The sequence below is a fragment of the Vibrio lentus genome (assembly GCF_002875945.1).
Classification (GTDB): Bacteria; Pseudomonadota; Gammaproteobacteria; order Enterobacterales; family Vibrionaceae; genus Vibrio; species Vibrio apostichopi.
Window position 1 is genome coordinate 1 of the sequence record NZ_MCZK01000121.1, and the last position, 57,671, is coordinate 57,671.

The following is a 57,671-nucleotide window of genomic DNA, read 5'->3' on the forward strand; positions in this document are numbered from 1 at the left end:
TGAATTACGCAACAAAGCCCTGTTGTTCTGGTATGGACGACAATCGTAGCTTGCTTTCGATACGGTGCCATTGTGTTTCACGTAAAGGTCGGCATCGCCACTACTAGGGCCTGTTATGGTTACGGTTAACTGACCAGAGTACTCCGTTGTTACGGTAAAGAATTGCTCTTCACCGTAACCAGCGGATAGCCCTTCTACAGGGACGTCATATTGAAGCTCTGTTGGCCCTGCAACGGGCGAATCAAGGCTGGTTTCGACAAGGTAAGCAATGGCTAGTTTGGCGAACTTGGTCGCGTGTGTCGCCGTAGGATCGGAGTTCTCAAGCGTATCGTGTTGGGTATGAATACTTGGGTTGTAATCATTGAACATGCTCTCGAATGGCATGGCCGCTGGGTAGCCAACATTGTGCCAAGAGGCGTGGTCAGAACAGGCATAGCCACAATCATCGAAACCGTAACTGATCTCACTAGCGTAAGTGTCGATCAGCTCGCCCAAGTAGGCGGTTAAGTTGCTGTCGGTATAGTCTGTGATGAAGGTAATATCGTGCGCTGAACCGTTGTAGTTGGTCATGTCTAATTGCAGTACTGATATAACGTTTGCTTGCTCATCTCTTAAAGCGTTGGCGACATCTTGTGAGCCGCGCAGCCCTACCTCTTCTGCAGCATAGCCATAGAACTTAATGGTTTTGTCTGGCTGAATGCCACTGGCGATCATCAGGCGAAGCGACTCTGTTACCGTTGCAATGCCAGACGCATCATCATCGGCTCCCGGTGAGATGGTGCCTTCGCTTGTCCAAGATCCAACGGTCGAATCAAGGTGTCCACCAACAACGACGATCTCTTCAGGATATTTAGCGCCAAGCAGTGTCACTTCAACGGATTTTTGTGGATATTCGGCATGCGTGATCTGGCGTGCAGATGCGTACGGTACATCTTTAATCTCGGTTTCCCAACGCTCTAAAAGCCAATCTGAAGCAGCGACACCAGTAGAAGTAGTATAAAAACGGTTGGTGAAGTTGGTTAGATTTTCAATGGTCGTGACCATGTTGTTCGGCTCGACCTGAGCGAGTAGGTCATTCACCGTGTCTTGATGGCTGATCACCGGCTTTTCGAAGGTGTTCATTGTCAGTGGCATCGCTGCGGCTTTGAGTGCGCTTGCTTTGTCTTCGTGCACCATGTAGCCACCACAACGGTGAGTTTCTTCATGCATGTGGCTGGATAGTTTCGCCAGCTCTTTTTGGTTGATTTTCGCGACGATGGAATGCTTGTTTCCAGTCACGCTTGGATAAACCGTTGCACCATGCTGAGTCATTATATGCTGTGCGTCAGCATCGGTGGTGATCCAAACTTCTTCGTTCGCTGGTGGTGTGATGCCTAGGGATGCGTAAGCCGAAGTACTGTTGATTAAGGCTAAAGAACCTCCGAGTACAGCCAAAGCTAGCATGCTTTTTTGAATAGCCATTTGTCGTCCTTTTTATGATGAGTATTGTTATGTTGATGGGGGTGATTTTTGTGTAATACGTGGATGTTTTTGTGTAGATGTTTCATTTCTGAACAGATAACCGCGAAAAGGGCCCCTTTCGGAGCCCTGAATTTACTATCGATTATTGTGTTTTAATGAAACGGTAGTGCTTGGTTTCTGAACAGATATCGCTTGAGGTACACACTTGGTACTCCACATCCACTGTGCCGTTGTGACGGAACTTGTCGACGTATGAGTTAAAGTCTGTCGCACCAACATTCTTGCCATTACGCTTAATCACGAAGTAGTCATTGGTGTCGTAATCCCATGCCAGCTTAACGCGAGCTTTGCCATTCGGGTTTTTGTTACCAAACTTCAGTTTTAGTGGGAAGCCTTCTGCTGAGTCACCTTCAATCGTGATCGACTTGCTTGTTGATGTCGCAACACCTGCATCGTCAGTCACGGTTAGGGTAACCACGTAGTCGCCAGCTTCAGCATAGGTATAACGAGTCACTTCACCGGTTTGTGTGTTGCCATCGCCTAGGTTCCATTGGTAAGAAACGATTTGGCCATCGCTATCCGTACTTGTGCTGCGCAGCTCTACTTCTTTGCCGACAATGGTGTGCTCAAAAGAAGAAACTGGCGGTACGTTAGCGTTACCTGATTCGTACGATGCTTTTAGATTTGCACCTGTGTAATCTGAGTAGCCTAGAATGTTCACTGTGTAGCGACCTGAGGTTGGGTTCTCAATCACACACACTTCGTCAGTCACGCTTTCACTCTTACAGATGTTCTCTTGCGGGCTTGGTGCGTAATCTAGGCCGACATACATATCTGGGTCACCCGTAGACACAGCAAGATCAATCGTCAGCTTGTCTTGGCCTTCTGGTACTTCGATATCGAAGTAAGTTTTTGAGCCTGTTTCACCAGCAACTGCGGCTTCAACACCATTCTCAAGGCGTTGGTATTCCGGTTCTGGCGGCAGTGGTGGCTCTGCACATGGGGTAACACCTACAAGAGCGAACGCAGAAACAACGTCATCGGCATTGTAGCCAAGGTCGTTGGCTGAGTTTTTCACGCCACAAGCACCCTGCCAGAAGTCACTGTTTTCCGACCAGTAAATTTGGTTAGATAGCACGAAAAGCTCGAACGCTTTTTTAGTATCCCAGCCTTGTGTGGTTGCAAGGTGGTAGAAGGCTTTATTGAACACACCTGAGCTGTAGTGCACGTTTAAGCCATCGTAGTATTCAGATGCGTTGTTGATTGAAGAACCATCTCGTGATGGATCGTCCATGTAACGCAGAGCGCCGTCGCCTTTAAAGATATTACGGCCGACCATCCAGTCGTTGGTGCCTTTCATGTAGTATTCTGCCGCTTCACCTGCCATATCAGAGAAAGCTTCGTTCATACCACCGGATTGATTCGCGTAAATCAAACCTGAGTTTTGTTCTGTGAAACCGTGGCTCACTTCATGCGCTGACACGTCAAGGCTAACAAGTGGATAGAAGAAGCTTTCACCATCTCCGAATGTCATTGCCTTGCCATCCCAGAATGCGTTCTCGTAGTTGTTACCGTAGTGAACACGCATCATGAGTTTGAAAGAGAGTGGCGCTGTGTCGAACCAGTTCTTATACATGTCGAACACAATGTTACCGAAGTAGTGCGCATCGTTGAGTGGAGAGAAGGCTCCGTTCACTTCTTTATGTTCGTTACGAGGACATTCGTAGCTGTAAGTGGTGTCGCCGTCTGTCGCGCCATTTAGATCAACGGTGACAACATTTTCCGATTCCATCACACACTCTGTGCCGTTTTCTACCACATCAAGGTAGTGGTAGTCGGTACCGTACTCATACATGCCTGTTTTTTCGTTACCACCAGGGCCTGTACCGATCTGTGCGTGAGCAATACCTTCCCAACGGTCGATAACTTCGCCGGTATGCGCGTCTAGCATGGTGAATGGTCGAGTCGGCTGTTCGCTGCCTTCAACGAGATAAGAGATAACGTAGACTAGGCGTGTTTTATCTGCACCTTGTGTACCAATGCCTTGTTTATCGGCTCCTTGGTTAGATGTGCCCTGATAAATAAACAGCTCATGTTGTACGTTGTCTAGAGATTTGCTGGTTAAGCCCTGAACCTTGAGATCTTTACTCGCAAGCTCAACGGCTTGGGAGCTGTTGATTGATGGCTTAACAAAAGAGCGCTCTAGGGTCGTCGTTTTAAGGTAGCTGCCTTGAACCGATTTAAGCGCACCACCTTGTACACTTTGAGTGGCGTTTAGGTAATGCCCCCAAACGGGTGTTCCCCAGATGTTCTGTTGGATCTTAACTTTGTAGATACCACGCTTTTTGAGGTTAACTTCCTTCACCATCTTAAAGCTAGAGGCGTTACTGACACCTAACTGAGTGTTCAACCCAGAAAAGCTAGTAAAGTTGATTGGCTGATCGATGTTAACGGATTCACTTGCATGCACTGACAAAGACACAGCACTCGCTATAGCAACGGCAACTAAACGCTTTTTCATTTTCATTGTTATTTTCTCTTTCCATGTAAAATCCATGAAAACGTAACAAAATTATCACAACGAATTTACATCATTCGATCTGATTAATTAGTAGCATGGCAATGATCTCTTTTATTCATGAAACTTATATTTCTCGTATTTACAGATAGTTATCGTTTCTGTTTATTTTTGAACGCACTCATAGGTTTTATTTATAAAATCATGACACTTTTATTAAGTGTTTTTTTTTTATGGAAATTAAGGTTTCTGGGTAAATTGATCTGTGCCTCAATTAACGGATTTTGGGCTGATAGAAGGATCAACGATTTGGGCGTGTCAGTTTAAGCGGAAGGTAATTAAGCGAATTTAAGGGCCATTTTGATAAGAAATTGAAGGTTTTTGGGCTTATTTTTAGAATTATTACTTATATGAGGGCAGGGTAATTAAGAACTTATTTGGCACAGAGCACAAAAACGGCTGGATGAAAAAAGCCAGTGACGAGGTCACTGGCTTAGATGAACTTAGTTTGTACAGGCTAGCGTTTAAAGGCATGCAAGCTTTAGAAAATTACTGCTTTTTAACGAGCTATTGTTTTTTAACGAATTACTGCTTCTTACCGCCAACTTGAACGTAGTCGATACCGATAATACGGTTGATGATACCCAGAACAGAGCTTGTGTCAGAGTTTGTAGAGCGAATAGTCTCAACCGTAGCGCCTTCAGGTACTAATTCCATTGCACGATCTTGTGTGTTACCAGGAACTTGGAAACCGACGATGTTGAAGCTCTCAGCGTGCGCTGTGTAAACTTCTTCGTTGTGGCTGATACCCGAACAACCTGCTAGAGAAACAATGCCTAAAACAACTAATAACTTTTTCATAAAAATACCTTAAGAATGATTGGAATCGAGATGGCAAGCCACAAAGGCAGTGTCATGATTATCTAGATTCAATAAGTTCATGGGAGACAGCATCTCCCGACCGATGTTGAACATTATTCCAGAGGTGTTTTGTAGTTACTGTATGGGTTTGTCAGTTGAATCATTACATAGCTGAATGGTTATGGTGAATACCGCACCCTTTAAGGCTTGGCTCTGACCCACTTCCACGGTTGCGTTGTGTTGAGCACAGATCTTCTCGACGATAGATAGCCCTAAACCATGGCCGCTCTTGGCTTTGTTACGCGCTTTGTCGCCAACGTAAAACGGTTCAAACAGGCGAGCCTGATGCTCTTGAGCCACACCATCACCATCATCATGTACTGCAATCTGTAGTTGTTCTTGATGCACGCTGGCTTCAATCAACACTTGAGAGCGTGCGAATTTCATGGCGTTACGGACAAGGTTATCTAGGGCGCGGTTCAGCAGTATTTCATCCGCCACTATCGAGCTAGGTTGCTCTGGCAGTGATAGGTCGATGTTGAGCTGAGTATCCTTGTTCCAACGCGTCATCGCGTGTTCGAGAAGGTCTCTTATCTCTAATGGTTGTTGTAGATTTTCGAGGTCACAGCTATCCAGTTTGGCGTAACACAATAGCTCATCGACCATCTTCTCCATCTCTTCGGTATCTTCAACAATGCTCTCTACAGTCTCTTGTTGAGATTCGTTGAGCGGCGTGTCTTTAAGCATTTCAGCTTGCCATTGGATACGGAATATTGGCGTGCGCAGCTCATGAGCGACGGCATTAGTGAGTGAGCGATTGCTCTCAATCAAGCGGTGAATGCGGTCGGCCATTAGGTTGAAAGACTTATTGAGTGAGCCGATTGCAATGCCGCTTGAGGTCTCTGCTCGCGAAGAGAGATCCCCTTCTGCAAAAGCTAGCGTCGCCGATTCAAGCTTCTTAACTCGGCGGAAGATGATAAATAGGTGGCATACGCCATATAAGATAAAGCTTGCTAGGAAGAACAACCAAATGAGGTCATCTTCCAATTCTATTTTTTGCCTAACGAACGCTTCACTGTTGGGTAGGTAATGATAGGTATTGTCACTGCTTGCTAAGCGAAACCATAGATCGCGCTCATCATCATGAAAGATAAAGGTATTTGGGTTGGTACTGAAGAACTCTGAAACAGGGCTTGGTATTTCATCTTTTGGGTTGAACGTCACCAGTTTATTGCGAGTGGTTTCGACAAACTGGTTCATGGCTTGTTGAGCCGCTTCAAGCCCCTGATTTTTAGCGATGTTTTCTATGAGTTGCTGGTGGGCTGTCGCTTCATAATCTTGCAGAACATATTCGTAGTCAGTATTGAGCTGATAGACACAGATTTCGTAAGCGACAATGCCGCTCATGAAGCAAACTAACAGCCCTAATAGGGACTCCAAAAAGATACGTCGCATAATCGCTCTCTTTCATTACGCTCGTAGTGAGCGAAGTTAATGCCAGGCGGTTGAAACAAACAAGTAGCCTTTACCGCGAATGGTCTGAATTTTCTCTGCTGGTGTGTGGTCGTCGCCCAATATCTTTCTTAGACGCACGACTTTGTTATCTATTGTGCGGTCTATTCCGTCGTACTCAATCCCGCGCAATGTTTGCGTCAAGTAGTCACGAGATAACGGCGTATCTGGGTTGCTTGCCAATAACCAAAGTAGGTCAAATTCACTGTCAGTGAGTGATAAAACGGCACCTGAAAGTTCACACTTCTTATAGGTGTTTTTCAGAACGAGTTGATCAAACTGAAGGTTGTCTGAGTCATCGACTGAAGCCGTATTGGCGTCTTGGCGGCGTAATAGCGAACGAACTCTGGCCAGCAGAACTCTTGGTTTGATTGGCTTGGTGACATAGTCATCAGCCCCTGTCTCTAAACCAGCGACGTGATCAAAGTCGTCATCGCTAGCGGTGAGCATCAAGATTTTACCTTTATAGTGCGTACGCGTCTGTCGGCAGATTGTAAGTCCATCAGTTACAGGAAGCATCAAATCTAGTAGTACGATGTCAGGTTGCTCCGCGAGGATGGTCTGTGCGGCATCACTGCCATCGTCCAATACCGAGACATCAAAATCTTGCGCGACAAAGTAGTCCTGCAACATTTTCTGAAGTTTCAAATCGTCTTCCACGATGATCATTTTAGGTTTTGTCATTCCATTATCAGCCTTGTCGTGCGTTTCAATCATTAAGATTACGTGAGGGAGCCTTATCTAGTGGTTAGCTATTGTGGCATCTCCAGTTTGCATGCTTTACGTAAAATACCTGACATGAATGATTAAACACTTTCCACGCCAGTTCAATGATGATTTTGAATTTGTGCGAAAATAAAAAACAATGTTCAAAAAGACATACATTCTCATACATTCGCACGACAGATGTTTTCTTCTTTAAATAATAGAATTTTCCCATAAAATATTTTTGGGAATTATCACATGAATAGTTATAGAAAAACGCTACTGGCATTACCTTTGGTTCTTTTAGCTGGCTGTAACTCAAGCTCTAACTCGGGTAAAGCGGCGACTAAAGCGCAAGCAAAACCTCAGGCGGATTACGTATTCTCATCAGTGAAATTAGGCAAGTTGTATCAAGAGCGAGAAGAGCTTCAAGAGGCAATGAAGCTAACTTACGATGGTGTGCAGTATGAAACCATTCAGTTTGCTGAAGACATCAGTGATGAGCAAAAAGTGGTTAGGCTAGCAAGTCGCTTAGGTCAGAGCATTGACCTGTATTTTCCTGATGTAGGCTTTGATAACTGCGGTATTTATAGTGAAGGCAATTACTATGATTCGTTTGATTGTGGTACGGCTCAACGTTCAATTGGCAATGATACGACGTTAATCCAAACGACAACGAGCGCTAGAAAGCTTACTGTTAAGCTTGAATACCAAAACGAGTTGTCGCAATACGTGACGAGCCTGGGCTCTACGATTCTGAGTAAAACCAAAAACGGTAATAAGGTCACCATCACCACATCATTTGCTTTCAACGCTTTTTATCGCGATGTGCTCAACGAGACTGGCGCTGTTGAGCGCATTACTTCCACTCTAGGCGCATCAACCTATTCTCAGCTTTTTGATATCGTGAAGCTATACCGAGGCAGTGAGATGACGTTGAAGTTCACCAACCATATTGGCGGCAGTGCTGATGACGAAATCAACATGTACACCGGTCGCATGATCAATAACAACAAGATGACGACAATCGTGCCCCCAACGGGTTCGGTTTTCTCGGGTGGTACGGATCTATTTGCTGCAGGCAACCCACGCATATTGCAACGCGCAGATTCCACCAAAGCCATTGAACTGAATAAGCAGGTGGGTGTGCATAGTTGGGCTGATGGGGATAAAACGGCCAAAGAATTCCCATACACCAATGAGAGTCATCGTCAGCAAGCGACCTATTTTAAAAAGGTGATGGGAGACAAAGGGATCGACTTCTATATCTTCACTTTAGATTCTGCACCTGCTGCTGGTGAGCACTGGATGACTAAAGCAGACTCTGATAAGTACGGTTTCATTACACGTATTGAGTAGTCAAAGAACGTAGCAATAACGACTCCGCAAAGGTTGGTCTTGGCTCTGTCATTACCAGCCTTTTTTTGTGTCTGATGTTTTTAGTTTTACCTTTGCAGTGGTTGAGTAAAGGTTTTTACCTGCTCTAACAACGAATGCTTTACACAATGTCATAAGATGAACAAATACTGCATTTAGCCGTGGTGTAACAATTAATTCCCGCAGATCGAGTGATAAGAATGTGTAATCACGGCACTTTTTTGTCGATAGAATTTATTATCCGCAGCCTTACATCGGTAGCTTTCTATAATCTAACGATGTAAGGAGCATGTGAATGACTAATAAGGACGATCATTTATGCAGTTACTGGCAGGCACTCTGACCCACTACGCTAACCCTCAAGCACGCCCTGAATTGGAATACTCGAGTGAGCAGCGTGACATTTTAAGTGTCGCGAACTCACAACAGGCGATTAAAGATATTTCTCAATGGCCAGGCTACTCTGTTACTCCTTTGCATGAGCTGAATGCTATCTCTGCTGAGATCGGTGTAAACAAGTTTTGGTACAAAGATGAATCGCAGCGTTTTGGCCTAAAGAGTTTTAAAGCACTGGGCGGCGCGTATGCCGTTGCTCGTCAGCTTCAGATTGAGATCGCCAACCGCTACGGGAAGAATCCGAGTATCAGTGAGTTGCTCAACGGGGAATGGAAATCAGAAGTTGCTGAAATTGTTGTCAGTTGTGCGACCGATGGAAACCATGGCCGCTCGGTCGCATGGGGCGCACAAATGTTTGGCTGTGGTTGTGTTATCTACATTCACCGTGACGTATCGGAAGGGCGTAAGCAAGCGATGGAAGCGTTCGGCGCAGAAGTAGTACGCATTACCGGTAACTACGATGAATCGGTTCGTTTGGCCGATTCAGAAGCGCGAGCGAAAAACCGCGTGATCGTGTCGGATACTTCTTACGAAGGTTACATGGAAATCCCTAAAGATGTTGCTTTAGGCTATACCGTGATGTTGGCTGAAATTGTCGAGCAACTTGATGGTGAAATCCCAACGCATGTTTTTGTGCAAGGTGGTGTAGGTGGTTTAGCTTCAGCCGTTTGCGGTTACTTCTGGGATCTGTGGGGTGTTGATCGTCCACGCTTTGTTATCGTCGAACCTGAAAAGGCTAACTGCTTACAGAAGAGTGCTCAAGCGGGTAAACCTGTCGTGGTTACGGGCGACTTAGAGACGCTGATGGCAGGCCTTGCATGTGGTGAGGTTTCAAGCTTAGCGTGGACGATTCTACAAAATGGCGCTGATGACTTTATGACGCTGAGCGAAGAGGCCATTCCGCAATCGATGCGTATGCTGGCAAGCGGCGAACAAACGGAAGTAGCGATAGAAGGGGGGGAATCTGCAGTCCCAGGTTTTGCTGCAGCGATCATCGCTAAGCAAGACCCGAACTTCGCTGAAAAATTGAATTTAACGGAAGATAGTCGAGTGCTAGTGATTGGTACTGAAGGGGCAACCGACCCGGATCTCTACCAACAAATCATCGACAACAAAATCTAATAGCGAACAACAAACAATAAAGTAAGCCCCAAAGTTGGCGGTATGTAAGGTTTCTTCATACCGTCTTTTTTTATTCTCTTTTTGACTGCATTTCACGACACGCCTTGTTTTCTAATCGATCCGGTCATCAATCGCTCTAGTTATCAATCGCGCTGATCATCAATTGGAATTGTCAGCCCTACCTTAACGTTATCCATCACCACATTGGTTTGAAAGCTCTTGATATTGGCATTATCGAAGAAGGCTTCACGAGTAAAGTTGTCGTATCCCTCCATGTCTGCTGCTGTGACAATCATGATGAAATCTGAACTGCCGGTCACGTAATAACACTGCTGTACTGAGCGGTTTGAACTCATTTCTTTTTTGAAATTGTGCATCAAATCCACACGCTCACGCTCTAGCGTTACCTGAACGATAAACGTCATTCCATGGCCTACTGCCTTTGGGTTGATAACGGAAACATCAGCTTGAATGACACCTTGCGCTCTCATGCGTTTTAAACGGCGCTGAACAGCAGCAGGAGAGAGTCCGACCTTTTCTGCAATTTTGTCTGAAGTAGCTCTGTTTGAGTCTTGTACGATGTTGAGGATCTTCTTGTCGAAACTGTCGACCACCAATGCAGGTTGCTGTGTCATACCCATACTTCCCAATATCTGTTTGTAAATTAATTGTTTCTTTTTAACCAGTGTGTGATCGAGTTAAAGGTATTTAGCCTTAACAATTAGCCCTCAACGAATGAGAGAAAAAAATCACTATAGCGCAATAAAAATGCGGAATTTCCGCACAATAAGGTATTCGTTTAATGATAATCCTTAAAGTTATCGGTGCATTATTAACCTTGTGAACGAAATGTAAAGTTCAAATTAACAGAGTTTGAAGTTTATATTATACATGTTGTTAACATTTATTGAGTGTTGATATCGGCAGCTCAAGGAGTCGGAAAGTATGAAATCTGCAATCGCTACTTTACAGTTTGAATTAGAACAATTGGCACCAGCAGGACGCGTCGGTGTGATTGCGTTGGCGACAGATTTCAATATTGAGCGTGATTTAAACGCGCTGTATCCAAACGATGTGCAGTCGTTCACCAGTCGCCTGAGAAACTACAACCCGTTGACGATAGAGAACCTACGTAGAATGGAGCCGGGAATCGCTGCTTGTGCCGATACCATCCTACCGGGCACCGAATTGGATGTGGTGATTTACGCTTGTACCTCCGGCACCATAGCGATTGGCAGCGAGCGAATTACCCAGCTCATTCATCAGTCTCGCCCAAACGCTGCGGTAACGAATCCGGTGACCGCTGCCTTAGCGGCTTTCGACAGCTTTAAAGCGAAGCGTATCTCGGTATTAACGCCTTATACCGAAGCCGTGAATCAAGACGTGGCTGCATTTTTTGAGTCGCAAGGCATTGAGGTGCTGAGCATCGCTGGCTTTGGCTTTGAAGATGACACCGCGATGACGTTCATTGATCCAATGGACATCAAACACGCCGCACTGCAAGTCTGTGACCCTGAAGCGGATCTTCTGTTTATCTCTTGCACGGCATTGCGTGCTGCATCCGTTGTTGAATCCATTGAAGCGGAATTAGATAAGCCCGTTGTCAGCAGCAATCAGGTATTGGCTTGGCACTCGCTTCAGTTGATGAACTACCCCATACCCATTAAAGGCTTTGGTGCACTACTAGCGCACCATCTCCAACCATCCTCAGATAATTGCCGAAGGTCGCAGTCGTTGTAACGACCTTTGATTAAGGCTGCTCGCTTTGCGTTTACATTCAGCAGCCAAGCTAACTCCATATTTAATAAGACAAAGAATTACACTTTGGGATCACTACTATGCCGTCTACTTTCTCGATCAAACCAGACCAACTGTCTTCACAGCTTATTCAAAGCATGACGGAATGGCGTCAACACTTACACCGCTTTCCTGAGTGTGGTTTCGATGTGAATCTGACCTCCGATTTTATCGCTGACAAGTTACACAGCTTTGGTATCGAGGTGGTGCGTAACATCGGTAAAACAGGATTAGTTGGGATACTTCGTTCAGGATCGAGTGAAGCGAGCATTGGTTTGAGAGCTGATATGGATGCTCTACATATTCACGAACAAAACAACTTCGCACACTGCTCACAACACGATGGAAAGATGCACGCTTGTGGTCACGATGGACACTCCGCAATGCTGCTCGGCGCGGCAAGCTATCTAGCCCAAAACCTATTGGCAGGGAACTCAACCTTCGATGGCACGGTGTATTTCATTTTTCAACCCGATGAAGAGCACGGATGTGGCGCGCAAGCGATGATTGATGATGGCTTGTTTGAACGATTCTCGATTGATGAAGTGTATGGCGTGCATAACTTTCCCGGCTTAGCGGAAGGTGAATTGATGGTTCGCCCCGGATCATTAATGGCCAGTGAGAGTAGCTTTGAGATCACCATCAATGGTGTGGGTGGACATGCTGCTCTGCCGCATCAAGGGGTCGATCCTCTTGTCGTTGGCTCGCAAGTCATTCTTGGTCTGCAGACCATCGTGTCTCGTAATTTGAGTGCGATTCACGACACCGCTGTAGTCTCTGCGACCGAATTTATTACTGATGGCACGGTTAACGTCATTCCTACTCAAGTGGTTATCAAGGGTGACTGCCGCTGCTTTACTGAATCTTCTCTCGATCGAATCAAGCAGAGCATGGAGAGAATCGTGGCGGGCATTTGTCAGGCAGCAGGCGCGACTTACGACTTCGAGTTTATCAATACCTTCTACCCAACCATCAACAGCGAGCAACAAACCCAATACTCGGTAGCTGCCGCGCAGAAGGTGCTTGGTGCAGAGAACGTTAATGACGTCTGCGACCCACTGACAATTTCGGAAGATTTCTCAAGCATGTTACGCGTTAAACCGGGCTGTTATGTGCTGCTGGGTAATGGCACGGAATCGGTCGGCGGCTGCGCATTGCATAACCCCGAATACGACTTCAACGACGGCATCTTAAAGCTCGGCGCGAGCTACTGGATTCAGTTGGTGAACGACCGTTTAGCACGATCAATTTAGAAACATTTATTTAGAAACAATGAATTAGAAGCAACTCAATGAGAAGTAACAACTCAATTAGAAGCAATCAGAAGAGAAACAGATTCAGCAGTGACGCATTTGGCACTGCAAGATGGCTGACTTTAAACGGAGTTTATTGTCGACACGGCCAAAACTGAAGCGCGTGAAGTGACCAAGGTCATCAGCGTGTAACTAGGATAATAAAAAGGAAAGACAGGATGAAACGATTAGGCGTAGCACTGCTAAGTTTGAGCATGGTTTTTGGCGTTCATGCCGAAACATGGAAGTTCGCTTCAGAAGAGGACAAAACAGACGTTCAAGACATCTATGCGCAAAAGTTTGCGGAAGTGATTAAGAAGGAATCTGATGGCGACATCCGTGTTCGCATCTATTACTACGGTCAACTGGGTACAGAAAACGACATCGTAGAACTGGCTGCTAAAGGCACGATTCAATTTGTGTCTGTAGGCGCGGGTCACTTAGGGTCCTATGTTCCTGAAGTACAAGCGGTGAGCTTGCCGTATGTACTGGGTACTAACGAAGCGATCACACATAAGGTGTTAACGGAAAGCCCAACCATCTACAACAAGCTGGCTCCTAAGTTTGAGAGCGTAAACCTCAAGCTGTTGTCGATGATGTCTGAAGGCGAAATGGTGTGGGGCGGTAACAAGCCTATCCGTACACCTGAAGATTTTGCAAACCAGAAGATCCGTACTTTCACCTCAACCATCCCTGTTGAAACCTACAAAGCGTTTGGTGCAACACCTACCCCTCTTTCTTGGGGTGAAGTGTACGGTTCACTGCAACTTAAGACCATCGATAGCATGGTTAACCCTATCTACTTCATCTACAACGCCAAGTGGCATGAGGTTCAAGATTACCTAATGTTCCCGGGTCAGCAACCTTATGTGAGCACCGTTTCGACCAACAGCAAGTGGTACAACGGCTTGTCGGAAGAGAAGCAAGCGATGGTCGACAAAGCTATCACTGCAGCAGACCAAGCGGCGTATGACTACCAAATCCGCATCAACAAAGAGAACATGGACAAGATCTTGAAAGAGCGTCCAAACATGCAAGTGGTTGTGTTAACCGAGGAAGAGCGTGAACGCTTCAAGGTCCTCAGTCAAAAGCTGCACACGACTTACTATGACGTGGTAGCAAATGCTTATCCTTCTGGTGAGCAAAGTGAAGCACGTGAGGGTGCGAAAACCATTCTCGAAGAAATCCTAGATGAAGTGAAGGCTGCTTCAGCGACGCAATAGAAAGCGTTGTTAGGATGAATGCTATCCGTTGTTTATTGGCAGCGGGTAGCTTATCCCCACCTTCTCCAAATTGTGGCAATGGACCCCTGTCACTGAACGAAGTATGGAGCACTGCCTGTTATGAAAGAACTGCTACATAAAATAAGCGTCGCGACAGAAAAGCTAGAACGCTTTTTAATCATGACCGCCATTCTCGCGATGATGATCAATTCCACGGCGAATGCGATTGGTCGCTATGCCTTTAACAAAAGCCTGTTTTTCTCAGAAGAACTCAATCAGTTTTTAATCGTCTCAGTCACCTTTATTGGCTTCGCTTATGCGGTGCGCCAAGGTCGAAATATTCGCATGACCGCGGTCTACGATTCATTGAGTACAAAAGCTCAAAAAATTCTCACAACCATCATTGCGCTGCTAACCGCTATGTTGATGTTTTTCCTCACCTACCATGCGTTCTTCTACGTCAAAGAGCTCAAAGATATCAATCGATTAAGTCCAGCCCTGCAGTTCCCGGTTTATTGGGTATACGCGATCATTCCGATTGGTTTTTTCATTGCCGGGTTGCAATACAGCATGAGTTTCTTGATGAACTTACTGCACAAAGAGATCTACGTGTCATTTGACGTGATTGAAAATAGAAACACAAAAGTAGGTGAGTTCGAATGAGCGATGTAGCACAGTTTTTCTCAGACATTATTGCCGGTGAATTAGATATCTATGTCATCACATTTACTCTTGTTTCTGTGATGGTGATTCTGCTGTTTTTGAGCTTCCCAATGATTGTGCCGCTAGCGGTTGGGGCTCTAATTGGCTTGATTCATTTCTCTCAGGTTGAGCCGGGAGTGCTGATCCAGCAAATGGTCACGGGCATCTCACCCAACGCATTGATTGCGGTTCCTATGTTTATATTGGCGGCCGATATCATGACGCGCGGCCACACAGCCTATAACCTACTTGGCCTGATTCAAGCGTTTGTTGGACATCTGCGTGGTGGCTTGCCGATTACGACGTGTATCAGTTGTACCTTGTTTGGTTCTGTTTCCGGTTCGACCCAAGCGACCGTGGTGTCGGTTGGCCAAATCATGCGTCCGAAGTTGCTGCAAGCAGGCTACAAAGACAGCTTTGTGATGGCGTTGATCATTAATGCCAGCGACATCGCGTTTCTTATCCCACCGAGTATCGGTTTGATTCTTTACGGCACCTTAGCTAACGCCAGTGTGGGTGAATTATTCATTGCCGGTATTGGCCCTGGTTTAGTGCTCGCGAGCCTGTTCTCGTTATACAGCTATGCCTACAGCGTAAAACACAGTGACACGATCACTTTGGTTGAAAAAGCCAACACCGCAGAACGCATTGAAGCAATTAAGAAAGCGATTCTTCCTCTTGGTTTCCCTGCTTTAATTATCGGCGGTATCTATTCGGGCATTGTCACGCCAACCGAAGCGGCCTCATTCGCGGTGTTGTATGCGATCATCGTTGAGTGCATTTTCTATCGCAAACTTGGCGTAAAAGACATCTGTGATGCAGCGCTGAATACCGGTTTGATTACTGCAGTTGTCTTTGTGCTGGTGGGTGTTGGTCAGGCGTTCTCTTGGTACATCTCGTTTGAACAAATTCCTCAAGAGTTGTTGGCTCCCCTCAATCTAGAAGACGCTTCGCCTGAATTCATCCTGTTTGTTATCGCACTGACTTTCTTTGTCGGCTGCATGTTCGTGGATTCATTGGTGGTTCTGCTTATCTTGACGCCGATTTTCATGCCGATTGTGGATGCCGCAGGTATCGATCCGATCTTGGTCGGCGTGATGGTAACGCTACAAATGGCGATTGGGTCGGCCACGCCGCCATTCGGTTGTGACATCTTTACCGCGATAGCGATTTTCGAGCGTCCTTATATGGAGGTGATCCGCGGAACCCTGCCGTTTTTCCTCATCTTGATATTGATGTCTGCGTTACTGATTTTCTTCCCAAGTATCGCTCTGTTACCAAGAGACATTTTATTCAATTAATCCGTCGAGTTACCCTTATTCAGTCAAGGATAGAGATATGAGTATATTGCCGTTAACACCTCCCCAGAGAGGGTTTGAATCAGCAGAACTAGAGCAACGTACTGTCGAGTTACAACAACGTCTACGTGCTCAAAACATCGATGCTGCATTTTTTACTACCGAACCTGAGTTTCGCTATTTCAGTGGTTTTAAATCGCAGTTCTGGGAAAGCCCAACTCGACCTTGGTTTTTGGTGGTACCTGCGGTCGGCAAGCCTATAGCTGTTGTGCCAGAGATTGGTGTCGCTGGTTTCGACGATACATGGATTGACGATGTGCGCAGTTGGCCGTCACCAAGGCCAGAAGATGACGGCATCTCTTTGTTAGCTTCTACTTTATCTGAAGTCTCCAAGGGTTCTCGCAGAATCGGTTCGATGATTGGCCCGGAAACACATCTGCGTATGCCAGCCAATAACTATGCATTGTTACAGCAGAAGCTGAGCCAACACAGTGTAGTTGATGTGTCACTGATGGTTCGCGATCTACGCAGTGTTAAGTCTCAAGCGGAGATCGATAAAGTACGCTTCGCTTGCCAAGTCACGGCGGCGGGCTTTGAGTATCTTCGTCATCATCTCGCGATAGGGATGACAGAACGACAGGCGTGTAAAGCCATGCATTTGGAGATGCTGCGTTTAGGTGCCGATGCGTGTCCTTACTTGATCTCCGCATCAGGCCAAGGTGGCTATGACAACATCATCATGGGGCCAACGGATCGTGTGCTCTCTGAAGGAGATGTATTGATCATCGACACGGGGGCTAACTTTGATGGCTACTTCAGCGACTTTGACCGCAATTATGCGTTTGGACATGCGCAACCAGATACCATAGCGGCTTATGACGCCGTTTATCAATCGACAGAAGCTGGGCTCGCGATTGCAGAGCCGGGACGAACAACCGGAGACGTGTGGCAAGCCATGTGGTCGGTGCTCGAAAAGAACGGTGCACTCGGCAACGATGTGGGTCGCATGGGGCATGGTCTGGGTATGCAGCTAACCGAGTGGCCATCACATGTGCCAAATGGGGATGTGATCTTAAAACCCGGTATGGTGTTAACGCTTGAGCCGGGTATGGCATTTGCGAAGAACCGCATGATGGTGCACGAGGAAAACATCGTTATCACAGAGTCTGGCTGCGAGATGCTTCATCAAAGAGCATGGCAATCTATGCCGATTATTACTCAATAATTGGGTACTCGTTGCTTTCTAGTCACATCCCCCACTCAAATAAAGGTCGCGAATAAATTTGCGGCCTTTTTCAAATCAACTTCATTCTCAAAATGAGAAAAACGTAAGATTAAACTCTAACGTACTGTTAAATAATAAATTAATTTCCGGCATCATCTTTGCTCCATATCTCTTTACACGTTTAAGGCTAGTGAAGAGGGAACATAATGAGAAATTGGAATTCAGTCATACTGCCTAGTTGCTTGATGCCATGTGTTGCGTTGGCGTTGACCACTGCGGACTTAACGTTTGAGTCTGGAGCTGATGCGTCCAACTATTCGGCAAAAGGTAAACCCAATAATACTTACTCGATCGAGGAGTCACTTCCTCAAGATGTTTTAACTAACGTCTATTCGATGTTGCCAGAAGGCACTACCGTGAACAGTGCCTTTATTGCACCGGAGCGTTATTCTAGTATTGATATTGACGATGAGCTCAATGGCGCAGAATACGCAACCGCCAAAATTACATTCCTCAACGAAGGGGCTGGTTATCGCAACACTCTTGGTTACTTCGTTTTTGATACCAATAACCCTCCAACGACCAAAGACGATATCAATGCGCACGTAATTGTGTTCCCCAATACATCAGTCGCTAGTGTTGGTGAGATGGAAGAGGGGGATACCATAGATCTCAGTGTTCAACTCACTGCTGGCCAAACACTGGCCTTTTTTATCATTTCGAATGGTTGGGGTTGGGAGGGGTCTTACAACAACATCCCGTGGCTTGGTGGTTGGGGAGTTCCCTTCTACAGCTATCCTTCGATTAACCCAGAGGCAACCGCTGAAAATAGAAGACACAATGTCGCTTTCCTTGATACAGAAAATGAATTCTTGGTACTGGGCTTTGAGGATATTTATCGACCAACTGGGGACAACGACTTTAATGATCTGATTTTCACGGTCGAAGTGACGCCATTTACCGCCGTTGATGGGGTTAATGAAGATGGTACGACAGATTCCAAATATGAAGTGCTTGTTCAAGAGAATAATGATGACGTGACAGTAACGTCGGTTTATCCAAGTTCGAACAGCTATGCAACGATCGCATTTGAAGATAACTGGCCCTTAAAAGGGGATTACGACTTTAATGATGTGGTGTGGCGTTACAAAGTGACAGAACAACTCAACGGACAACGAGCGCTAGAAAACCTGACGATAGACTATACACTCCAAGCAATGGGAGCAGGCTATTCTAATGGCTATGCCGTTAAGCTACCGAACGTCCTGCCTGCCAATGTGGCATCTACAACCCTGACTCGAAATGGTGTGGCGGTTGCTCATACTATTCTCAAGGAAGGGGACAGTGAGACAATTCTGATGGTATCTGAGGATCTAAGGGCCGACCTCGATAACCTAGGAGAACTTTCAGAAAGTTGCGTTTTCTATCGAACCCAAAGTGCGTGTTCTGACCAGCAAAATGCTGATGTTCTCAACTATCAGTTGTATGTGGAGTTTACGACTCCTGTGTCTCGTGATGACATCGGTTATCCGCCTTATGATTCATTCATTTTTGCCGCTGACGGAATTTATCACGGTGACTTTGTTGGAACGCCACCGGGCATGACTTGGCAAACACACCTTAAAGCATTTTCTGGTACCAGTGACATGAACAACACCTTGTTCAACAGCCACGATGATAGCTCTTCAGGTTCTGAGTCCTTCAAAACCAGCAACAACATGCCATGGGTAATTAATATTCGTGATGAGTGGGATCACCCAGTGGAGTTGGTTGATATCAGTGAAGCTTACACATCATTTCCAACCTGGGTAACCAGTAACGGCGAAACTGACAGAGAATGGTACAAAGCATCGACCACCAATAAAGTTATTTCAGCGACGGATGAATAGGAGAGAACCATGAATAATACGAGTAAATTAATCGCTATGACATCTCTCTCGTTGTTGGTTAGCGCCTGTGGCGGTGGAGGAGGAGGTGGCAACTCAAGTGCATCACCAGCGCAGACGCCAGCAGTTACGCCAACGCCGGTTCAATCACCCGCAGCGCCCTCTCAACCTGTTGCGGCTGCGGCAATCAACACCTCGGATATTGTAGCCCCTGTCGGCTTCTCGTTTGATATCGGTGAGAAAATCAGTTTGTCGATGGATTACACCGGTGTGACGCCCGGTGCCTTGCACTTGTACTCTGAATCAGCATTCGTCATGAGTAATGGCGATGTGGTGGCTGAACCTACTTCCAGAATTACCACGGTTTACCCAACTCATACCGATGTCGTGGAGTTGGAGGTCAATGGTAATTGGGAGCAAATCTATGCCCGTTGGGTTCCGATGAGCAGTCAAGTACAAGAACAGAGTTGGGTGATTAAACTGGACCAAGCGAGCAACAGTTATCACCTAGCGTTTTAGATGTTTTGGGTCAGTTAATCATTGCCTATTGATGGTCCGCTTAGAGCTAGTGCATCCGAATAAATGAGGGTGCCCTAGTTCTTTTTATTCTACTTCTCCTATCCATTCTCATTTTTGTTATTTGGTCCTCAATTCCTACCCTAAAAGCCTGTTGTACATCACTCACCCCGAATTACTTTGTGGGGTAGGTGTGGTTGAATTTCGTGCTTATTGAGCAAAAACATTTGACCAATAACTATCACACCTCAAATCTTTAATTGATTTCATTAGTGCCCTAAATGATATTTAACTGATTGTTTTAAAATGATTTGTTGTGCTTTGAATGCTGTGTTGTTACGAATTTGTTTTAAATAATCATTTGAACCCTAACTACTTTTCTGGCATTTTATAATTAATTGAACGTTCAATGAAAAATAAAAGGACTAAGAAATGCCCAAGGTAGGGATGCCTGATATACGTAAACCACAACTCGTCCAAGCTACGATGACCGTGATTGATCGAGTGGGTTTACATGCTGCGAGTATTGCTCTGATCAGCAAAGAGGCGGGTGTGTCGACAGGGATCATTAATCACTATTTTGGTGGGAAACATGGCCTGCTTGAAGAGACCATGCGAGAAATACTGCGTCAACTTTCGAATACCGTAACAACAGAATTAAAAGCGCTCCCTGCTGATGCTCACCTGCAAAGGATCAACGCTATCATCAACGGTAATTTTGAAGGCTATCAAGCGGAAAATAAAGTGTCGAAAACATGGCTCGCATTCTGGTCTTATTCGATGCATGACGCTCAACTCAAGCGTCTTCAACGCGTGAATGAAAAGCGTTTAATTTCTCACTTACTTATTGAATTGAAATCGATTTTTCAACCTGATCAAGCGGAATTGATCGCACACGGCATTGCATCATTAATTGATGGGATCTGGCTGAGAGGGACGCTCAACCCTGAAGGCATTAACGCCGATAAAGCTCGTGCAATCATCAATGACTACTTAGACAAGCAGCTTACGTTTTACTCGTGTCAGCGTGACTAATGATTCATCAAAAATTCTAGTGAGTGAGCTCAAAAGGCTCGCTCTCAACAACGATATGCATTCACAAATACATAGACCGATAGAGTCTAACAACAATAATTAAGTCAGAAGATCAAATGGAAATGAACTCGTTATACATCGATGGTAAAGCGGTTGACGCTACCTCAGGCGAAACTTTCGTCAGCATTAACCCTGCAAACGGCGAACCTATCGCAACGCTTGGCCAAGCTTCTTCAGCTGACGTTGAAAATGCGATTGAATCGGCGAAGCGCGGATTTGCGGTATGGTCAGCAATGACAGCCGTAGAACGCAGTCGTATTCTTTTAAAGGCGGTAGAGATACTTAGAGCTCGAAATAATGACCTTGCGAACCTTGAGGTTGTCGATACGGGCAAGCCGTTACAAGAAGCGATCGAAGTCGATGTGGCTTCTGGCGCTGACGTTATTGAATATTTCGCAGGGCTAGCACCTACGTTGCAAGGCGATCAACAACCTCTTAGTGACACCCAATTTTTCTACACACGCCGCGAACCGCTGGGCATCTGTGCGGGCATTGGCGCGTGGAATTACCCTATCCAAATCGCGATGTGGAAATCGGCTCCAGCACTCGCTGCGGGTAACGCGATGATTTTCAAGCCTTCAGAAGAAACGCCGCTAACCGCGCTCAAACTTGCTGAGATCTTCACAGAAGCTGGCCTTCCTGATGGCGTATTCAACGTAGTTCAAGGTGATTACCGAGTGGGCCAAATGCTAACAGCTCATCCTGACATCGCTAAAGTGTCGTTCACGGGTGAAACCGGTACGGGCAAAGCAGTAATGTCAGACAGTGCAAAAACACTCAAGTCTGTAACGATGGAGCTCGGTGGTAAATCACCCATGATCATCTTTGATGACGCGAAATTGGACGATGCGGTGTCGGCTTCCATGGTTGCTAACTTCTACACCCAAGGCGAAGTGTGCACTAACGGTACTCGTGTTTACGTTCATGAAAATATCTACAACGATTTTATCGACCAACTTAAAACACGCACTGAAAAGCTCATCATTGGTAACCCAATGGACATGGAGACTCAGATCGGTGCGTTGATCTCTAAAGAACACCTATCAAAAGTCCTTGAAGCGATTGAGCTGGCTAAACAGTCGGGTGCAACCCTGCTGACTGGCGGTTATCAAGTGACGGACAACGGATTAGCAAACGGCAACTTTGTTATTCCTACGGTATTCACAGATTGCCATGACGACATGCCTCACGTTCAACAAGAGATCTTCGGCCCTGTAATGTCAGTGTTGAAGTTTACGGACGAAGACGACGTGATTCGTCGTGCTAACGATACCAAATACGGCCTTGCGGCTGGTGTGTTCACGCAAAACCTTTCTCGCGCTCACCGTGTTATTCATCAAATGCAGGCGGGTATTTGTTGGGTTAATACATGGGGAGACTCACCAGCAGAAATGCCTGTTGGTGGCTACAAACTTTCAGGAGTTGGCCGTGAAAACGGACCAGAGACTCTACTTCACTATACGCAGACTAAGAGCATTCTTATTGAACTTGGCGACTACGCCAGCCCTTATGCCTAACGCGTAACACTCAATTTTATGGGCTAGCTTAACATAGCTAGCTCCACTGACTCATCTCAGGGAAATCAAAACATGGAACAACGCTACGATTATATTATCGTCGGCGCGGGTTCGGCCGGCTGTGTGTTAGCGGATAGGCTAACGGAAAGCGGTGAACATAGCGTTTTATTACTGGAAGCGGGTGGAACGGATAAGAGCATTTTTATCCAAATGCCGACTGCGCTTTCTTACCCGATGAATACTGAAAAGTACGCTTGGCAATTTGAGACTCAACAAGAACCGGGCCTTGATGGACGTGAACTGCATTGCCCACGTGGCAAGGTGTTAGGTGGCAGCTCATCGATCAACGGCATGGTTTACGTTCGTGGCCACGCTTGTGACTTCGACCAATGGGAAGAAGAGGGCGCTGCTGGTTGGAATTACCAAGCTTGCTTGCCTTACTTCCGCCGTGCTGAATCATGGAATAAAGGTGGTGACGAATATCGTGGCGACAACGGCCCAGTCGGCACTTGTAACGGTAACGATATGGAGCTCAACCGACTTTACCAAGCATTCATTGATGCAGGTAAAGATGCCGGTTACCCAGAAACGCAAGATTATAACGGCTACCAGCAAGAAGGCTTCGGCACCATGCACATGACGGTAGACAAAGGTGTTAGAGCCTCAACCTCTAACGCTTATCTACGTCGTGCATTGAAGCGTTCAAACCTCACCTTGAAAAAAGGCATCGTGGCACGTCGTTTCTTACTTGAGACACAAGACTCAACAGGCCAATCAGGCTTGAAAGCCGTTGGTGTCGAGTTTGAAAAGTCAGGTAATACCCAAGTGGCTGTGGCGAACAAAGAAGTGATCTCTTCTGCTGGTTCTATTGGCTCGGTTCAACTGCTGCAACTGTCTGGTATCGGCCCGAAAGCGGTACTTGAGAAGGCGGGTGTTGAGCTTAAACACGAGCTGAGTGGTGTCGGTGAAAACCTACAAGACCACTTAGAAGTGTACTTCCAATACCACTGTAACGAACCCATCACGCTCAACAGCAAGCTTGGTTTAGTTAGCAAGGGCATGATTGGCGCAGAGTGGATTCTGACTCGTAAGGGCTTAGGTGCTACTAACCACTTTGAATCGTGTGCGTTTATTCGTTCTCGCAAAGGATTGAAGTGGCCAAATATCCAATATCACTTCCTGCCAGCAGCGATGCGTTACGACGGACAAGCGGCCTTTGATGGTCACGGCTTCCAAGTTCACGTTGGGCCTAACAAACCAGAAAGTCGCGGTACGGTTGCGATCACTTCGGCTGACCCACATGCCAAGCCAGAGATCATTTTCAATTACATCTCGACTGAGCAAGACCGCCAAGATTGGCGTGATTGCATTCGCTTAACCCGTGAGATTTTGTCGCAACCTGCGATGGATGTTTACCGTGGCGAAGAGATTCAGCCAGGTCTGAGCGTAACTTCTGATGAAGCGATCGATGAATGGGTTAAGCAGAACGTTGAAAGTGCTTATCACCCTTCTTGTGGCTGCAAAATGGGCGCTGATGATGACCCAATGGCGGTACTTGATGAAGAGTGTCGTGTTCGCGGCATTGATAATCTGCGCGTTGTCGACTCGTCTGTTTTCCCTGTTATTCCAAACGGCAACCTTAACGCACCTACCATCATGGTAGCTGAGCGTGCCTCGGATCTGATTCTGGGCAAGCCCGTTCTAAAAGAGCAAAACGTTCCGGTATGGATAGCACCGGAATGGGAAGAGACACAAAGAATCAATAAGCCAGTACGAGAAGCGTAAGCCTCTGTTATTGGTTAAAAAATAGCAAAAGCAGCAAAGAATAAAAACAACAAGTAACAAGCAAAAAATAACAAAACTAATTAGTCAAAAGTCAGAAGAACTGCTCTCTATCAGTGTTGATATCGAGCAGAAAAAGGAAAGATAAAAAGGAACCATTATGATGACTCTAAATATTCAGAAAGTGACAACAAAAACGTTAACAGCACTAGCCATCAGTTCATTTGCATTTGGTGCTAACGCTTCTATCGAACCACAACAATGTGAAAACGTACGCTTCGCTGATGTTGGTTGGACAGACATTACCGCGACAACGGCTGTCACTTCAGAGCTACTGAAAGGTCTAGGCTACAAAACCAAAACCGACCTACTTTCAGTTCCGGTCACTTACTCTTCAATGGCCAATGGCGACATTGATGTCTTCCTAGGTAACTGGATGCCAACAATGGAAGGCGATATCGCGAAGTATCGCGAAGCAGGAACGGTTGACACTGTGCGTGCCAACCTTGAAGGCGCAAAATACACGCTTGCTGTGCCTAAATACGTGTATGACGCAGGTGTAAAAACCTTCGCTGACCTTGCAAAAAATGCCGACAAATTTAAAGACCGCATCTACGGTATTGAGCCGGGCAACGATGGCAACCGTCTAATCCAGTCAATGATCGACTCAGACGCTTTTGGCTTGAAAGATTTCAGCTTAGTTGAATCAAGTGAAGCGGGCATGGTATCGCAAGTATCTCGCGCTGCTCGTCGTAGCCAGTGGATCGTTTATCTAGGCTGGGCACCGCACCCAATGAACAGCAACGTTGAGATGGAATACCTATCAGGTGGTGACGACTTCTTCGGCCCGAACTACGGCGGAGCAAATGTTTACACCAATGTTCGTTCAAACTACGTGTCTGAGTGTGCAAACGTCGGTCAACTTCTGCAAAACCTAGAGTTCACTCTAGAGATGGAAAACCAGTTGATGGAAGAGATTCTTAACCAAAAAGTGAAGCCAGAAAAAGCGGCGCAACAGTGGTTAAACGCTAACCCACAACAAGTTGAAGCTTGGTTAGACAACGTAAAAACGCATAAAGGTGAATCAGCGACGCAAGCGGTTACTGAATACCTAAAACAAGTTAAAGCTTAGTTTTACCTAGCTATCGATCTATTTATCAAAGCTCTATAAATAAAAAAGGTGGGCTTACCAATTGTTCGATTGGTTTGAAGTAGCCCACCCATAATAAAAGGCAATATTGTGAATTTTATTACGGAAAACAAAATCCCTGTTGGTCAATGGATGGAAGCGGGTGTTGATTGGTTAACGATCAATGCAGCAGGATTCTTTGACGCTATTTCGATTTTTTTAGAAACTATCATTATGTTTTTAGTCGATGTATTTAAGTGGATGCCACCGGCTTTACCAATCGTTATTACTGCGGCGATTGCATGGTACTTACACCGTAAACCCTCGCTTGTGATTTTCGTGGTTGCAGCCTTGCTGACCATTTTAAACCTCGGCTACTGGCAAGAAATGCTGGAAACCTTTGTCCTCGTGTTTGCAGCGACAACGATTTCCGTATTAATTGGCGTTCCAGTTGGCATTATGGCCGCGCATCGCCCTTGGTTATATACGGTGCTTAGACCCATCCTTGATTTAATGCAGACGGTTCCGACGTTTGTGTATCTGATTCCTACGTTGGTTTTATTCGGCTTGGGCATCGTTCCGGGCTTAATCTCGACCATCATCTTCGCCATTGCCGCGCCAATTCGTTTGACTTATTTAGGCGTCACCAAAGTGCCTGAAGAGTTGATTGAAGCGGGTAAAGCGTTTGGTGCGAGCCGCATGAAATTGCTGATGAAGGTGGAATTACCGGCCGCTTTACCAAGCATTATGGCGGGCGTAACCCAATGTATTATGTTGTCGCTTTCGATGGTGGTTATCGCCGCTCTTGTCGGTGCTGACGGACTTGGTAAACCTGTTGTTCGTGCATTGAACACAGTGAACATCTCACAAGGTTTCGAAGCCGGACTGGCGATCGTATTAGTCGCTATCATTCTTGATCGTTTGTGCAAAACACCAAACCAGAAGGAAGCTTAATCATGTCTATCTCTCAGGAACAAAAGACTATGGATGCGATTACCATTAAAAACCTCGATGTTGTGTTTGGTGATAAGCCGAAGCAAGCGCTTGAACTGCTCGACCAAGGTAAAACTCGCCAAGAGATCATTGATGAGACTGGCCAAGTCGTTGGCGTAGACAATGTGTCGCTGACGGTTGAAGAAGGCGAGATTTGTGTGCTGATGGGTTTATCGGGTTCAGGTAAATCTTCTTTGCTTCGTGCAGTAAACGGTTTGAATGAGATCAGCCGTGGTTCATTGGCAATCAAAGATGGCGATAAGCTGGTTGATTTAGGTGAACAGTGTGATGAAGCAACCTTACGTCACCTTCGTACTCACCGCGTTTCTATGGTGTTCCAAAAATTTGCCCTAATGCCTTGGTTAAACGTGTTAGATAACGTGGCGTTTGGTCTTGAAATGCAAGGTGTCGCTAAAGATGTTCGTCGTGCTAAAGCGCGTGAACAACTAGAAATGGTGGGTTTGGCAGAGTGGGAAAACAAGTATCCGCATGAGCTTTCTGGCGGTATGCAGCAACGTGTTGGCCTAGCGCGTGCATTTGCGATGGATACCGACATTCTTCTTATGGATGAACCGTTTTCAGCGCTTGATCCGTTGATTCGTGCGCAGTTGCAAGATGAGCTAATCCTATTACAAAACAAGCTTAACAAAACGATTCTGTTCGTGAGCCATGATTTAGATGAAGCTCTTAAGATTGGCAATAACATTGCGATTATGGAGTCAGGAAAACTGATTCAACACGGTAAGCCTGAAGAGATCGTACTCACGCCAAAAACAGAATACGTGAAAGATTTTGTCGCACACACTAACCCGTTGAACGTACTCAAAGGTCGTTCGTTGATGCAGCCTCTGGATTCTTTGAAACAAGAAGATGAAAGCTGGAAGATCTGCGATGCTAAAGACCTATGGATTGAGCAGAATGAAGGTACTTTATCTGTAAAAGGTGAATCGACGTTGGCACTTGTTGAGTGGAACGAATCTGACGATTTAACGGCAATCAGCGCGTCGAGTGTTGTAGTGGCAAGTCCAGAGATCGGTATGCGCGATGCGATTAAACTGAAACAGCTAAGTAATCACCCGATTTTGCTGGTGGAAGACAATAAACTGGTCGGTATTTTGGATAACAGTGAATTTTATAATGCGCTTACTGGTAACTTTCAGATGAATACCGCTGCGTAAAATTTCGTTTTTTAGCTTAACTATTGGGGCTGGTTTTTTATTGGGTGGAGAGAGTTAAGTCTCTCTACCTCTATGATTATTAAAATATATTATTCTTTGAGTTTGTATTCTCTGACTCATTATTTTCGCCTTCATTGAAGCTTCGATTCCCCCTTCATTAGGCAAAAGTGCCGTACCACGCAAGTTTAGTAGTATAGAAAAGATTGAGAATAGTATTAACATCAGTACAATGCGGAAAAATCAATGAAGTAAATTATCAATTTACAGTGTAATTCGAGCGAACCTAAGCTGTTCAGTTTGGAAAATCTCATCGCCACGGCACTGTAAAGTCACTCACAGTATATTAGTACAAAGGTCTGCATCTTGGATAAACATGACGAAATCTTGGTCGCTATTCGCCAAATTATTCGCGCTATCGATTTACACTCGAAAAAGCTGAGTAAAGAGTATGGTTTGACGGGCCCTCAATTGATTTTAATGCGCGCGATCCAAGAGATGGGTAATGTGACGATCAAAGAATTGTCTAATCAAACTAATGTGAGTCAAGCGACGACAACGACGATCATCGATCGTCTAGAGCTTAATGGTTATGTGCAACGTATCCGTAGTGTTGCTGATCGACGTAAAGTTCATGCGAATTTGACGGAGAAAGGCCAAGAACTACTTAACAATGCGCCACCACCGCTACAAGATAACTTCGTTAAAAAATTCCAAAACCTAGAAGCGTGGGAGCAAAGCCTGCTGCTTTCTTCGATGCAACGAGTGTCTGCAATGATGAACGCAGAAGACATCGACGCTGCCCCAGTTCTACAGCTTGAAGGCATTGCCAACGTCGCTAAGAGCTAGTTAGCTGGCTGATTTAATTGTTTTAAAACAATGTATTAGAATATTATTTAATGGTCGCTTTGAGCGGCCATTTTTGATCTTGCTGTCCCCATTCTTTCGTTTATATCAATCCAAACCGTCTTCTACTTATCCCTTTCTATTTTAAATTCTTAAGCTTTCCCATTTCTAATGTGTCCGATATCTACTCGCTTGTTTTACAAAAGCATTGACGATTCTCTGACAAAATAAAACTAGACCGACCGGTTTGTTATGTATTATTGTGTGCCTCTCTTAACCACGAGGTGATGTATGAAACATGAATTGACGGCTACACAAATGACAGCGACGTTGAAGAGTATGCAGGAAGCTTTTGCAGATGATCCGATGCCCACTGTGCCGGTGAGAATAGAACAGTTGCTTGCGCTGAAATCTGCTCTGATCGATTACACAGACCGTTTGTGTGCCGCGGTAAGTGAGGACTATGGTCACCGCAGCCGACAAGATACTTTGATGGCCGACATACTTCCTTGTTTGGGAAATATCGATCACACCATCGAGTGTTTGCCGCATTGGTCGACATCTTCAATTCGCCACTCCGGTCCTTTGCTTTCCACTTCTCGCGTTGAAGTGGTTTATCAGCCTAAAGGTGTTGTGGGGATCATTGCCCCATGGAATTTCCCTATCATGTTATCCGTCGGCCCGCTCATTTCAGCCTTGGCCGCAGGCAATCGCGCCATGATCAAGATGAGTGAATTTACGCCAGCAACCAATGACGTTTTAAGACAGTTATTGGATGAAGTTTTCAATGCCGATGAGGTGTGCTTGGTTGAAGGTGAGGTTGAAATTGCTGCGGCGTTTTCCGCGTTGCCGTTTGATCATCTTCTGTTTACGGGTTCAACCCAAGTGGGTCGTCAAGTGATGAAGTCAGCGGCTGACACGCTAACTCCCGTGACTCTTGAGCTTGGTGGCAAGTCGCCAGTTATCGTGGCAGAAGACATGCCGATCGATATTGCGGTAGAGCGAATCATTTATGGAAAGAGCCTCAATAATGGCCAAGTGTGCGTCGCGCCAGACTACGTATTGTTGCCTGAAGATAAACTCGACGCATTTATTGAGGAATATAAAAAACAATATCAACTGCTGTTTGATGAAGGGGTCTATTCCGAGAATTTGACGTCCCTAATCAACCCTCGCCAATGCGACCGCATAGTGGGTTTGTTGAATGAAGAACAACAAGTGGGAACTCGAATCGTGGCCTGCCATGACGACGCGATGGACCTAGATTGCCAACGATTGGTGACGCATCTGGTTGTTGAACCAAGCCTGTCATCTAAGGTGATGAACGAAGAGATTTTCGGACCGCTATTACCGCTGATTACGTATCGCAATATTGAAGAGGCGTTCCAAATCACCAATAGCAAACCAAGGCCTTTGGCGCTGTATCTGATGAGCTTTGATTTGAGTTTACAGTCTCAAGTTAAGCACCAAGTTCATTCCGGTGGAATGTGTATCAATGACTGTGTTTTCCATTTAGCAGTTGATGACGCGCCGTTTGGTGGCATTGGTGAATCAGGGCAGGGTAATTATCACGGTAAAGAAGGTTTTCTCACTTTCTCCCATGCCAAAACAGTCTTGGAAACGGGCTTAGATCATCGGGTTAAGCATCTATTTGCAAAAGAAGACAACGAATTAAAAACAGCAGTGATGAGCATGCTTGGTAAGTAAATCATTTCTGTCATTACGCTATTCATTATTAAGAAGTTATTTTTAGAGGTTATTTTATGTTGGAACGCTTTTTTGAACGAACCATGAAATCGTATTTGATGATTACTGGATTCCTAACTGCCACTGCTTTTTCCACCTTCTTGGCACCGGATTGGAGTATGCAGACCCTGTTTTCTTACAACGATACGATGATGGAAAATAAAGAGTATCTATTGGGTACTTATCAGCACTGGGGTGTGATGGTTGGTTGTATTGGTGTGTTGTTGATGTTCTCGGCCAAGTACAAATCGCTGCGTACTTCGACCATGATTTACAGCGCATTTGAGAAGTCGATGTTTGTTGGCATCTTCTTATACAACGTCTGTATCAACGATTATGAGTGGTTCTATGGTTGGAGTGGCGTGTTTGCGCTCGATGGATTTGTGACCGTCTACTCTTTGGTTTATCTCTACTACTATCTCAATCGAGACAAAACAAAGGTACCCGCTCACTTGCGTTAACCTCTGTCGTTCAGCACGTTGAATCTAATATTCCTAAGCCCGCATTTGCGGGCTTTTTTCGTTTTAGGCAAATGATCCTCAATGATCTTAATTGACATATCTTTGACATTAACACTCTAGACCGACCGGTTTGTATTGGTTGTTGTTTAGTCATCAAACATAAACGAGGTAAACACCATGACTACCAATAACTTTAACTTTCAACTGAAAACCATTGTTCATGCTCAAGAGAACGGCATCGAAAATATCCCTTCTTTATTTGCTCGCTTAGGCGCGAAAAGAGTCGTGCTTTTTTCTGACAAAGGTTTGGAGTCTTTGGGCTTTGTTGAGCAATTCTCAGCGTTGTTTGTAAATCAGACGGCGAATCAAGAAACAAACCAACAAGCGACTCAGCTCGTTGGTGTGTACACAGATATTGCCCCAGACGCGACTTGCGACAACATCAACGCTGCGATTGAGTTTGCCAATAGCCTAAATGCCGACGCTATTTTGTCTGTCGGTGGCGGCAGTGTGATTGATGCTTCTAAAGGCGTGAAATATGCACTTCATAAGCAGATTGATGATATCCGTACTGTGATTGCTGGCGGTGGCTTTATGGAAGTTTGGCCAAACAATGAAGACATTCGAGTGCCTCATATTGCCGTACCAACAACGGCTGGCACGGGCGCTGAAGCTTCTCCGATTGCGGTTTTTTACAACGAGCATGAAAACATCAAGGCAAGCTTAGTGGCGTCTGGTTTAGAGGCTGACATTGCAATTCTTGATCCGACCGTCACCACCAAGCTGCCTGCTCATCTGACTCGCTCAACCGCGATGGATGCACTAACGCACGCCGTTGAGGCCATTGTGTCTCCAATGAGTAATGCCTTTACCGATGCTTATGGCATTCAGGCTGCAAAATTGATTGTAGAAAACTTACCCGTGGCACTTAGAGAGCCAGAAAACCTAACGGCACGTGGCAATCTTCTTCAGGCAAGCACGATAGCGATATCTGCATTTTATTCATCGCTAGGTGGCATTCCTATCCATAACTGCGCCCATGCTTTTGGTGCGATTAGTCATATCCCACATGGCGACGCTAACACGGTACTGATGCCGGTTGTGATTGAAGCGCTGCCCGAATTCTATATGCCGAACGCAATTAAATTGGCTCAAGCATTCTCGCTAGATAGCACTGGAACGGACGAGATGATTTACCAACGAGTGTTGGATTTCTTACACAGCTTCCAAACCCAAGTTGGTGCGATGAAGCGCTTCAGTAGCTGGGAATTCGATGACCAAGAGAAGCGCAATATTGCTCAAGCGATTGAGAAAGACATCTGCTTTCAGTTCTACCCAATATCAAAACAAATGATTGAACAGATTATAGAAAAAGCGATTTAGTCGTCTTATTAAGCATTCAAAAACTCACTGTAAATCGAGGACAAATTATGAAGATCGAAAACGTATTGCTATCGAGCTTGTGCATCATCGCGCCATTCCTACTTTTCACCTAATTCACTCGACAGGGACGTTGTGACCTTTATTCCTGAGGAGGAAATAAATGTTCAATAAACGTTTAACTACCGTGATTCTGACTGGTGCTTTGGCTGTTCTGTTTTTTGCCAAGGCAAGCGTTGGAAGCGAAAGCTCTACGGCTTTATCTGAACAGCATCAAGATGCCGTGCAGCTGTTGGATGAAGCCTATGAAGGACAGTCTGAAGCACAACTTGCTCTCGCTTATCGGTATTTGAGCGGTGATGGTGTTGAGCAGAATGATGAGAAAGCGGCGGACTGGTTTGAAACCGCAGCCAGTTCCGGTAGCCCTGAAGCTCAAACACAGCTTGGCCTAATGTACTTCTCTGGAAGTGGCGTTCAGGTTAGCCAAGCGGACGCTGTCACCTGGATCGGTTTGGCAGCTGCTCAAGATTATGACCCTGCGCTCGACTTATTACATTGGATGTCCCAAGCCGCGCACTAATTCAGATTCTAACCAAAGTTAGTCACAGAAAAGGTTAATCACAGAAAAAGTTAATCATAGAAAAATTATTCACAGCTATTGGAGACGTCTTATGCAGACATTCAAGAAATCCCTACTATTCACAGCGATGGCCGCCGCAAGTAGCGCCGCCTTCGCTGCCGAATCAGAAAAACCGAACATCGTTGTTATTGTCGGTGATGATGTTGGCTTTGCTGATACCCAGCCCTATGGTTCAGAAGTCGAAACTCCGAACTTGATGGCGTTAGCCGAAGAAGGGGGTAAATTCACTAACTTCCATGCATCGCCGACTTCATCAGTAACTCGGTCAATGATGTTAACCGGAGCGAACAGTCACGAGGTTGGGCTAGGTACCTTTGATTATGCTGTCTATCCGGGCGCGATTGGTAAACCGGGTTATGAAGGTTACCTGACCAAGAAGGGCGTAACAGTGGCTACGCTGCTCAAAGAAAATGGCTACAACACGTATTTATCGGGTAAATGGCATTTAGGTCATGATGATGGGTTCCTGCCTGATGACCGAGGTTTTTCGGAGAGTTACGGCATTTTAGCGGGCGGTTCGAATCACTTTAACCGCGACATGATGTTCCCAGCCAAAAACGCGGCTACCGCTGAAGCGCTTCAAAAAGGCGACATTCCCGGCGTTGAAGTTGAGCCAATCTACAGAAATGGTGAAGTCGTTGAGGACAAATACAAAGGCGAGTACTCCGACCAAGTCTACACCAACGAACTCATCAAGATGATCGATGGCAAGAAAGACGACGGTAAGCCTTTCTTCGCTTATCTTCCTTTCACCGCCATACACCTTCCGTTGCAAGCACCAGAATCAGCGTATCAAGATAAAGTAGACTACTACGTCGAGCATGGTTGGGATTCGATTCGTGAAGACCGCTTTGAACGAATGAAGGAGATGGGCGTCATTCCTAAAGATGCCGATATCTCAAGTCGTAATGCATTAAGTCGCCCTTGGGACTCTTTGTCTGAGAAAGAACAAGAGTGGTATGGCAAGAAGATGGCGGTGGCAATGGGCATGATGGAGATGCAAGACCAACAAGTCGGTCAAGTTGTCGATTACCTAAAAGACATTGGGGAATACGACAATACCTACATCATGTATCTGGCAGACAACGGCCCTGAAGCCGCGGACATTACAGGTGAAAACATCAGTGATTTGATTCGCACATGGACGGCGCATCACTTTGACAACTCGACGGAAAACCTAGGGAAAGCCAACTCTAGCGTTTCATTAGGCCCTGAGTGGGCAAGCGCATCAACCGGTGGATTGTCTTGGTATAAAGCGTACACGGCAGAAGGTGGTATTCGAGTGCCCTTTATTGTTAAGCCTGCGAAAGCACTCTTAGAGGGCGATCAAGCGCTGCAACCTGGTACTCAAACTGATGATTTGTCACAAGTAAAAGACATCGCAGCCACCATTCTTGAAATCGCCGATGTAGAGCACCCAGGAACAGAGTATCAAGGTCGTGAAGTGGCCCCAATGAGTGGTGTGAGCTTGCTGCCTTACTTTAAGGGCGAAACTACAGAGGTTCACAGTGCTGATAATACGATTCCATTTGAGTTGTTTGGTAGCGGCATTTTGCTCAAAGGGGATTACAAGATCATCCGAATCTCTACAGGCATGGGCGGTGACAGTGAATGGCACCTGTACAACACCAAACAGGATCCGGCTGAGCAGCATGACTTGAGAAATCAAATGCCAGACTTGTTCCTAGAGATGGTTGCTGAGTATCAAGAGTACGAAAAAGCGCAAAATATTGTGCCAGTTGATGAAGCGTGGAACCCGTTTGAGAACGTGAAATAGAGGAAACAAACTACTCGGCCAACCTAATACCATCAGGCTTGGTTGGCCGATGAACACCGTGTAAAGGAATTACGAATTGTTTTGGCTAATACAATAACTTTTACATCGAGGAATTCTTCATGACGACCTTATCACTATCAAACCTGAGTTCGGTTCCGCAATTTAACGGCAAGGCGCACAGCAAGCTTCAAGCGTTGGCAAAACCCATTGGTGCCGTGTGCAATATCAGTTGTACTTACTGTTATTACTTAGAGAAACAGCAGTTGCTTGAATACCCAAAAGGATCTCAGTACGTGATGGATGAAGCGCTGTTAGAGCTGTATATCAAGCAGTATATTGAGGGGCAGAATACGCCAGAGATTATCTTTTCTTGGCATGGTGGAGAGCCAACTCTGCTCGGCATTGAGTATTTTGAAAGGGTCGTGGCGTTACAGGAAAAATATTGCCCAAGCCACAGCACTATTAGTAATGATCTGCAAACTAACGGCACCTTGTTGAATGATGCGTGGTGTGAGTTCTTCAAGAATAATGACTTTATCATTGGGGTGAGCATTGATGGCCCAGAACACTTACACAATCACTACCGAACCAACCGTGCAGGCAAAGGCACTTTTTCCCAAACCATGTGCGGAATCTGCTATCTAAAAAAACATAACGTTGAGTTTGCGACCTTAACTTGTGTGAACGATGTGACGGGCAAATACCCGTTAGAGGTTTATCGTTTTCTGCGTGACGAAGTGGGCTCAAAGCAGCTGCAGTTTATCCCTGTGGTGGATAAGCGCGAGGCTCATACCAACAATCAATGGTTGAGCAACCAACAAGCGATAATTCCTGTTTCTGGTGAAGTTGAGCCTTGGAGCGTGGGTTCTACGCAATGGGGAGAGTTTCTTAAAGCGGTTTTTGACGAGTGGTTCGAACACGATTTTGGCCGAGTGCTTGTGCCTTACTTTGAGAACTTCGTCGGTGTGTGGATGGGAAGAGACAGCACCATGTGCACGCTGAGTGAGATCTGCGGAAAGGGGTTAGCGGTTGAACCTAATGGCGATGTGTACTCATGCGACCATTACGTCTTTCCTGAGTTTCAGTTGGGCAATATTCATGAGAAGCCGCTATCGACGCTGGCCTTTTCACCTGCTCAGCAAACGTTTGGATTCGCGAAGCAAAAGTCACTACCTAAACAGTGCCAAACCTGTGAGTTTAAATTTGCTTGTCATGGTGAGTGCCCCAAGAACCGAATTATCAACAGTCGTGATGGTGAAACTGGGCTAAATTACCTATGTGAAGGGTGGCTCAAGTTCTTTCATCATATCGATCCTGTGCTCAATGCTTTGCTAAAAGCCAATAACATCGCGTCGCGGATGGGATAAGTGAACCAATGACGTGATAAGCAAAAGCCTAGTTAGAAAAAGAATAAGCCTAGGTAGAAAACGAACAAGCCTGAAAACAAAAAAGCTCGCTATATAAAGCGAGCCTCTTCGTGTGTAGGAGCTGGTTAATCTTTTGAACTCATCGCAAGTAATGTCTCTTCCATGGCATTGTTCAGAATCGAACGGTTGCGTTGCATAGCGGCCATGAGCGTAGAGCCTAGCCATAAGCCGTAAAGCGTGCGAGATAGTGATTCAGGATCCGCGATATTGAAATCACCCGCTTCATTGCCTTCTTCAAATAGCTTCGACATACGCAGTATGATCTTTTCTGCGCCTTCTGCCATGGTCGATTGCAACGGATTAGCAGACCCAGACACTTCACCTGCTAGCTTAACCACAAGGCACTGAATATTGAACTCTTCCGTCAGTTTCGATGCGCACCAAAAGTCAAAATACGCTTTTACACGGTCACGACGAGACAGAGTTTCATCACTCAGAAAGTCATCAAGCTTAACTAGGTGCTCATCAAAGTAGTCGGCTAGAAGGATCTCGCCAAAGTGCTCTTTGGATTTGAAGTAATGGTAAAAAGAACCTTTAGTCCCTTCGGCTTGGTTGATGATTTTCATCAGGCCAACACCAGCAAATCCGTGTTCATTAATAAGGCTAAACCCTGCATCGAGCATAGCTTGTCGCATGTCTTTCATTGATCTTACTCTTTATGCCGAGAATGATGATTAGTGTAGCGATATGCATACCAACCGTCCAGTCTAGAGCGTCAGGATGTCGTCGATAATTAACTCGTTTCGCCAAAGTGGCTTTATCTTCTGTTTGCGCTTGTAAGCAACAAAATTTTTTTCACGATAAGCGCATCCTATAAACCGAAAATAACAACCTTAAAGAGCCTGTTTGGTGCCTTAAAATGGCCAAATTGGAGTGTTTTAAGTGTCTGTTTTTGTTGGTTTTTAATTTGGTGTTTTCTGAAGATCACAATGGTAGTCTTAGCTTAATTTCTTTAGGGGGCTAAATGGACACCAATAACAGCACTTATCATCAGCACAGCTTCGCTCATCAAGATCTGTCTGAAATGACATTTACAGCATGCACTTTTATCCGATGCGACTTCAGGCGTTCAAACTTACGCGATGCAACGTTTATCAATTGTAAGTTCATAGAGCAAGGTGATATCGAGGGCTGCCACTTCGATGTCGCAGATTTGCGTGATGCAAGTTTTCAGAACTGTCAGCTCGCGATGGCCAATTTCAGTAACGCCAATTGCTATGGGATTGAGCTACGTGAATGTGACTTGAAAGGCGCTAACTTTACTCGTGCGAATTTTGCTAATCAGGTGAGCAATCGTATGTATTTTTGCTCGGCGTATATTACGGGTTGTAACCTGTCTTACGCCAATTTTGAACAGGCCTGCTTAGAAAAGTGTGAGTTGTTTGAAAATCGCTGGATAGGCACCTATCTTGCCGGTGCATCATTAAAAGAATCGGATCTCAGCCGCGGTGTATTCTCAGAAGATGTATGGGGGCAGTTCAGCATGCAAGGCGCAAACTTGTGCCATGCTGAATTAGACGGTTTAGACCCTCGTAAGGTCGATACATCTGGAATTAAAATTGTGGCTTGGCAGCAAGAGCAACTGCTTGAAACTATGGGCATTGTTGTGATGCCTGATTAATAGAGTGGGTGGAGCTAGGACAGCGAATAGTGTTGTTTTGTATGACTAACGCTTGTTACACTATAGCCTCGCGGCTGCACATGTTTATATTCAGTTCAATCTAGAGAAAATTATGACTATAGAAAATGTGCTTCCTGAAGATTACGCAGAAATGCTTAAGGTTTGGGAAAATTCAGTCCGAGCAACTCATGACTTTATTACAGAAGAAGATATTGAGTTTTTTAAACCTATCATCATGGAACATGCGTTCCCTGCGGTTTCTTTGAAATGCGTTAAAAATGAAAGTGGTTCGATTGTTGGCTTCGTGGGTGTCCATGATGCAAAAGTCGAGATGCTTTTCGTTTTGAATGAAGTTCGAGGACAAGGGGTAGGTACGGTGTTGTTGCAACATGCGATTGAGCAGCTAGCAGCCACCAAAGTTGACGTAAATGAGCAAAACCCACAAGCGGTAGGTTTCTATCAGCACATGGGGTTCAAAATTGAATCACGCTCTCCACTTGATGACATGGGAAAACCATTTCCAATTCTGCATATGACGCTGTAAGCCTCGGTTGTCGTATCACTCGGTTGTAATCAACCACAGTTGCTAGAAGAAAAGCCCAAAGCTAATAACTTTGGGCTTTTCCGTATTTGGTCGCATGCATTTTATAATGAAGTTTAGAAAAGAGAATGCTAGCGAATATAGGGCTGATTAATGCATACCTGAACGCATTTTGTCGGCAAGTGCAAAGAAGACAAACAGCACAAAACAGACCAGAGCGACACCTAGTGAAATTAAGATCGTTGTGGCGTCTTTTGAAACTAGCGGAACAACGATAGAAGCTATTGCTACCAACATCACCAAGATATGAACGATTCGTCCGTGAATAGGGTTTTTATGACAGAATGAAGCCCATAGGTAACGCATTTTTAACACCAGTATAATATTAGTGGGTTTATTCTATTTCCCTAGTGAGTGTTTTGTAAATATATTTTTCACTACAGGTGACTGTAAACATGATCTAGGTCTTTGTGTTATAAAACTGATTAAATAACATAAAGTTATTGCTTCTTGATAGAGTTGTTACTATCTGTATGATTAATCATAGTATTTCGTATTCTTTGGAATGATAAGTTAAAAATTGTTCGATTTTTGGTTTCTTGACTGAAGATCTCATTTACTGAGTGTTCTATTAAGAGACCGTTTGCTTATTATTATTTGTCTCGTCAATGTCTATATAATTAGAATCAGTTTTTAGTCTGTGATGCGTTTTATGTTATTTATCAAAGAGATTTTTTGATTTGAGATCGCGGTAATCTCGTTCGCAATTCTGTTTGATATACTCAATGTACACTCGATAAATGTGATGGAGATGATATGTCGAAAACCGCGAAGATCATTAATGAAGATAAGTTGGTCAAGAAGGCGTTGGAAGTCGGTTTTAAAATGGCAAAATTACAAGGTTTTGATTTGCCGCACTCATCTCAACCTATAAAAATTAAATCAGTGTACCTATTTCTAGTCGAAGTGAATCAGATTACGCCTCTTCCAGAAAGTAAGCTCGATGGGGCTAATATTAAAAAACGTTTGGCGTTATGGATACACAAGGCATTGCCTGATAACGACCCATTAAAATAGCCTTAGCTAAACAAGTATGCCTAAGCTTCTTTTTAGGCTGTTACTCAGTCAGGCATTTGAACTAAGAAGCCTAGCGTTTATTCGCTAGGCTTTGTTTTTAGCGCTACTTTTCAATAACTCGAGTAGAGTTTTTCGCTATGGGGACAATCACATAACTGACTTGTTGCCCGTTCACCTGTTTGTTTTGGCTGCGGATTACTTGACCATCTACGATTAACGTTGGGTAATCGCCATAGAACCATGCCTCCCATTCGAGGGCATGCTCAGAACGGTTGGTCAGCGTTGACTTCGTGAGTCCATCATGACGTAGGGTTAGCTCATGTTCGCCCATTGGTAACTGATCCACACTTAACCATTCTATGTCACTGGTGAGGTGAGAAGCTGTCGTCACTCGGTGCTCTGCGGCGTTTGGTTTTATGCCCATTAAGCCTTCAATCGTATTCGAAATGAATGTAAAGGATATTTCTGGGTAGTCACCATTGGTTCCTTGAGTTGGACGTTCGTGTGGCTCATCTTTAGTGTCCATTATGTACTGCATCCACTTCCATGCTTCGGCATTGCGATTATATGGAAAGTAGGTTTCAGGAATGTAGGTGTAGGCTTCAATATTGTTGGGTGCCTCTGGCGTGCTACCAATGCCATTACCTAAATTGGTAGCAATGAAATCAAGATACCTGTTGTTTCTTTCTCCAGGATCAGTGATGAGTTTCATCGGCATGAACCAACTATTCTCTTTACCAAAATCGTTTAGGCGCAGCCCATCTTTTTGAACAATGTTAACGTAGTTCTCTAGTGGTTTATTTGAATCTACGATGCTCCAGTCTTCATTAAAGTAACGCTTAAGCTCTTGGGCTTTTTCTCGCCATAGTGTTGCCTCACTGTATTCTTCACGTGCTTCTAGCATTGCTGTGTAAGCGAGCGTAGCTTGGTATTGAGAACCAATTCCGTCGCCAGCTTCAATTGGAAACTCGCCTCGTTCGTTGTACGTGGCCGATCCTTCAAAAATACCGCCATAACCTTCAGCGATTCCATTAGGATCTTGGTCATCATGTAGCTCGATGTAATCGGTGAGAACTTTGGTATAAAACTGCCAGAGATCATCATCTTCTATATAGCGTTTGTCCCCTGTCCATTGATATTGCTTCCATGCCTTTTCAACAAATTCGAACTGTGCTGGCACTTCACGAACAAACCAATTGTCGTCGTCATAATCAATAGTATGTGGCGTACCATCGAAGTTAATGGCCCATAGTGTGTACCACTTTCTTGATTCCGTTGAATGCTTGGCGAATGTTTTGAACATTGAGAAGTTTTCTGGTTCAAGCCCAGCGATTTTTGCGCCACTTGCTTGGTGTAAGAAGTCTCTCGAGTAAAAAGCGGTTCGGTCAAAATAGCCCGCCCAATAAGATGGAATGTAATTTGCGCTGCCATCTCCGTCATTATTGTATTCATCCCGATTCACGAGGTCATGTTGACCTGTCATTACGAAACGTTGAGTTTTCTCGATCGCCCATTCGAAGGAGTCTTGGAGCTTAGTATTTGAAGAGGTGACCACCACTTGCTTTTCTTTTTCGATAGCGGTGAGCGTCCAAAGCTGTTCTTTATTGTTGTCATCTATCACTGCGACTTGTACAGGGTGACGGAAATCGATCACATCGCCCGTGTTGATAGACGAGTAGCTGTTTTCAGATATTAGGATGTTCTCAATAGTCAATGTGGTTAGATCTGTGCCGAATGGGACCTGGAACTTTATATCCCTAGAAATTTTATTGACGCTAGTGACTCCGACTTGTTCTTGAGCTGAGAACTGAATGATTTGGTTGAAATTTAGGGGTTTGTTTTTATTACTTTTTATTAATGCAACGCTGTCTACACTGACGCCACCTTGCGCTGAACCTGAGAACCAGACTTTTAGCTGTTCGCCTTTTTCTAATGGGATGTGTTTCAAATTTTTTCGCTTGTACTTGGTACTTGGCTTAATTTGTTCACTCACCAATATTTGATCGGTGAGGTTAGTCATCGCAAGTGTGGCATCGTTAGAAGGGCTCACAAAGTAAGCGGATAAATCGTAATAGCCCGTCTCAGGAATCGTCACTATTTGACTAATGTGGTGATTCTTACCTTGAGCGATACGACCTCGGTACTCACCTTTATGAGTGAAGTCGTCTTTGATATTAGAAAACCAATAATTCCACCCTAATCCTTTGTTTTCAAAGATAGGGTTCGTAAGAATGTTGTCGTTTTTTTGTGCGTTTGCTCCAGCAGATAACATAAGGGAGAAAGTGACGGCAGAAGCAAGGACTTTGAGTTTCATACTGTTCTCTTTTATTGGAAGTAGAAAGGCTAGTGAGGTTGGAGAGTTGTGGGTATGAACGTCAATGAGGGTTAATACCAACATTGACGTTGCTCTACGACTTATGTTGCTTGTACCGGTTCTACTGGTTTGTGGTTTTCGCCTTTATTTGAGCCATCGTTGGTGATGTGGTCATACTTTTCAGTGAGGTGATCTTGAATCTGTTGGTGATACGCACCGTTCAGTTTATAGAAGCGGAAGTAGATGATTAACGCGATAGCGAAAAAGAACGCGGGTAATCCCACCATGATGCATTGCATGCCAAATACGGTTTCGGGGCTTTGCACTACATTAGGTACATAATCGACGGCAGTGAGCGATATTCCGATAAAAAATGCTGCAAATGCAGAGCCTGCTTTCACAACTAAGGTTTGCACAGAGTAGGCGATGCTTTCACAACGAGAGCCCAGTTTAAATTCACCATAGTCGACGGTGTCTGCCACCATAATGACGTTAAGAACCCAGAATAAAGCGGTACCGATTTGTAGGAACACACCTGCCGTTGAAATAAGTAAAATACTTTGCGTGTCGTACATGCCTACATAGATGAGTACCGCGCTGCCTAAGATAGGGAAAGTCGATGCGCAGGCCCATAGAGTGCGGCGTGAGAACATTTTTGCGAGCTTAGGGAATAGCACCAGTGTGATGAGGTTTGCGATGCCTGCATAAGCCATGTAGTAAGGGAACAGCTCTTCATTGCCGACCACATAAGTGAAGTAGTAAACCGCGAAGGCCGTGATGATGTTAGTCGCCAAATTGTAAGACAGTGCCATGCATAGAACGCTGGTCAGTTGGTCGTTTTTGTAAATAAGTGATAAAAGCTTTTTCAGAGATACCTTCTCTTCAGGCTGTGTGGCGTCGAGGTTCGCGGTTGAATAGCGTTCTTTAACATTACGCAGCGTGATAAACGTCGACACTAAGAAACAGGCAATCAACAGCAGCGTGAATATTTGGAATCCAAACCCTTTGTCGTCACCACCGACATAGTTGACGAACGGCATTGCAATAGCTGCGGTTACTATCCAGGCAAGGCTCGCAAAAAAACGAGGGTATGGCACAAGCTCCTCACGTTCACGTTTGTCTAGGGTGAGTGTGGGAACCAGTGACCAAAAAGGAATATCCATTAACGTGTAAGTCATGCCCCAAAGGATGTAAGTTACAGCGGCGTATGCGATGAGCCACGGGCCTTCAATATAGTGAGCGCTAAACACCATCAATAAGACGACAGAGTTAGCGAGCGTGCCGATTAAAATCCAAGGTTTGAATTTCCCCCAACGGGTGCGTGTATTGTTGACGAGCCAGCCCATGATGGGGTCATTGACCGCATCCCAAATACGAGCGACGAGGAAGATAGTACCGACGGTAGCGGCAGAAATACCGACGACATCAGTGTAGTAAAACATCAGATACATGTAGACGATGGTGATTGCGAAGTCTTTACCAAATGCCCCAAAGCCATAGCTTAATTTGGTGTTCATAGAGATACTCATTGCCACTCCTTACGCCTCCTCGGTGAGAAGGCGTTGATATTCACGTTATTGTTCGCACTGTTGTTGCTATATGCGTTATTGTTTTTATTCGTATTAGATTATTGGTTGACCCACTCCGGTAACCAACCTTCATGTGCTTCAATTAAGTCATCGACCAGTGTATAAATTTCTTCCAGTCCGAGTACCGCGGCAGTGTGTGGGTCTAGCATTGCTGCGTGGTAAATACGGTCGCGATTTTCGGTCAGAATGGCTTCAGTCAATAGAGTTTGTACATTGATGTTGGTCTGCATTAACGCGGCTAAGTGGTTAGGTAGACGCCCTGCCTTGATAGGTTGAACACCATTCGCGTCCACCAAGCAAGCAACCTCAACACAGCAGCCTTGCGGTAAATTGTCGATCAATGCTTCATTCTTTACGTTTCCGTAGATAACGCTCGGGGTGCCTGTCCAGATAGAATTCATGATGGTGCTGGCGTACTCATGAGACTCATCAACAGTAATTTTGTCGGCGGTTTTAAATTCTTGAAGGTCGCGCTTCCAGTCTGCAATTTGCTCGACACAGCGCTTAGGGTACTCATCCAGTGGCACTTTATAACGTTCAATTAAATCTGGGCGATTTGGTTTGATAAAGTAGGGGGTGTATTCCGAAAAATGTTCAGAAGACTCAGTCACAAAGTAGCCCAACTTTTTGAACATCTCGTAGCGAACTAAATTTGTGCAACGGCCATTGTGATGGATGCCAGGCTTCGGGGCTTTGCCACTCTCAAATGCTTCTAGTAGGTCTGGGTAGATATCGACATATTCACCTTGCTCGGTTTTCTTCTCTAGAGTGAGGTAATAAGCCATATGGTTAATGCCGGCACAGGTGTAACGAAGGTCTGAATACTCTAAGTCTAGGTCTCGTGCTAACTCTTCTGCGGTACCTTGTACTGAGTGGCATAAACCGACTTGTTTAATGTGCGGATACTTTTCATACATTGCCCATGTGTTCATCGCCATTGGGTTGACGTAGTTGAGCATGGTGGCGTTCGGACAAACCTCGGTCATATCTTCACAGACACTCCACAGATGCGGTATGGTGCGAAGCGAGCGCATAATACCGCCAGGGCCTAATGTATCTGCGATGGTTTGCTCAAGGCCATGTTGTTTACATACCTCAAAGTCTGTAACCGTACATGGCTCATAGCCACCAATTTGAAAGGCAATCACAACGAAGTCGGCATCCTGCAAAGCTTCTTTTTGGTTTAGGTGACACGATATAGACCCTGTCGCGCCTGATGATTCCATCAATTTGCTCACCACAAGGTGGGATTCTTCCAATCGAAGTTCATCAATATCCATCAAAGCCACATGAGCGTTCTTTAATGCGGAGCGGTGGAAAACATCCCCAAGGATATTTTTGACAAAAATGGTGGAGCCTGCACCAATGAATGTGATTTTAGGGTTTTTCATAGTTGAATCCTTTACCTTCTTTAATTCGTTGAAGATAACTTACACCTTGAATGAGGGAGGATTCGTCTCAGATAAATCAATAGCAGTTCTGTTTCCTAATATTTATAACTCGAAGAGAGGAAATCTTAGGAAACAGGATAACTTAATCAGTTTTGGGGATAGTCTTCCTAAAGCGGAACGAGATTTGAAGTTAAGATGTTGATTTTAATCCCACCTTATAGATCTTACTAAATGGGGTATTCCGTCTTTATGATCTTCTTCTGATTTTTCTGTACGGTGAACTGTTAGAAAGTCAGTTATACGATTTCCTAAGGAGCGATAGATGTCTCAATCTTACCCAGATACGCTGAAAATTGTCGCGCAAGACAAGTATTCCTCTGCAACCGTATCAGTGAGTCCGTTATCACTTTACTCTTCCTATGAGAAAATTGATGTTGAACTCAGGCCTCCACACTCAATGCCGGGTTATCACTGGCATGGTCAAATTGAGGTAAACATTCCATTTGGTGGCGACGTTGAATACATCATCAATGGCAGCCCGTTAGTGGTAAAAAATGGTGCGATTGGATTATTTTGGGCATCGGTACCTCATCGACTGACGAATCCAGGTCAAAGCCACAATATGGGAATCATCAATATACCCATTCACCATTTTATGTCTTGGCCACTCAGTCGAGAACTTGTCAATCAGATTACTCACGGGTGTGTGCTTCAATCCAACTCTTGTTCGTTGATTAGTGAGTTTGAAATTGCACGTTGGGAACAAGAGATGAAGCATTCGTCTGAGAGTCGGCAGCAATTGGCGGTCGATGAAATTGGCTCGATGCTTAAGCGGATCTGTCTTGACGGTTGGCAACAACTGCTGGTGAATCGACAAGATAGATCGACAACAAAAGGAGTGTCCAAGCATTCTCAATTCTATGTGAGTCAAATGCTGGAATACATCGCGACTCATCACAATCAACCGCTGACGATTAAAGATATTGCAGAGCATATTGGCTTACACACCAATTATGCGATGAATGTGTTCCAGCGGACCATGCAGATGACCATTAAACAGTACATTACTGCTATGCGAATCAATCATGCTAGAGCTTTGTTGAGTGACACGGATAGAACGATTCTTGATATCTCGTTGACTGCAGGTTTCAATTCTAGCAGTCGATTCTATGAAACCTTCCAGACATACATTGGCGTCACTCCTACCCAATACCGGAAATTGGCAAGAGACGACCATCGCTGGTCTAGCCACGGAGCCAGTCCGTTATATGATCTTGAGAAAGGGGCATGTGACGGTAAAAGGCCATTAACAGTGGCTGACAGCTTAAATGATGGTGACTGAGTGAGTGACTGAGCGTCTAGGCACTGGCCTAACCTTGAGGATAAACGCAGCCAGTGTTTCAGTATTACTCAAGATGGGCCGGCGTCATGTCGAAGGTTTCAAACCAGTCGATACGATCAGTAAAGCAAAAACAGACCTTGGTAGCCGCCGATTTGTATTTCATCGACATACTCACCAACCTTGCCATTCACATCGACAGGCTTCATAGGTTTTTCTAACTGAATATTGATTTTGGGTGTCGCATAAAAATCAACATTCTTCCCGTAAAAGTCCGTGCGATAGAGCACTCGTCCATGTTCAAACTCTCTAGCGAGTACCATGTCTTTTGGGCCGTTTTCTACGATGTTTTCATCTGATTGATAAAGAAAGTAGGTGTAGGTTGGCAATAATGAAACCTCGCCATTGGGCAGGTCGGCATGAGTGACTTGATCTTGGGAAGAATCGCTCACAATTGTGTAGTCCGCTGGCTTTGGTGTGCTTGTTGATAGCATGAGCGAGATAGGTTGAAAGCCTTTTGGTATATGATTTGAAGGTGGTCCAAGATCGACTTTGAGCAACCCTGTCGGTTTATAGGCGATGTTTTTCGGTATACCCGCCTTCCAAAAATTATCTGCAGTCGTATTGTTACTCCCGTACACATAGCTGTTGTTCCATTGATTAAAGTAACTGTGTTTTGGATGGTGATTGAGATAATAGATGGCGAGTGTTGAGTACTTATCTTGTTGCCAATTTTCTTCGCTGTTATCTAGATATTGGATTCGGCCAAATCTCGTGGTGGCTTGATATATTACGCTTGAACCCGCATAGGCGAGTGCTGAGTTATCCCAAAACTTAGACACCCCGGCATAACCACTAAAGCCAGTCGAGGGGAATAAGTAGTGCTCCCTAAAGTACAGGTTTCCTGAGTCCATTAAGTGTGATTGCCCGTTTCGACTATAAAGATTGGCCGTTCCAATATTAAGGCCAATTGAAAGCTCATCGTCGTTAGCTGATAACTGTTTGAGAAAGTCTGCGAATTGTTCTTTGTATCGCTTATCCGCTTCATCAGACCCTACGACAAGACCAAGCTCTTGGATTGTTCCTCCTGAGTAAACCTCAAATTGATTGCTGCCTAAAAGCTTATTGGTATCGTCGTTGTACGCGCCATTGAGCCCTTGTTGTGCCCAGTGCTTTGTATAGTAGCTTCGTATAGATCTTAATAAATCGGGATTGGCAAGATTGGTCAATGCCCACGATGAGTTTACCCCCCACATTCGCCCAAAAGGAATGACGCGTGATTCCCAACGAAATCGAGCGGTGGCTGATTTGTTGTTCCTGTTTTTATATTCATTAGAGGATAGATAGTTGTCTTGGTTGAGATCGGCCGATTGGTCAAAACCGCGAATCTTGCGCCATTGACCTGTTTTATTGTGAGATTTGGTTTTATGGTGAGATTTGGTTCCATTATGAGATTTGGTTTTATGCTGAGATTTGGCTTCACTGGGTGATTGTGAATTCGATTTTGTGGTCAAAGTGGGGAGAGCTTTGGTATCGATTTTTGGGAAACTGTTTTTTAATTGAATACGATTTAGGCGAGGTCGAACATCACCTTGACTACCTTGCCAGCGTACCCTGACAACATACAAACGCCCACCATCACGGACAAACGTTGACCCAAAGTATTGGCCTCCACCGTAACTCTGGCCGCTGCCATCGTGAGTGTTCGCTCGCATCCAATCAGAAGGTACTCGCCAGTTTACCGATTGGTTTTGGGCCATGTTGAGCGTGTTGTCTTTGGTTATTGCTACATTAGACCAACTAGTGACTTTCCCCTGAGCATCTATCGATGAAGGATATTCAATTCTAAATTTTCCGCCTTGTGCATAGCGTGAGAATTCAAACGTCAAGCTGTTGAATTGTTCTGAGTGGTAAACATAGAGCGCTCCACCTTGCTCAACATATTCGAATACATCGGCATCCCAAGGTGGTTGCTGGTAAAGCGCAAATCCCGCATGCATTTCATCTGCTGTATAGCCAACGAGCATAGGCTTACGGTTTAAAATTGTATTCTCACCGTGTGTAGTATCCAGCTCTGCAAGAATGGTGTCTTCTGCGAAGTGTAAGAAGAAGTCTTCATAATCGAAGCTATTTTGCTCTGCGATGTTTCTTATTTCGTTTTCCAACTCCCCTGAATTGAGCTCTAACTTTTGGTTGTACATATAGCCGATGGTATTGGCTTTCTCATTAGTACTTTTATCTTCATAAGCCCCAAACACCAAGTCGCTATTGTTGAGCTCCCAATCAATCACATCGTTGGCTGAAACTGATGCTCCCTGCAAGTTGAACCCTCGTTCATGCTGACTTGGTAACACAATCGTATAGTTGGCCGAACTGGCATTTGGAAGTGCAAGGAAGGTAAAAGGGAGAGCTGATATCAATAGATTGAAGTGTTTTTTCATGAAACTTCCTAGCCACAATGGGAGTCACTTTGTCGTGGTCAACAAATTCCGGAGACTCGCTAAAGCAAAAATAACAAAACGTCCTTAGAGCGATATAAGTGTAGCAAACCCTATTTATGAGCTTATCTGACGATAAAGTTGTATGACCATGAACTTTTGGCCTCCAACTTGACAGTTTAGAGGTTACTAACAACTATTAAGTTGATGATTTTAAATCCGTAATCCATAGATTTACCGAAGTTGCATGATTAAGGGCGTAGGTGTGGATATTTTTATGACGTTCACCATGAGTGAACTCGATAAATAAGGAGAGGATGCCTCTTATGATGTCTTTACTATTTTTATTGTTACTTGTGGCGATGGTGTGCGGGTTTTTCGGCAAGAAGACCGCCGCATATGGCTTTTTTGCTGGCTCAGTGATCTTAGGTTTGTATTGGTTTAATCACCATGCGACTGACCCTCTATCGATCTTATTGTAAGGAGCTAGCATGAATCGAAATCAGTTAACTCTCCTGAATACACTTGGTTTACTGGGTATGACAGCCGTTTTGTTGATCGGCTTCATTCTTCAGTTTGTCCTCAATGAACTTCCTTGCCCACTATGTCTATTACAACGGATTGGTTTTGTGATGGTCGCGTTTGGCTTCATGCTGAATGTGGTTTACGGGCCTCAACCTCGTCACTATGGTGTTGTGCTAATTGGCGCTTTGTATGGTGTGGCGACATCGTTAAGACAAGTTTCCCTACACGTCATTCCGGGCACTCCTGGCTATGGCAGTCCGATATTTGGTATGCATTATTACACTTGGGCCTTTGTGTTGTTCGCCGCGACCATATTGGGTGTTGCCGTGATCTTGATATTAACCAATAAAGCGGAGTCTCACGAACCCTACAAAATGACTAATTTCGGGCGCATCGCGTGTCTACTGGCGATTGTCGTCGTGGCACTAAATGCGATTGCCACATTTGTAGAGTGCGGGCCTTATCAGTGTCCTGATAACCCAGTGAGCTATTGGTTACTCAATCAAGGGGCTGGTGGATAATTTCTGAGTTTGAACAAAAAGAGCGAGAGGCCACTCCTCGCTCTTTTTGTATGTAACGCATTTCCAAATCTGCGAACAGTTTAGATCAGCTACTTATGTGCTTAGCGATTCACCTGATCAATAATCTCTCGTGTTAGGCGTGCAATCTCATCCCACTCTTTGTTTTCGACTAGCTTCTTATCCACCATCCAAGTGCCACCACATGCTAATACTTGAGGAACTGCTAGGTAGTTACCAATGTTTGATGGCGTGATACCGCCAGTAGGCATGAGTCGAATATCACTGTATGGCCCAACGAGCGATTTCACCATGCTGAGTCCACCAGAGGCTTCTGCAGGGAAGAATTTGAGAGTCGTTAGGCCCATCTCTAATGCCGCTTCAACCGTGCTTGGATTGTTCACTCCCGGGATAATATTGATGCCGATTTCTTGGCACGCTCTTATTGTATTTGGATTAAAACCAGGGGAAACCACGAATGTTGCGCCCGCTTCTTTAGCAGCGAGTGCTTGTTCACCGTTTAAGATGGTTCCCGCACCAATAAGTATTTCTGGCTGTGCTTGGCGAAGTAATCGAATCGCTTCAACAGCGGCATCTGAACGGAACGTAATTTCTGCTGCTGGCAGCCCATTTTCAGCCAAGACTTTACCGAGTGGAATAATATCTTCTGCGTTATCAATCGCGATAACTGGGATAACTTTAAGTGCTTTTAATTGGTCATTAATTGTAGGCATGGTTTACTTCTTAATAGGGTTTGAAAGAGTGTCTGTGATGGTTTTTGAAATAATCGCACCGTGGTGCTGAATCACTAGTCTCGCTAGTGCATTACCTTGTTGGCAGGCTTCTGCAATAGAGCCTCCAGCCAGATAGCAAGATAAGAAACCCCCGTTAAAAGAATCGCCTGCTGAAGTGCTATCGACCACGGTTTCGACAGGTGTCGTTGTGATTTTTACTGATGCACCTTCTGGGTTTTCACTGATCAGGCAGCCTTCAGCACCGAGTTTAACAATGATGGTTTTGACACCCAGTTTGTGTAGTCGGTCGATTGTGTCTTGAGGTGTTTGGTCGTCCCAGAGTTGCTGTTCATCATCAAAGGTAACTAAGGCGAGATCAGTGGCTTGATAACCTAATCGATAACACTCTTTGGTCGTGCTTTCTGAATCCCATAATTTTGGTCGGTAATTACTATCAAAGGCGATGGTTACGCCACGTTCACGCAGGCCTTGGATGATAGTGAGTAACTTGAGTTGATCGTCATGTGGCAATATTGCGAGAGAAATACCGCTCAAAAACACCATCTCAACATCTTCAAGCTGGGCGGTTATTTTGTCGAAATCTGGGTGCTGTACCATGTAGCGAGCCGCGGAGTCATTACGCCAATACAGAAATGTGCGTTCGCCAACGTCGTCCAATTGAATCAGATACAGGCCTGGCGAGCGCTGTTCGTCGATAAGCACTAAATCGGTTGATAGTCCTTCATCTTGCCAACGCTTGAGCATCTGTTGGCTAATGGAATCTGCCCCAAGAGCAGTGACGTAACTGGTACGAATCAAAGGAGCATCTGTTGAGCTTGAATAGCTGGTGGCACTTCGGTTCAAATACACAGCGGCGTTGAGCGTATCTCCACCATAGGTTTGTTGCATGGTACCGAATGGAGCGCCGTTCAGTTCAATCATGCACTCGCCGATAATCGCAATGTGGCTCATAGTGTGCCCTTACAGAAAGATTGGTATTACTAGGTATAAATGATGGAACGTGGCTACAAGGAAGGTAGCCACGTTGATTATGTTCCCATTAGGTTGGGAGGAAGTGTTACTTGTTGTCTAGCTTTACGAATAACAGTGTTAATACGTAAGACAGTACAAACACACCAACCACACCCATAATCGCTTGGATAAAGTTCTGTGTGCCGCCTGCAAGGTAAGCTGGAAGGCTGAATACAGAAGAAAGAATGTAGCTGGTTAAATGGGTATCGATCGTTACAGAGATAGCACCGAACACACCTGCCGCTAAACTCGCGGTCATCATCGCTTTGGTGTATTTCGTTAGTACACCAAATAGAGCCGGTTCCGTGATGCCTAAGATAGCGGTAACGCTTGAGCCCATCGTGATTGAAGATTGCTCTTTAGAAACCGTTTTGCGTTGTTTGTGCCAGATTGCCATTGTCGCACCAGCAATTGCCATGTTACCTAAACACATGATTGGCATTAGTAAATCCTTACCATACAGTGCGAAGTTGTTCAGGCTGATTGGTGTCATGCTGTGGTGAATACCAAACACAATCGTAATCGGGCGAGTCAGACCAAAAACAAAGCCCGTTAACGTTGGAGATATCTCCAGTAGCGAGCTCATTACCCAACCTGCACCATTACTTAGCCAGATACCAGCAGGGCCAACAAATGATAGCGTGATGGTAGAAGTCACAGTAAACGCAAGCAGTGGCGTAAATACTGGTTTCGCTGAAGAGGGTACCAGTCGGTCAACCATCGGCGTGACTTTCGATAGTAACCAAATCGCCAAAATAGCAGGGACAATAGCACCACCGTAATTAAGCAGTTCAATCGGTATAACGCCTAACACCGTCAATTCTGGTACCGCGCCAGCATCTTTGAGTAGCACTGCTTTATCGACTAGTTTGGGTGCCAACATCGCTGAAGAGACAGCCAGCGCAATGTATTCGTTTACTTTAAATACTTTGGCTGCAGAGAAAGAAACCAGCATTGGTAGGAAGAAGAAAACAGCGACAGAAATAGAACGGAAAAAGTAAACAGTGTCTGAGGTTTCAGAGATAACGTTGGTTGCGATAAGCCCTGAGAGTAGCCCCATCAACATACCAGCGCCCGCTATGGCAGGAACGACAGGGCCAAAGATGCCTGCGACAATACGCATCACGCCTTGGAATAGTTTTCCTTTCTCTAGCTCATCACTAACTGTTGATTCTGCCTGTTGCTTGTTAGACAGTGCGTTGAACCATTGCTCGACTTCAACGCCAATAATGACTTGGGTTTGGCCTTGTTGCAGCACCACACCTTTCACGCCAGCGATCTGTTTAATAGCGTCTTCGTTTGCTTGAGCCTCGTCTGCCAGTTTGAATCGTAAACGAGTCATGCAGTGAGTAATGCTCACAATATTGTCTTCACCACCAAGAGCAGAGACTAATAACTGTATATTTTCTTTGAAATTTTTCTTTTTAGACGATGACTTAGAGTTATTCATAACAGCATCATTATTTTCAACAATTTGCATACTACACCTGTTACTGGGATATATTTAACTCCAGTAATCATATCGATAACTTATTTAAAGCCAATGGGATAAAAAGAGACTTCAATCACACTTAAAATTCGAATAAATTATTTTTGACGATTTTCGGCCAATTGGTATGTTTTGTTTATCAAAAAAAAACACTAAACGTACCAATTATTTTTCATGAAATTTAACGCTTGAAATGTGCTTTTTAACACGGTTAGATAATAAGAGTTGAAGTTAGTTTAGGTTATTTAATTGTGAAAGAAACTATTATATCCGATATCCATTGTATTATTACCAAGCCAGATAGGCATAACCTCATCACGGTTGTTGTTGAAACCAATGAAGGTGTGACAGGCTTTGGTTGCGCGACCTTCCAACAAAGACCCTTAGCCGTAAAAACCATGGTCGATGAGTATCTAAAGCCTCTTCTCGTTGGTAAAAATGCCAATAATATTGAAGACTTATGGCAAATGATGATGGTCAACGCTTATTGGCGAAATGGGCCTGTGATCAATAATGCCATATCAGGTGTTGATATGGCGCTGTGGGATATTAAAGCTAAATTAGCAGGCATGCCGCTTCATCAATTATTTGGTGGCAAGTCTCGTGATGCGATCCCGGTATACACACATGCGACTAGCGACACGATGGAAGGTATTTATGAGCTGGTGGAATCTTTCTTAGACAAAGGCTACAAGCATATTCGTTGTCAGCTTGGTTTCTATGGCGGTGTTCCAACCGATTTACATACCACTCAAAACCCAACTGAAGGTTCGTACTACGACCAAGATCAGTACATGGACAATACACTAACGATGTTTAAGTCGCTGAGAGAAAAATACGGTAACCAATTCCATATTCTTCACGATGTTCATGAGCGCCTTTTCCCAAATCAAGCTATACAATTTGCTAAAGAAGTCGAGCAATATAAGCCTTACTTTATTGAAGATATTCTGCCGCCAAGTCAAACTGAATGGTTGGATAATATTCGTAGCCAAAGCTCGGTTTCATTAGGTTTAGGGGAGTTGTTTAACAACCCTGAAGAGTGGAAGTCTCTGATTGCCAACCGCCGTATCGACTTCATTCGTTGCCATGTTTCACAAATTGGCGGCATTACACCTGCGCTTAAACTCGGACATTTATGTCAGAACTTTGGCGTTCGTATTGCATGGCACTGTCCGCCAGACATGACGCCAATTGGTGCTGCGGTAAACACGCATTTGAATGTGCACTTACACAATGCTGCAATTCAAGAGCATGTTGAATACAATGAAAACACACACAAAGTATTCCCGAATGCCGCAGAGCCGATCAACGGTTACTTATACGCTTCAGAAATTGCAGGTATTGGTGTAGAGATGGACCGAGAGGTTGCTGCAGAGTTTCCTGTGATGTATCGCCCTCATGAGTGGACACAAAGTCGACTACCCGATGGCTCAATTCACACGCCATAGTCTGTTGTTTCAATAAACATTTAGCCGCACTAGCGGCTATTTTTATCTCTGAAATTCATGCTCTCGCTGTTAAACGGCGTGTGATAAGTGCATTGATAGTTGATATCGATAATGTCGCTGACAATGAACAATTCGCCAGAGGTAAGGAAGCCACGGTTGGTGATGTTCATTGCCGCCACATTCTTCTTACAGCCCAGTAAATCGGCATCATCTTTGGATACGTTGATGGCTTGATAAGTCGTTAGGTAACTGTCGATCTCTAAGCCTTGAGCTAGTGCGTGCTTTTGAAGCGAGCTCTCGATGATGTCTGTGTTCATTTCATGAAATATACTGACAGGTATTTTTGTTTCTTCAATTTGAACGACTTTATTATTAATTAACCTAAGACGTTTGATCTTCCAAATATATTCATCGTCACGTAGAGAAAATATTTGTTGTTCGTGATTGTTTGGTAACGCCTTATTTAATTGAATCTTTTTATAAGATATTTCTTCAAAGCTGTTTTCAGTGATCGAGTTATAAACCAAAGGTGTTCCAACCAAAGATGTATTAACGAAGTACCCTGAACCCACCTTAGATGTCACCATACCAATCGCTTCAAGTTTCGCTAGCGCTTTTCGAATAGTAAATCGAGATAACCCATATATTTCAGAGAGTTCTCTTTCCGCGGGAAGCTTATGGCTGATACTGTTTTGACAGATCTTACTCACAATATCTTGGACAACTAATTCGTACTTTTTCATAAAACAATCACTTTAAAGTGTATTCACTGTGACTAAAGAATAGTGAACTAAATCAGGGGTTCAGCACGCTCTGAATGATTGATAATTATAACATAGAAGGCTAAGTGGGGGACGATAATTGAGGGGCGCGGCGTACGTTATTGAAGTTATATAGGGATGAAAAAGCGCGCCATTATCGGCGCGCTTCAGTCAGTTGTGCTAGCTAGAAATTGACACGACTAACCAACTACATCGTCAAGTTTTCATTTCTCAACTTGGTGAGTTCTTTAAGGCGTTTTGCATATTCTTTCTGGAACTCGTCAGGATCTGCGCCTTCTGATACTTGAGCATAGACTCGCATCTTGTTGCCGCCGTAGATCTTGGCTAGGTCATCGTTGCTGTAACCGCGTTTCCAAAGTTCATCGGTGATTGCCGCGAGGATCTTAGCAAGTTCACCATTACCGGTCGCACCTTTGTTGAACGCCTCAATCATGTAGCCGCCATCGTCGTACATTTTCGCGTTCTTGGTCGCGAAATCCACAACCATGTCAGTAGAGAACATATCATCTGTCGCGATGCCCACATGGTCGACGCCAACCAATTTAACGTAGTAATCGATCATATCCGCGGCTTGAACAGGCGAAATATCCTCAGGCCACACACCATCCATCATCCACTCGGTAAAGGTGGGTGCAACGTAGCCACCAGATTTAGCTGCACGTAACGCTTCATCATCTGGAATGGCACGGTAACAACCCGTTGGTGTCGCATCCGGTTCGCTTTTGTATAACCCTGCCGGTACTGAGTGCGTGTACACAAACGGTACTCCCGGGTGGTTTTTCTCCATATAAGTCATCGCATCATTGGCGGTTTTCGAACCTGTGTGGCTCAGGTCGAGGATCACCTCGTACTTAACCATAGAGTCAATGACCGATTCACCCCACGGTGTTAAGCCGATGTCTCTGCCGTTAAATGCCGCTAACTGACCGGAACCTGTTCTAAAAATATCGTTATACGCCAAGATCATGCTTTTCAGGCCCATGTCCTTGAGTATCGCCATCTTCGTTACATCTTCTTCTAAGATGGTCGCGGTTTGGCTGTTCCAAAGCACGGCGGTTTTGCCTTCGGTGTGCGCTTTTTCAATGTCATTATTGGAATGCGCGATGATGAAATTGTCAGGTTGTTTTGCCATCGCAGAGCGGTGTTTATGATGGTGAAACAAGAAGTCATCAAAGTTATGATCAGCAGCGGTAATGGTGTATTCATGCCCTGTAATACCGGCATCGCGTGCACCTTGGAAGTAGTCCAATAGCTGTTGGTCATCCTTCCAACCTGCTCCATACGGGCTCGCCAGCATACCAATCACGATCGTGTCTTGAACGAATGTCTTGGCCTTGTCTGAAGCTGGCCAAGTTTTACTCTCAACACTGGCATGGGCAACACCACAAGTCAGGGCGATACTCGCCGCTACTAACGTAATCTTTTTCAACATGAAAACCTCTCAATTATTGGCTTAAATCCATTTATTCTTATGCCTAGATTTAATAGTAGTCCCTGACGGTATAACGACATGATTAAAAATCGATAACCTTGTCATACTTTGCGATCAAAACTGCTCTTGCTGGTTATGTGATTCACTTTATTAGTGAAAACCGGAAGTAAGCCTTGTTAACTTGAGATAATTGTAGCTAAGCTCTGACATGAAAATGTGCATTTCACGTCACAGGTTAATATGGAAAAGGATAGAGTAATGGGGCTTGATATTCCGCTGATTGATAAGCGTGTGGTGAACCACTTTCAACAGTGCTTACGAGAAGATAACTCGCTTGCTCTCCGCCATGCATTGCTTGCTGACCTAGCGTTAGAGGTGAAACTTCCGTTCAGTATGGATACGTCATCGGCTAGCTATGTTCCGTATAACGTTTTTATCCTCTTTCTACAGCGTCTGAGAGCTAACCTGAGCTCGAATGAGTTCATTGCTGTGCTGTTAGAGAGCGCCAATCAAGCAGCGAAAGAACTTCGATTTTCAGCTCTTTCGATACAAGATTTCCTTGATGCTTTCCCCATTGAAAAGCTGTCTGTGGAGCAAAGTAAAGAGGGGCTGCTTGTTTCATTCGAGAGGTCAATGCAGTCTGCTAGTCGCGTAGAGTCTGAGTTGTTTCTTATCGCTTATACTCACGCTTACTTGCAGGCACACTATGCCGAGCTTGGTAAGCCTATTAGATATGATTTGATGACAGCCAACTCGCAGGTGCTGAGCGAGTTAAAAATACAAACCAAGACTCCTCAGTACCTTGGGCAAGAGCAAACGTGTATTCATTACGCGCCGTTAGACACGGTTGGTGTGCTTAGTGTCGTTAGAGCCAAAGCCAAAGCCAAAGCTAAACACATGACTGATGCTCGCAAAGTTGCTGAGGCACTGTCGTCCTATATTGGTCGCATAGATATCGATTTAGACACATTTTGTGCTTTGAACGAGATAGGAAAACGCACCGCCCAGAGAGCGTTGAAAAGAGAAGAAACTACTTACAAAGCGATCAAAGAATCATTAGTCATCGAGTTCGCGAAGCGGGTGATCTCACAGCAAGGTTATTCAATATCTGATGTTGCGCTTCATTTAGGTTATGCCGACTCTTCGCAATTCATTAGGGCGTTCAAGCGAGTAAACGGGATCACACCTTATCAATGGCAAAAGGGTAGAAGAAAAATCAAGTAATAGGAATGATTGACGGTATCATTTAATCTAGCTTGAATATATACTGCCGCCCGTTCCATAAAAAATATGAGATTTTTAGGATGAGAAGAACAAGTGGCTTTACTTTAATTGAACTTGTCGCCGTCGTTGTCGTGCTTGGCATTCTTTCTGTGATTGCGGCACCCAGGTTCTTAGGTCTTCAATCTGATGCCAGAGCTGCAGCATTAGAAGGTCTTAAAGGGTCGATGGAAGGTGCAGCTTCGATTGTTTACGGTAAGGCAGCAGTCGCAGGGGTTGAAAACCTCCCAGTGTCGGATGATCAAAGTACCTTAGTGG

49 protein-coding genes (1 of these 49 running past the window's edge) are annotated in these 57,671 nt (G+C 44.9%); 32 read left to right on the forward strand and 17 right to left on the reverse strand.

Annotation, left to right across the window (positions count from 1 at the left end):
* The 5 genes from BCT49_RS13410 to BCT49_RS13430 form a co-directional block, all read right to left on the reverse strand.
* Positions 1-1,461 (reverse strand): M28 family metallopeptidase (locus BCT49_RS13410; protein WP_102435821.1); only part of this gene is annotated, 1,461 nt, incomplete at its 3' end.
* Between the two features lie 142 nt (positions 1,462-1,603).
* Positions 1,604-3,988, reverse strand: a complete 2,385-nt coding sequence (locus BCT49_RS13415; RefSeq protein WP_102435823.1) for a M4 family metallopeptidase — start codon at positions 3,986-3,988, stop codon at positions 1,604-1,606.
* Positions 3,989-4,564: 576 nt separating this feature from the next.
* On the reverse strand, positions 4,565-4,840 hold the full coding sequence (locus BCT49_RS13420) for a hypothetical protein (protein WP_017632032.1): 276 nt from the start codon (positions 4,838-4,840) through the stop codon (positions 4,565-4,567).
* Between the two features lie 135 nt (positions 4,841-4,975).
* Entirely contained in the window at positions 4,976-6,295 is a 1,320-nt protein-coding gene (locus tag BCT49_RS13425; RefSeq protein WP_102435825.1) for a sensor histidine kinase, read from the reverse strand.
* Between the two features lie 36 nt (positions 6,296-6,331).
* On the reverse strand, positions 6,332-7,036 hold the full coding sequence (locus BCT49_RS13430) for a response regulator (RefSeq protein WP_102327988.1): 705 nt from the start codon (positions 7,034-7,036) through the stop codon (positions 6,332-6,334).
* A gap of 279 nt (positions 7,037-7,315) precedes the next feature.
* Between BCT49_RS13430 and BCT49_RS13435 the strand changes: the two genes are divergently transcribed.
* On the forward strand, positions 7,316-8,416 hold the full coding sequence (locus BCT49_RS13435; RefSeq protein WP_102435827.1) for an alpha/beta hydrolase: 1,101 nt from the start codon (positions 7,316-7,318) through the stop codon (positions 8,414-8,416).
* A gap of 336 nt (positions 8,417-8,752) precedes the next feature.
* Positions 8,753-9,952 (forward strand): diaminopropionate ammonia-lyase, encoded by a 1,200-nt coding sequence (locus BCT49_RS13440; RefSeq protein ID WP_102435829.1) that lies wholly within the window; start codon positions 8,753-8,755, stop codon positions 9,950-9,952.
* Between the two features lie 143 nt (positions 9,953-10,095).
* Here the strand turns inward: BCT49_RS13440 and BCT49_RS13445 are convergent, their stop codons facing one another.
* On the reverse strand, positions 10,096-10,587 hold the full coding sequence (locus BCT49_RS13445; protein WP_065206767.1) for an Lrp/AsnC family transcriptional regulator: 492 nt from the start codon (positions 10,585-10,587) through the stop codon (positions 10,096-10,098).
* A gap of 310 nt (positions 10,588-10,897) precedes the next feature.
* Between BCT49_RS13445 and BCT49_RS13450 the strand changes: the two genes are divergently transcribed.
* From BCT49_RS13450 to BCT49_RS13550, 21 genes are all read left to right on the forward strand, one after another.
* Positions 10,898-11,692: a maleate cis-trans isomerase family protein gene (locus tag BCT49_RS13450; RefSeq protein WP_102435831.1), complete on the forward strand. Its 795-nt coding sequence runs from the start codon at positions 10,898-10,900 to the stop codon at positions 11,690-11,692.
* A gap of 98 nt (positions 11,693-11,790) precedes the next feature.
* Positions 11,791-13,002 carry a M20 aminoacylase family protein gene (locus BCT49_RS13455; protein WP_102435833.1) on the forward strand — a complete coding sequence of 404 codons (1,212 nt, stop codon included), beginning with the start codon at positions 11,791-11,793 and terminating at the stop codon, positions 13,000-13,002.
* Between the two features lie 218 nt (positions 13,003-13,220).
* Positions 13,221-14,264 (forward strand): TRAP transporter substrate-binding protein DctP, encoded by a 1,044-nt coding sequence (gene dctP / locus BCT49_RS13460; RefSeq protein ID WP_017105430.1) that lies wholly within the window; start codon positions 13,221-13,223, stop codon positions 14,262-14,264.
* Positions 14,265-14,384: 120 nt separating this feature from the next.
* Positions 14,385-14,927: a TRAP transporter small permease gene (locus BCT49_RS13465; RefSeq protein ID WP_102435835.1), complete on the forward strand. Its 543-nt coding sequence runs from the start codon at positions 14,385-14,387 to the stop codon at positions 14,925-14,927.
* The gene (locus tag BCT49_RS13470; RefSeq protein WP_017111212.1) at positions 14,924-16,267 is read left to right on the forward strand and encodes a TRAP transporter large permease; all 1,344 of its coding nucleotides are present in this window, start codon (positions 14,924-14,926) and stop codon (positions 16,265-16,267) included. The genes BCT49_RS13465 and BCT49_RS13470 overlap by 4 nt, the downstream gene beginning before the upstream one ends.
* Before the next feature lie 37 nt (positions 16,268-16,304).
* Positions 16,305-17,489, forward strand: coding sequence for a M24 family metallopeptidase (locus BCT49_RS13475; RefSeq protein WP_102435837.1), 1,185 nt, complete (start codon positions 16,305-16,307; stop codon positions 17,487-17,489).
* Positions 17,490-17,695: 206 nt separating this feature from the next.
* Entirely contained in the window at positions 17,696-19,378 is a 1,683-nt protein-coding gene (locus tag BCT49_RS13480; RefSeq protein ID WP_102435839.1) for an LruC domain-containing protein, read from the forward strand.
* A gap of 9 nt (positions 19,379-19,387) precedes the next feature.
* Entirely contained in the window at positions 19,388-19,894 is a 507-nt protein-coding gene (locus BCT49_RS13485) for a hypothetical protein (protein WP_102435841.1), read from the forward strand.
* A gap of 429 nt (positions 19,895-20,323) precedes the next feature.
* Positions 20,324-20,926: a transcriptional regulator BetI gene (gene betI, locus BCT49_RS13490; RefSeq protein WP_102435843.1), complete on the forward strand. Its 603-nt coding sequence runs from the start codon at positions 20,324-20,326 to the stop codon at positions 20,924-20,926.
* A gap of 116 nt (positions 20,927-21,042) precedes the next feature.
* Positions 21,043-22,503 (forward strand): betaine-aldehyde dehydrogenase, encoded by a 1,461-nt coding sequence (gene betB / locus BCT49_RS13495; protein ID WP_076670977.1) that lies wholly within the window; start codon positions 21,043-21,045, stop codon positions 22,501-22,503.
* A gap of 72 nt (positions 22,504-22,575) precedes the next feature.
* Positions 22,576-24,288: a choline dehydrogenase gene (gene betA / locus BCT49_RS13500; protein WP_102435845.1), complete on the forward strand. Its 1,713-nt coding sequence runs from the start codon at positions 22,576-22,578 to the stop codon at positions 24,286-24,288.
* Between the two features lie 157 nt (positions 24,289-24,445).
* A complete protein-coding gene (locus BCT49_RS13505; protein WP_102435847.1) occupies positions 24,446-25,417 on the forward strand; it encodes a choline ABC transporter substrate-binding protein in 972 nt (323 codons plus the stop codon).
* Between the two features lie 108 nt (positions 25,418-25,525).
* The gene (choW, locus tag BCT49_RS13510) at positions 25,526-26,368 is read left to right on the forward strand and encodes a choline ABC transporter permease subunit (RefSeq protein ID WP_102383921.1); all 843 of its coding nucleotides are present in this window, start codon (positions 25,526-25,528) and stop codon (positions 26,366-26,368) included.
* 2 nt (positions 26,369-26,370) lie between these two features.
* The gene (gene choV / locus BCT49_RS13515) at positions 26,371-27,585 is read left to right on the forward strand and encodes a choline ABC transporter ATP-binding protein (RefSeq protein WP_102435849.1); all 1,215 of its coding nucleotides are present in this window, start codon (positions 26,371-26,373) and stop codon (positions 27,583-27,585) included.
* Between the two features lie 363 nt (positions 27,586-27,948).
* Complete coding sequence (locus BCT49_RS13520) at positions 27,949-28,431, forward strand: MarR family winged helix-turn-helix transcriptional regulator (RefSeq protein WP_017111207.1); 483 nt, start codon at positions 27,949-27,951, stop codon at positions 28,429-28,431.
* A gap of 288 nt (positions 28,432-28,719) precedes the next feature.
* Positions 28,720-30,135, forward strand: coding sequence for a coniferyl aldehyde dehydrogenase (locus tag BCT49_RS13525; RefSeq protein WP_102435852.1), 1,416 nt, complete (start codon positions 28,720-28,722; stop codon positions 30,133-30,135).
* 56 nt (positions 30,136-30,191) lie between these two features.
* The gene (locus BCT49_RS13530; RefSeq protein ID WP_048660463.1) at positions 30,192-30,635 is read left to right on the forward strand and encodes a hypothetical protein; all 444 of its coding nucleotides are present in this window, start codon (positions 30,192-30,194) and stop codon (positions 30,633-30,635) included.
* A 177-nt stretch (positions 30,636-30,812) separates the two neighbouring features.
* Complete coding sequence (locus tag BCT49_RS13535; protein ID WP_102435854.1) at positions 30,813-32,018, forward strand: iron-containing alcohol dehydrogenase; 1,206 nt, start codon at positions 30,813-30,815, stop codon at positions 32,016-32,018.
* A gap of 160 nt (positions 32,019-32,178) precedes the next feature.
* A complete protein-coding gene (locus BCT49_RS13540; RefSeq protein ID WP_102435856.1) occupies positions 32,179-32,595 on the forward strand; it encodes a tetratricopeptide repeat protein in 417 nt (138 codons plus the stop codon).
* A gap of 91 nt (positions 32,596-32,686) precedes the next feature.
* A complete protein-coding gene (locus BCT49_RS13545; protein WP_102435858.1) occupies positions 32,687-34,432 on the forward strand; it encodes an arylsulfatase in 1,746 nt (581 codons plus the stop codon).
* A 119-nt stretch (positions 34,433-34,551) separates the two neighbouring features.
* Positions 34,552-35,799: an anaerobic sulfatase maturase gene (locus BCT49_RS13550; protein ID WP_102435860.1), complete on the forward strand. Its 1,248-nt coding sequence runs from the start codon at positions 34,552-34,554 to the stop codon at positions 35,797-35,799.
* A 125-nt stretch (positions 35,800-35,924) separates the two neighbouring features.
* Here the strand turns inward: BCT49_RS13550 and BCT49_RS13555 are convergent, their stop codons facing one another.
* Positions 35,925-36,503, reverse strand: a complete 579-nt coding sequence (locus BCT49_RS13555) for a TetR/AcrR family transcriptional regulator (protein ID WP_102435862.1) — start codon at positions 36,501-36,503, stop codon at positions 35,925-35,927.
* Between the two features lie 320 nt (positions 36,504-36,823).
* Here BCT49_RS13555 and BCT49_RS13560 point away from each other — a divergent pair, with 320 nt between their 5' ends.
* Together BCT49_RS13560 and BCT49_RS13565 are read left to right on the forward strand one after the other, a co-directional pair.
* Positions 36,824-37,480 (forward strand): QnrS family quinolone resistance pentapeptide repeat protein, encoded by a 657-nt coding sequence (locus tag BCT49_RS13560; RefSeq protein ID WP_102435864.1) that lies wholly within the window; start codon positions 36,824-36,826, stop codon positions 37,478-37,480.
* Positions 37,481-37,592: 112 nt separating this feature from the next.
* The gene (locus BCT49_RS13565) at positions 37,593-38,024 is read left to right on the forward strand and encodes a GNAT family N-acetyltransferase (RefSeq protein WP_050632689.1); all 432 of its coding nucleotides are present in this window, start codon (positions 37,593-37,595) and stop codon (positions 38,022-38,024) included.
* 147 nt (positions 38,025-38,171) lie between these two features.
* On the opposite strand, the gene BCT49_RS13570 is transcribed toward BCT49_RS13565, so the two are convergent.
* On the reverse strand, positions 38,172-38,387 hold the full coding sequence (locus BCT49_RS13570; RefSeq protein WP_102435866.1) for a hypothetical protein: 216 nt from the start codon (positions 38,385-38,387) through the stop codon (positions 38,172-38,174).
* Positions 38,388-38,837: 450 nt separating this feature from the next.
* Between BCT49_RS13570 and BCT49_RS13575 the strand changes: the two genes are divergently transcribed.
* Complete coding sequence (locus tag BCT49_RS13575) at positions 38,838-39,098, forward strand: DUF5062 family protein (RefSeq protein ID WP_054542576.1); 261 nt, start codon at positions 38,838-38,840, stop codon at positions 39,096-39,098.
* A 103-nt stretch (positions 39,099-39,201) separates the two neighbouring features.
* Here the strand turns inward: BCT49_RS13575 and BCT49_RS13580 are convergent, their stop codons facing one another.
* The 3 genes from BCT49_RS13580 to BCT49_RS13590 all read right to left on the reverse strand — a co-directional run bounded on the left by BCT49_RS13580 (position 39,202) and on the right by BCT49_RS13590 (position 44,392).
* A complete protein-coding gene (locus tag BCT49_RS13580; protein ID WP_102435868.1) occupies positions 39,202-41,412 on the reverse strand; it encodes a hypothetical protein in 2,211 nt (736 codons plus the stop codon).
* Between the two features lie 101 nt (positions 41,413-41,513).
* Positions 41,514-42,941, reverse strand: a complete 1,428-nt coding sequence (melB, locus tag BCT49_RS13585; RefSeq protein ID WP_102435870.1) for a melibiose:sodium transporter MelB — start codon at positions 42,939-42,941, stop codon at positions 41,514-41,516.
* Between the two features lie 98 nt (positions 42,942-43,039).
* Complete coding sequence (locus tag BCT49_RS13590; RefSeq protein ID WP_102435873.1) at positions 43,040-44,392, reverse strand: alpha-glucosidase/alpha-galactosidase; 1,353 nt, start codon at positions 44,390-44,392, stop codon at positions 43,040-43,042.
* 322 nt (positions 44,393-44,714) lie between these two features.
* On the opposite strand from BCT49_RS13590, the gene melR reads away from it, so the two are divergent.
* Positions 44,715-45,734, forward strand: coding sequence for a transcriptional regulator MelR (melR, locus tag BCT49_RS13595; protein ID WP_102435875.1), 1,020 nt, complete (start codon positions 44,715-44,717; stop codon positions 45,732-45,734).
* Between the two features lie 116 nt (positions 45,735-45,850).
* On the opposite strand, the gene BCT49_RS13600 is transcribed toward melR, so the two are convergent.
* Positions 45,851-48,172 (reverse strand): hypothetical protein, encoded by a 2,322-nt coding sequence (locus BCT49_RS13600; protein WP_102435877.1) that lies wholly within the window; start codon positions 48,170-48,172, stop codon positions 45,851-45,853.
* Between the two features lie 323 nt (positions 48,173-48,495).
* On the opposite strand from BCT49_RS13600, the gene BCT49_RS25895 reads away from it, so the two are divergent.
* Complete coding sequence (locus BCT49_RS25895; protein WP_017075701.1) at positions 48,496-48,651, forward strand: DUF5993 family protein; 156 nt, start codon at positions 48,496-48,498, stop codon at positions 48,649-48,651.
* A 9-nt stretch (positions 48,652-48,660) separates the two neighbouring features.
* Positions 48,661-49,215: a disulfide bond formation protein B gene (locus BCT49_RS13605; RefSeq protein WP_102435879.1), complete on the forward strand. Its 555-nt coding sequence runs from the start codon at positions 48,661-48,663 to the stop codon at positions 49,213-49,215.
* Between the two features lie 101 nt (positions 49,216-49,316).
* On the opposite strand, the gene BCT49_RS13610 is transcribed toward BCT49_RS13605, so the two are convergent.
* From BCT49_RS13610 to BCT49_RS13620, 3 genes are all read right to left on the reverse strand, one after another.
* Entirely contained in the window at positions 49,317-49,946 is a 630-nt protein-coding gene (locus BCT49_RS13610; RefSeq protein ID WP_102435881.1) for a bifunctional 4-hydroxy-2-oxoglutarate aldolase/2-dehydro-3-deoxy-phosphogluconate aldolase, read from the reverse strand.
* A gap of 3 nt (positions 49,947-49,949) precedes the next feature.
* Positions 49,950-50,918 carry a sugar kinase gene (locus BCT49_RS13615; protein ID WP_102435883.1) on the reverse strand — a complete coding sequence of 323 codons (969 nt, stop codon included), beginning with the start codon at positions 50,916-50,918 and terminating at the stop codon, positions 49,950-49,952.
* A gap of 106 nt (positions 50,919-51,024) precedes the next feature.
* Positions 51,025-52,458 carry a PTS transporter subunit EIIC gene (locus BCT49_RS13620; protein WP_102435886.1) on the reverse strand — a complete coding sequence of 478 codons (1,434 nt, stop codon included), beginning with the start codon at positions 52,456-52,458 and terminating at the stop codon, positions 51,025-51,027.
* Positions 52,459-52,718: 260 nt separating this feature from the next.
* Here BCT49_RS13620 and BCT49_RS13625 point away from each other — a divergent pair, with 260 nt between their 5' ends.
* Positions 52,719-53,918 carry an enolase C-terminal domain-like protein gene (locus tag BCT49_RS13625; RefSeq protein WP_102435888.1) on the forward strand — a complete coding sequence of 400 codons (1,200 nt, stop codon included), beginning with the start codon at positions 52,719-52,721 and terminating at the stop codon, positions 53,916-53,918.
* Between the two features lie 29 nt (positions 53,919-53,947).
* On the opposite strand, the gene BCT49_RS13630 is transcribed toward BCT49_RS13625, so the two are convergent.
* Positions 53,948-54,661, reverse strand: a complete 714-nt coding sequence (locus tag BCT49_RS13630) for a GntR family transcriptional regulator (protein ID WP_102435890.1) — start codon at positions 54,659-54,661, stop codon at positions 53,948-53,950.
* Between the two features lie 226 nt (positions 54,662-54,887).
* The gene (locus tag BCT49_RS13635; RefSeq protein ID WP_102435892.1) at positions 54,888-56,132 is read right to left on the reverse strand and encodes a membrane dipeptidase; all 1,245 of its coding nucleotides are present in this window, start codon (positions 56,130-56,132) and stop codon (positions 54,888-54,890) included.
* Between the two features lie 258 nt (positions 56,133-56,390).
* On the opposite strand from BCT49_RS13635, the gene BCT49_RS13640 reads away from it, so the two are divergent.
* Together BCT49_RS13640 and BCT49_RS13645 are read left to right on the forward strand one after the other, a co-directional pair.
* Positions 56,391-57,356 (forward strand): helix-turn-helix domain-containing protein, encoded by a 966-nt coding sequence (locus tag BCT49_RS13640; protein ID WP_102435894.1) that lies wholly within the window; start codon positions 56,391-56,393, stop codon positions 57,354-57,356.
* An 80-nt stretch (positions 57,357-57,436) separates the two neighbouring features.
* Positions 57,437-57,671 carry the start of a type II secretion system protein gene (locus tag BCT49_RS13645; protein ID WP_102435896.1) on the forward strand. It continues 248 nt past the right edge of the window, so 235 of the gene's 483 nt are visible here — the first part of the coding sequence; it begins with the start codon at positions 57,437-57,439; its stop codon lies beyond the right edge, outside the window.

Coding starts and splice junctions, on each gene's coding strand:
- BCT49_RS13415 (WP_102435823.1), bottom strand. CDS start 3,988: ATGAAAATGAAAAAGCGTTTAGTTGCCGTTGCTATAGCGAGTGCTGTG.
- BCT49_RS13420 (WP_017632032.1), bottom strand. CDS start 4,840: ATGAAAAAGTTATTAGTTGTTTTAGGCATTGTTTCTCTAGCAGGTTGT.
- BCT49_RS13425 (WP_102435825.1), bottom strand. CDS start 6,295: ATGCGACGTATCTTTTTGGAGTCCCTATTAGGGCTGTTAGTTTGCTTC.
- BCT49_RS13430 (WP_102327988.1), bottom strand. CDS start 7,036: ATGACAAAACCTAAAATGATCATCGTGGAAGACGATTTGAAACTTCAG.
- BCT49_RS13435 (WP_102435827.1), top strand. CDS start 7,316: ATGAATAGTTATAGAAAAACGCTACTGGCATTACCTTTGGTTCTTTTA.
- BCT49_RS13440 (WP_102435829.1), top strand. CDS start 8,753: ATGCAGTTACTGGCAGGCACTCTGACCCACTACGCTAACCCTCAAGCA.
- BCT49_RS13445 (WP_065206767.1), bottom strand. CDS start 10,587: ATGACACAGCAACCTGCATTGGTGGTCGACAGTTTCGACAAGAAGATC.
- BCT49_RS13450 (WP_102435831.1), top strand. CDS start 10,898: ATGAAATCTGCAATCGCTACTTTACAGTTTGAATTAGAACAATTGGCA.
- BCT49_RS13455 (WP_102435833.1), top strand. CDS start 11,791: ATGCCGTCTACTTTCTCGATCAAACCAGACCAACTGTCTTCACAGCTT.
- dctP (WP_017105430.1), top strand. CDS start 13,221: ATGAAACGATTAGGCGTAGCACTGCTAAGTTTGAGCATGGTTTTTGGC.
- BCT49_RS13465 (WP_102435835.1), top strand. CDS start 14,385: ATGAAAGAACTGCTACATAAAATAAGCGTCGCGACAGAAAAGCTAGAA.
- BCT49_RS13470 (WP_017111212.1), top strand. CDS start 14,924: ATGAGCGATGTAGCACAGTTTTTCTCAGACATTATTGCCGGTGAATTA.
- BCT49_RS13475 (WP_102435837.1), top strand. CDS start 16,305: ATGAGTATATTGCCGTTAACACCTCCCCAGAGAGGGTTTGAATCAGCA.
- BCT49_RS13480 (WP_102435839.1), top strand. CDS start 17,696: ATGAGAAATTGGAATTCAGTCATACTGCCTAGTTGCTTGATGCCATGT.
- BCT49_RS13485 (WP_102435841.1), top strand. CDS start 19,388: ATGAATAATACGAGTAAATTAATCGCTATGACATCTCTCTCGTTGTTG.
- betI (WP_102435843.1), top strand. CDS start 20,324: ATGCCCAAGGTAGGGATGCCTGATATACGTAAACCACAACTCGTCCAA.
- betB (WP_076670977.1), top strand. CDS start 21,043: ATGGAAATGAACTCGTTATACATCGATGGTAAAGCGGTTGACGCTACC.
- betA (WP_102435845.1), top strand. CDS start 22,576: ATGGAACAACGCTACGATTATATTATCGTCGGCGCGGGTTCGGCCGGC.
- BCT49_RS13505 (WP_102435847.1), top strand. CDS start 24,446: ATGATGACTCTAAATATTCAGAAAGTGACAACAAAAACGTTAACAGCA.
- choV (WP_102435849.1), top strand. CDS start 26,371: ATGTCTATCTCTCAGGAACAAAAGACTATGGATGCGATTACCATTAAA.
- BCT49_RS13525 (WP_102435852.1), top strand. CDS start 28,720: ATGAAACATGAATTGACGGCTACACAAATGACAGCGACGTTGAAGAGT.
- BCT49_RS13530 (WP_048660463.1), top strand. CDS start 30,192: ATGTTGGAACGCTTTTTTGAACGAACCATGAAATCGTATTTGATGATT.
- BCT49_RS13535 (WP_102435854.1), top strand. CDS start 30,813: ATGACTACCAATAACTTTAACTTTCAACTGAAAACCATTGTTCATGCT.
- BCT49_RS13540 (WP_102435856.1), top strand. CDS start 32,179: ATGTTCAATAAACGTTTAACTACCGTGATTCTGACTGGTGCTTTGGCT.
- BCT49_RS13545 (WP_102435858.1), top strand. CDS start 32,687: ATGCAGACATTCAAGAAATCCCTACTATTCACAGCGATGGCCGCCGCA.
- BCT49_RS13550 (WP_102435860.1), top strand. CDS start 34,552: ATGACGACCTTATCACTATCAAACCTGAGTTCGGTTCCGCAATTTAAC.
- BCT49_RS13555 (WP_102435862.1), bottom strand. CDS start 36,503: ATGAAAGACATGCGACAAGCTATGCTCGATGCAGGGTTTAGCCTTATT.
- BCT49_RS13560 (WP_102435864.1), top strand. CDS start 36,824: ATGGACACCAATAACAGCACTTATCATCAGCACAGCTTCGCTCATCAA.
- BCT49_RS13565 (WP_050632689.1), top strand. CDS start 37,593: ATGACTATAGAAAATGTGCTTCCTGAAGATTACGCAGAAATGCTTAAG.
- BCT49_RS13570 (WP_102435866.1), bottom strand. CDS start 38,387: ATGCGTTACCTATGGGCTTCATTCTGTCATAAAAACCCTATTCACGGA.
- BCT49_RS13575 (WP_054542576.1), top strand. CDS start 38,838: ATGTCGAAAACCGCGAAGATCATTAATGAAGATAAGTTGGTCAAGAAG.
- BCT49_RS13580 (WP_102435868.1), bottom strand. CDS start 41,412: ATGAAACTCAAAGTCCTTGCTTCTGCCGTCACTTTCTCCCTTATGTTA.
- melB (WP_102435870.1), bottom strand. CDS start 42,941: ATGAGTATCTCTATGAACACCAAATTAAGCTATGGCTTTGGGGCATTT.
- BCT49_RS13590 (WP_102435873.1), bottom strand. CDS start 44,392: ATGAAAAACCCTAAAATCACATTCATTGGTGCAGGCTCCACCATTTTT.
- melR (WP_102435875.1), top strand. CDS start 44,715: ATGTCTCAATCTTACCCAGATACGCTGAAAATTGTCGCGCAAGACAAG.
- BCT49_RS13600 (WP_102435877.1), bottom strand. CDS start 48,172: ATGAAAAAACACTTCAATCTATTGATATCAGCTCTCCCTTTTACCTTC.
- BCT49_RS25895 (WP_017075701.1), top strand. CDS start 48,496: ATGATGTCTTTACTATTTTTATTGTTACTTGTGGCGATGGTGTGCGGG.
- BCT49_RS13605 (WP_102435879.1), top strand. CDS start 48,661: ATGAATCGAAATCAGTTAACTCTCCTGAATACACTTGGTTTACTGGGT.
- BCT49_RS13610 (WP_102435881.1), bottom strand. CDS start 49,946: ATGCCTACAATTAATGACCAATTAAAAGCACTTAAAGTTATCCCAGTT.
- BCT49_RS13615 (WP_102435883.1), bottom strand. CDS start 50,918: ATGAGCCACATTGCGATTATCGGCGAGTGCATGATTGAACTGAACGGC.
- BCT49_RS13620 (WP_102435886.1), bottom strand. CDS start 52,458: ATGCAAATTGTTGAAAATAATGATGCTGTTATGAATAACTCTAAGTCA.
- BCT49_RS13630 (WP_102435890.1), bottom strand. CDS start 54,661: ATGAAAAAGTACGAATTAGTTGTCCAAGATATTGTGAGTAAGATCTGT.
- BCT49_RS13635 (WP_102435892.1), bottom strand. CDS start 56,132: ATGTTGAAAAAGATTACGTTAGTAGCGGCGAGTATCGCCCTGACTTGT.
- BCT49_RS13640 (WP_102435894.1), top strand. CDS start 56,391: ATGGGGCTTGATATTCCGCTGATTGATAAGCGTGTGGTGAACCACTTT.